Source organism: Vogesella facilis (assembly GCF_042648525.1).
Lineage (GTDB): Bacteria > Pseudomonadota > Gammaproteobacteria > Burkholderiales > Chromobacteriaceae > Vogesella > Vogesella facilis.
On sequence record NZ_JBHRXN010000022.1, the window covers coordinates 1 to 55674 of the forward strand.

General features: G+C 62.9%; 55 protein-coding genes, 1 tRNA gene and 1 other RNA gene (1 of these 57 only partly in view). 28 read left to right on the plus strand and 29 right to left on the minus strand.

The annotated features are described in order from the left end of the window. Position 1 precedes the first annotated feature (1 nt). Positions 2–78 (plus strand) — tRNA-Asp (locus ACFOLG_RS08250). 137 nt (positions 79–215) lie between these two features. Further along, a complete protein-coding gene (locus tag ACFOLG_RS08255) occupies positions 216–2087 on the plus strand; it encodes a M3 family metallopeptidase (RefSeq protein WP_386090634.1) in 1872 nt (623 codons plus the stop codon). 87 nt (positions 2088–2174) lie between these two features. Here ACFOLG_RS08255 and ACFOLG_RS08260 read toward each other — a convergent pair whose 3' ends face one another. From ACFOLG_RS08260 to pmbA, 3 genes are all read right to left on the minus strand, one after another. Further along, positions 2175–2663, minus strand: a complete 489-nt coding sequence (locus ACFOLG_RS08260; protein ID WP_386090637.1) for a disulfide bond formation protein B — start codon at positions 2661–2663, stop codon at positions 2175–2177. Positions 2664–2713: 50 nt separating this feature from the next. Further along, entirely contained in the window at positions 2714–3850 is a 1137-nt protein-coding gene (locus tag ACFOLG_RS08265) for a patatin-like phospholipase family protein (protein WP_386090640.1), read from the minus strand. 81 nt (positions 3851–3931) lie between these two features. Beyond that, positions 3932–5284, minus strand: a complete 1353-nt coding sequence (pmbA, locus tag ACFOLG_RS08270; protein WP_386090642.1) for a metalloprotease PmbA — start codon at positions 5282–5284, stop codon at positions 3932–3934. 102 nt (positions 5285–5386) lie between these two features. Here pmbA and yjgA point away from each other — a divergent pair, with 102 nt between their 5' ends. From yjgA to ACFOLG_RS08295, 5 genes are all read left to right on the plus strand, one after another. Further along, the gene (gene yjgA / locus ACFOLG_RS08275) at positions 5387–5953 is read left to right on the plus strand and encodes a ribosome biogenesis factor YjgA (protein ID WP_386090644.1); all 567 of its coding nucleotides are present in this window, start codon (positions 5387–5389) and stop codon (positions 5951–5953) included. Then, entirely contained in the window at positions 5950–6528 is a 579-nt protein-coding gene (gene mog, locus ACFOLG_RS08280) for a molybdopterin adenylyltransferase (protein WP_386090646.1), read from the plus strand. The genes yjgA and mog overlap by 4 nt, the downstream gene beginning before the upstream one ends. Continuing rightward, positions 6528–7490, plus strand: a complete 963-nt coding sequence (locus tag ACFOLG_RS08285; protein ID WP_386090649.1) for a YheT family hydrolase — start codon at positions 6528–6530, stop codon at positions 7488–7490. Before mog ends, ACFOLG_RS08285 begins: the two co-directional genes overlap by 1 nt. A gap of 10 nt (positions 7491–7500) precedes the next feature. Continuing rightward, positions 7501–8292: an indole-3-glycerol phosphate synthase TrpC gene (trpC, locus tag ACFOLG_RS08290; RefSeq protein WP_386090651.1), complete on the plus strand. Its 792-nt coding sequence runs from the start codon at positions 7501–7503 to the stop codon at positions 8290–8292. 87 nt (positions 8293–8379) lie between these two features. After that, a complete protein-coding gene (locus ACFOLG_RS08295; protein ID WP_386090653.1) occupies positions 8380–9900 on the plus strand; it encodes a PilZ domain-containing protein in 1521 nt (506 codons plus the stop codon). Positions 9901–9977: 77 nt separating this feature from the next. Here ACFOLG_RS08295 and ACFOLG_RS08300 read toward each other — a convergent pair whose 3' ends face one another. The 13 genes from ACFOLG_RS08300 to ACFOLG_RS08360 all read right to left on the minus strand — a co-directional run bounded on the left by ACFOLG_RS08300 (position 9978) and on the right by ACFOLG_RS08360 (position 25549). Continuing rightward, a complete protein-coding gene (locus ACFOLG_RS08300) occupies positions 9978–11180 on the minus strand; it encodes an acetyl-CoA C-acyltransferase (RefSeq protein ID WP_386090655.1) in 1203 nt (400 codons plus the stop codon). Positions 11181–11252: 72 nt separating this feature from the next. After that, complete coding sequence (locus ACFOLG_RS08305) at positions 11253–13628, minus strand: 3-hydroxyacyl-CoA dehydrogenase/enoyl-CoA hydratase family protein (protein ID WP_386090657.1); 2376 nt, start codon at positions 13626–13628, stop codon at positions 11253–11255. A gap of 207 nt (positions 13629–13835) precedes the next feature. Further along, positions 13836–15233 (minus strand): OmpP1/FadL family transporter, encoded by a 1398-nt coding sequence (locus ACFOLG_RS08310; RefSeq protein WP_386090954.1) that lies wholly within the window; start codon positions 15231–15233, stop codon positions 13836–13838. Positions 15234–15405: 172 nt separating this feature from the next. Beyond that, a complete protein-coding gene (locus tag ACFOLG_RS08315) occupies positions 15406–15783 on the minus strand; it encodes an acyl-CoA thioesterase (RefSeq protein ID WP_386090659.1) in 378 nt (125 codons plus the stop codon). Positions 15784–15876: 93 nt separating this feature from the next. Continuing rightward, positions 15877–18330, minus strand: coding sequence for an acyl-CoA dehydrogenase (locus ACFOLG_RS08320; protein ID WP_386090661.1), 2454 nt, complete (start codon positions 18328–18330; stop codon positions 15877–15879). 34 nt (positions 18331–18364) lie between these two features. Beyond that, a complete protein-coding gene (locus ACFOLG_RS08325) occupies positions 18365–19000 on the minus strand; it encodes a TetR/AcrR family transcriptional regulator (protein WP_386090956.1) in 636 nt (211 codons plus the stop codon). Between the two features lie 192 nt (positions 19001–19192). Beyond that, complete coding sequence (locus ACFOLG_RS08330; RefSeq protein ID WP_386090663.1) at positions 19193–20374, minus strand: O-succinylhomoserine sulfhydrylase; 1182 nt, start codon at positions 20372–20374, stop codon at positions 19193–19195. 89 nt (positions 20375–20463) lie between these two features. Further along, positions 20464–22002, minus strand: coding sequence for an amidophosphoribosyltransferase (gene purF, locus ACFOLG_RS08335; RefSeq protein ID WP_386090665.1), 1539 nt, complete (start codon positions 22000–22002; stop codon positions 20464–20466). 74 nt (positions 22003–22076) lie between these two features. Beyond that, entirely contained in the window at positions 22077–22562 is a 486-nt protein-coding gene (locus tag ACFOLG_RS08340; protein WP_386090667.1) for a CvpA family protein, read from the minus strand. Between the two features lie 16 nt (positions 22563–22578). Continuing rightward, positions 22579–23406 (minus strand): SPOR domain-containing protein, encoded by an 828-nt coding sequence (locus tag ACFOLG_RS08345; RefSeq protein WP_386090669.1) that lies wholly within the window; start codon positions 23404–23406, stop codon positions 22579–22581. A 9-nt stretch (positions 23407–23415) separates the two neighbouring features. After that, positions 23416–24702, minus strand: a complete 1287-nt coding sequence (folC, locus tag ACFOLG_RS08350; RefSeq protein ID WP_386090671.1) for a bifunctional tetrahydrofolate synthase/dihydrofolate synthase — start codon at positions 24700–24702, stop codon at positions 23416–23418. Between the two features lie 18 nt (positions 24703–24720). Beyond that, positions 24721–25173 carry a protein YgfX gene (locus ACFOLG_RS08355; protein WP_386090673.1) on the minus strand — a complete coding sequence of 151 codons (453 nt, stop codon included), beginning with the start codon at positions 25171–25173 and terminating at the stop codon, positions 24721–24723. 19 nt (positions 25174–25192) lie between these two features. Next, positions 25193–25549: a hypothetical protein gene (locus tag ACFOLG_RS08360; protein ID WP_386090675.1), complete on the minus strand. Its 357-nt coding sequence runs from the start codon at positions 25547–25549 to the stop codon at positions 25193–25195. A gap of 153 nt (positions 25550–25702) precedes the next feature. Between ACFOLG_RS08360 and ACFOLG_RS08365 the strand changes: the two genes are divergently transcribed. From ACFOLG_RS08365 to ACFOLG_RS08395, 7 genes are all read left to right on the plus strand, one after another. Beyond that, positions 25703–27619 (plus strand): ATP-binding cassette domain-containing protein, encoded by a 1917-nt coding sequence (locus ACFOLG_RS08365; RefSeq protein WP_386090677.1) that lies wholly within the window; start codon positions 25703–25705, stop codon positions 27617–27619. Continuing rightward, positions 27616–28119, plus strand: a complete 504-nt coding sequence (locus ACFOLG_RS08370) for a C40 family peptidase (protein WP_386090679.1) — start codon at positions 27616–27618, stop codon at positions 28117–28119. The genes ACFOLG_RS08365 and ACFOLG_RS08370 overlap by 4 nt, the downstream gene beginning before the upstream one ends. Next, positions 28119–28703, plus strand: a complete 585-nt coding sequence (locus ACFOLG_RS08375) for a hypothetical protein (RefSeq protein WP_386090681.1) — start codon at positions 28119–28121, stop codon at positions 28701–28703. Before ACFOLG_RS08370 ends, ACFOLG_RS08375 begins: the two co-directional genes overlap by 1 nt. A 165-nt stretch (positions 28704–28868) precedes the next feature. Beyond that, positions 28869–29423, plus strand: a complete 555-nt coding sequence (locus ACFOLG_RS08380) for a TRAP transporter small permease subunit (RefSeq protein ID WP_386090683.1) — start codon at positions 28869–28871, stop codon at positions 29421–29423. Next, positions 29420–30913 (plus strand): TRAP transporter large permease, encoded by a 1494-nt coding sequence (locus ACFOLG_RS08385; protein ID WP_386090685.1) that lies wholly within the window; start codon positions 29420–29422, stop codon positions 30911–30913. The genes ACFOLG_RS08380 and ACFOLG_RS08385 overlap by 4 nt, the downstream gene beginning before the upstream one ends. Before the next feature lie 110 nt (positions 30914–31023). After that, positions 31024–32112 carry a TRAP transporter substrate-binding protein gene (locus tag ACFOLG_RS08390; RefSeq protein ID WP_386090688.1) on the plus strand — a complete coding sequence of 363 codons (1089 nt, stop codon included), beginning with the start codon at positions 31024–31026 and terminating at the stop codon, positions 32110–32112. Between the two features lie 96 nt (positions 32113–32208). Next, a complete protein-coding gene (locus ACFOLG_RS08395) occupies positions 32209–32493 on the plus strand; it encodes a hypothetical protein (protein WP_386090690.1) in 285 nt (94 codons plus the stop codon). Positions 32494–32552: 59 nt separating this feature from the next. Here ACFOLG_RS08395 and ACFOLG_RS08400 read toward each other — a convergent pair whose 3' ends face one another. From ACFOLG_RS08400 to argE, 4 genes are all read right to left on the minus strand, one after another. Next, a complete protein-coding gene (locus ACFOLG_RS08400) occupies positions 32553–32939 on the minus strand; it encodes a cupin domain-containing protein (RefSeq protein ID WP_386090692.1) in 387 nt (128 codons plus the stop codon). Positions 32940–32950: 11 nt separating this feature from the next. Beyond that, a complete protein-coding gene (locus tag ACFOLG_RS08405) occupies positions 32951–33448 on the minus strand; it encodes a hypothetical protein (RefSeq protein ID WP_386090694.1) in 498 nt (165 codons plus the stop codon). A gap of 18 nt (positions 33449–33466) precedes the next feature. Further along, complete coding sequence (locus ACFOLG_RS08410; RefSeq protein WP_386090696.1) at positions 33467–34855, minus strand: sodium-dependent transporter; 1389 nt, start codon at positions 34853–34855, stop codon at positions 33467–33469. Between the two features lie 129 nt (positions 34856–34984). Further along, positions 34985–36166 carry an acetylornithine deacetylase gene (gene argE / locus ACFOLG_RS08415; protein WP_386090698.1) on the minus strand — a complete coding sequence of 394 codons (1182 nt, stop codon included), beginning with the start codon at positions 36164–36166 and terminating at the stop codon, positions 34985–34987. A 145-nt stretch (positions 36167–36311) separates the two neighbouring features. On the opposite strand from argE, the gene ffs reads away from it, so the two are divergent. Then, an RNA gene (gene ffs, locus ACFOLG_RS08420) (signal recognition particle sRNA small type) lies at positions 36312–36410 on the plus strand. A 238-nt stretch (positions 36411–36648) separates the two neighbouring features. After that, complete coding sequence (locus tag ACFOLG_RS08425) at positions 36649–36975, plus strand: helix-turn-helix domain-containing protein (RefSeq protein ID WP_349586549.1); 327 nt, start codon at positions 36649–36651, stop codon at positions 36973–36975. Positions 36976–37041: 66 nt separating this feature from the next. Here the strand turns inward: ACFOLG_RS08425 and ACFOLG_RS08430 are convergent, their stop codons facing one another. Next, on the minus strand, positions 37042–37494 hold the full coding sequence (locus ACFOLG_RS08430) for a universal stress protein (protein ID WP_386090700.1): 453 nt from the start codon (positions 37492–37494) through the stop codon (positions 37042–37044). A 126-nt stretch (positions 37495–37620) separates the two neighbouring features. Here ACFOLG_RS08430 and ACFOLG_RS08435 point away from each other — a divergent pair, with 126 nt between their 5' ends. The 4 genes from ACFOLG_RS08435 to xerC all read left to right on the plus strand — a co-directional run bounded on the left by ACFOLG_RS08435 (position 37621) and on the right by xerC (position 40296). Further along, positions 37621–38067: an acyl-CoA thioesterase gene (locus tag ACFOLG_RS08435; protein WP_386090703.1), complete on the plus strand. Its 447-nt coding sequence runs from the start codon at positions 37621–37623 to the stop codon at positions 38065–38067. Beyond that, entirely contained in the window at positions 38064–38480 is a 417-nt protein-coding gene (locus tag ACFOLG_RS08440) for a hypothetical protein (RefSeq protein ID WP_386090705.1), read from the plus strand. Before ACFOLG_RS08435 ends, ACFOLG_RS08440 begins: the two co-directional genes overlap by 4 nt. A gap of 77 nt (positions 38481–38557) precedes the next feature. Further along, positions 38558–39400: an AAA family ATPase gene (locus ACFOLG_RS08445; protein WP_386090707.1), complete on the plus strand. Its 843-nt coding sequence runs from the start codon at positions 38558–38560 to the stop codon at positions 39398–39400. Beyond that, positions 39400–40296, plus strand: coding sequence for a tyrosine recombinase XerC (gene xerC / locus ACFOLG_RS08450; RefSeq protein ID WP_386090709.1), 897 nt, complete (start codon positions 39400–39402; stop codon positions 40294–40296). The genes ACFOLG_RS08445 and xerC overlap by 1 nt, the downstream gene beginning before the upstream one ends. Before the next feature lie 207 nt (positions 40297–40503). Here xerC and ACFOLG_RS08455 read toward each other — a convergent pair whose 3' ends face one another. The 7 genes from ACFOLG_RS08455 to orn form a co-directional block, all read right to left on the minus strand. Next, positions 40504–41445: an ABC transporter permease gene (locus ACFOLG_RS08455; protein WP_386090711.1), complete on the minus strand. Its 942-nt coding sequence runs from the start codon at positions 41443–41445 to the stop codon at positions 40504–40506. 10 nt (positions 41446–41455) lie between these two features. Then, on the minus strand, positions 41456–42553 hold the full coding sequence (locus ACFOLG_RS08460) for an ABC transporter permease (RefSeq protein ID WP_386090713.1): 1098 nt from the start codon (positions 42551–42553) through the stop codon (positions 41456–41458). Further along, a complete protein-coding gene (locus ACFOLG_RS08465; RefSeq protein ID WP_386090715.1) occupies positions 42550–44073 on the minus strand; it encodes an ABC transporter ATP-binding protein in 1524 nt (507 codons plus the stop codon). The genes ACFOLG_RS08460 and ACFOLG_RS08465 overlap by 4 nt, the downstream gene beginning before the upstream one ends. A gap of 128 nt (positions 44074–44201) precedes the next feature. Next, positions 44202–45206, minus strand: a complete 1005-nt coding sequence (locus ACFOLG_RS08470; protein WP_386090717.1) for a BMP family lipoprotein — start codon at positions 45204–45206, stop codon at positions 44202–44204. A 245-nt stretch (positions 45207–45451) separates the two neighbouring features. Continuing rightward, the gene (locus ACFOLG_RS08475) at positions 45452–45961 is read right to left on the minus strand and encodes a CinA family protein (protein ID WP_386090719.1); all 510 of its coding nucleotides are present in this window, start codon (positions 45959–45961) and stop codon (positions 45452–45454) included. A 13-nt stretch (positions 45962–45974) separates the two neighbouring features. Next, on the minus strand, positions 45975–47624 hold the full coding sequence (pgi, locus tag ACFOLG_RS08480; RefSeq protein WP_386090721.1) for a glucose-6-phosphate isomerase: 1650 nt from the start codon (positions 47622–47624) through the stop codon (positions 45975–45977). 9 nt (positions 47625–47633) lie between these two features. Then, positions 47634–48179 carry an oligoribonuclease gene (orn, locus tag ACFOLG_RS08485; protein WP_386090724.1) on the minus strand — a complete coding sequence of 182 codons (546 nt, stop codon included), beginning with the start codon at positions 48177–48179 and terminating at the stop codon, positions 47634–47636. A gap of 64 nt (positions 48180–48243) precedes the next feature. On the opposite strand from orn, the gene ACFOLG_RS08490 reads away from it, so the two are divergent. The 5 genes from ACFOLG_RS08490 (at position 48244) to ACFOLG_RS08510 (ending at position 52287) form a co-directional block, all read left to right on the plus strand. Then, positions 48244–49488, plus strand: a complete 1245-nt coding sequence (locus ACFOLG_RS08490; RefSeq protein WP_386090726.1) for a M48 family metallopeptidase — start codon at positions 48244–48246, stop codon at positions 49486–49488. Beyond that, the gene (locus tag ACFOLG_RS08495; RefSeq protein WP_386090728.1) at positions 49485–49811 is read left to right on the plus strand and encodes a 4a-hydroxytetrahydrobiopterin dehydratase; all 327 of its coding nucleotides are present in this window, start codon (positions 49485–49487) and stop codon (positions 49809–49811) included. Before ACFOLG_RS08490 ends, ACFOLG_RS08495 begins: the two co-directional genes overlap by 4 nt. Continuing rightward, positions 49808–50677 (plus strand): ribosome small subunit-dependent GTPase A, encoded by an 870-nt coding sequence (gene rsgA / locus ACFOLG_RS08500; protein WP_386090730.1) that lies wholly within the window; start codon positions 49808–49810, stop codon positions 50675–50677. Before ACFOLG_RS08495 ends, rsgA begins: the two co-directional genes overlap by 4 nt. A 123-nt stretch (positions 50678–50800) precedes the next feature. Further along, a complete protein-coding gene (gene phbB, locus ACFOLG_RS08505; protein ID WP_386090732.1) occupies positions 50801–51538 on the plus strand; it encodes a beta-ketoacyl-ACP reductase in 738 nt (245 codons plus the stop codon). Positions 51539–51801: 263 nt separating this feature from the next. Next, positions 51802–52287: a GAF domain-containing protein gene (locus ACFOLG_RS08510; protein ID WP_386090735.1), complete on the plus strand. Its 486-nt coding sequence runs from the start codon at positions 51802–51804 to the stop codon at positions 52285–52287. Here the strand turns inward: ACFOLG_RS08510 and ACFOLG_RS08515 are convergent. Next, positions 52267–53331 (minus strand): DNA-binding protein, encoded by a 1065-nt coding sequence (locus ACFOLG_RS08515; protein ID WP_386090738.1) that lies wholly within the window; start codon positions 53329–53331, stop codon positions 52267–52269. The two genes, ACFOLG_RS08510 and ACFOLG_RS08515, sit on opposite strands and share 21 nt — an antisense overlap. A gap of 354 nt (positions 53332–53685) precedes the next feature. Here ACFOLG_RS08515 and ACFOLG_RS08520 point away from each other — a divergent pair, with 354 nt between their 5' ends. The 3 genes in view from ACFOLG_RS08520 to ACFOLG_RS08530 are tightly spaced (at most 30 nt apart) and all read left to right on the plus strand, a layout consistent with a single transcriptional unit that may run on beyond the window. Then, positions 53686–54627 (plus strand): fatty acid desaturase, encoded by a 942-nt coding sequence (locus ACFOLG_RS08520; protein ID WP_386090740.1) that lies wholly within the window; start codon positions 53686–53688, stop codon positions 54625–54627. Between the two features lie 30 nt (positions 54628–54657). Then, on the plus strand, positions 54658–55581 hold the full coding sequence (gene osmF / locus ACFOLG_RS08525) for a glycine betaine ABC transporter substrate-binding protein OsmF (RefSeq protein ID WP_386090742.1): 924 nt from the start codon (positions 54658–54660) through the stop codon (positions 55579–55581). Then, a protein-coding gene (locus ACFOLG_RS08530) for an ABC transporter permease (protein ID WP_386090745.1) crosses the window boundary here: on the plus strand, positions 55578–55674 show its beginning. The gene runs 1088 nt beyond the window's last position; the window shows 97 of its 1185 coding nt (coding positions 1–97); it begins with the start codon at positions 55578–55580; its stop codon lies off the right edge, out of view. Before osmF ends, ACFOLG_RS08530 begins: the two co-directional genes overlap by 4 nt.

Genomic DNA, 55674 nt, shown 5'->3' on the forward strand with positions numbered 1-55674 from the left:
TGGAGCGGTAGTTCAGTTGGTTAGAATACCGGCCTGTCACGCCGGGGGTCGCGGGTTCGAGTCCCGTCCGCTCCGCCAACACCCTGCAAGCCTTTCCTCGCGGAAAGGCTTTTTGCATTTCGCCTACCCTTTCGGGCAAGCCGGCCGCAGATGGCAAAACAAGCCATGGCTTTGGCGTTATGCTGGTGACCTAGCCATTTGCAACAGAGCACACCATGACCACGCCGCAAGCCTTTTTCGATCAGCTCAACCAGGACTACCTGCAGATCCACAAAACGAAAGAGGATCTGTTCTGGGCCACTTACATGGCCACCAGCGACGATCACGCCGGCTTTGCCCGCGCCGAACAGGCCTTCAAGGATTTCATTTCCAGCCCGCAGAAACTGGCACAAACCCGCGAACAGTTGGCCGCAGCCTGTGCACTGCCCACCAGCGCCGAACGCGACGCGCTGCTGCACGGCCTGAACGGCTGGCTGGCACTGTTCGAAGCCAACATCATCGATAACGACGCCGCACGCCAGCTAATGGCCGAACTGATCGACGCCGAAGCTGCGCTGTTCGCCCGCAAGCGCGAGCTGGTATTGCAGCACATCAACGAGCAAGGCGAGCAGGAAGAAGCCACCCTGGGCATGCTGGCCACCAACATCAGCATGAACGCCAATGCCGACTGGCGCCGCAGCTCGTACCGGGCCTTCCTGCAATTGGAACAATGGGTACTGGACAACGGCTTTCTCGATATCGTACGCCTGCGTAACCGCCTGGCCCGTGCACTGGGCTTTGCCGACTACTTCGACTACAAGGTGCGCAAGAACGAGCAGATGAGCCCGGCGCAGCTGTTCGCCATCCTCGACGATTTCGAGGCCCGCACCCGCAACGCCAGCCAGCGCGGCCTGGCGCAACTGACTGCGCAACACGGCGCCGATGCCACCCAGCCATGGAACCTCCGCTTCCACATGAGCGGCGACGTGATCCGCCAGATGGACCCCTACCTGCCGTTCTCGCGCGCGCTGCGCCGCTGGGTGGAAAGCTTCCGCCGCCTGGGCATCCGCTACCGCGGCGCCACGCTGCAGCTGGATCTGCTGGAGCGCAAGGGCAAATACCAGAACGGTTTCTGCCACGGTCCGGTGCCCACCTCCTACGACCGCGACGGCCACTGGGTGGCTGGCCAGATCAACTTTACCGCCGAGGCCAAGCCAGACCAGGTCGGCAGCGGTCACCGCGCCATCAACACTCTGTTCCACGAAGGCGGCCACGCCGCGCACTTCGCCAATGTCAGCCAGAACTCGCCCTGCTTCTCGCAGGAGTTCGCCCCCACCTCGATGGCCTATGCCGAAACGCAGTCGATGTTCTGTGACAGCCTGCTGGACGACGCCGACTGGCTGAAACGCTACGCGCGCAATGCCGCCGGCGAGGCCATGCCGGACGAGCTGATCCGCGCCCGCATCGAAAGCAGCCAACCGTTCCGTGCCTTCAACGAACGCATGCTGGCAGTGGTGGGCTATTTCGAGCGCGAGCTGTACCAGCTGGACGATGCCGCGCTGACTGCGGCCAACGTGCTGGCACTGGCCCGCAGCACCGAGCGCCGCATTCTGGGGGTGGACAGTCCGCGTCCGCTGCTGGCGATTCCGCACCTGCTGAATCAGGAATCCGCCGCCGCCTACCACGGCTACCTGCTGGCCAATATGGCGGTGTACCAGACCCGTGCCTGCTTGCTGCAGCGCTTCGGCTACCTGACCGACAACCCGGCCATCGGTCCGCTGCTGGCCGAACACTATTGGGCGCCCGGCAACAGTATCAGCCACGATGCCACGCTGCGCAGCCTGACTGGCGAGGGCTTCAATGCCCGCCACCTGGCGGATGCCTGCAACCAGAGCAGCGAGCAGGCATGGTTGGTCGCACAGCACAGCATGGCTGCCGCGGCAGCGCGCGCCTACCCGTCGGACTATCCGGCAACGCTGGATGCACACATTCGCGTGCTGGACGGCACGCAGCTGCTGGCGGACAACTCCGTCTCCGAGGCTGAGATGTGCCGGCAATTCGAAGCCGTGATCGCGCAACGCTACCCGGCGGCACGGCAAGCCAGCTAGGTTGGCCGCAGCAGTAACAAAACCCCGCAAGTGCGGGGTTTTGTTACTGGCGCACACAGCGCCAGGCTGCTGGCGGGTAGTGCCGGCTTAGACCTTGCGCCAGCCGTTCCACAATGCGGCCGCGATCAGCACCACGAACAGCAGCCCGGTCCACAGCGGCATCGACTGCCCCAGGAAGACCCAGTTGATTTCCGCGCATTCGCCGCTGCCCTTGAATACCGTGGCCAGCACTTGCGACAGCGGCAGGGTTTCCAGCATGAAATCCAGCCCCGGCCCGCAGGCCGGCACCTGATCCTTGGGCAGGTGCTGCAGGTACACGTGCCAGGCTGACACCGTGCCGCCCACCAGTGCCGCCAGCGCCACCAGCAATGCGGCCAACCTGGCGGCCCATTGTCGCGGATTGAACAAGGCAAATACTGCCGCCAGCACGCCGGTGGCGATAATGCCCACCCGCTGGAAAATACACAGCGGACATGGCTCCAGCCCCAGCACATGCTGCGCATACAGCGCATAGCCCATTGCCGCCGCACAAATCACGGCAATCGCCGCAAACCCCTGTCGTTGACTCAGTTTCATGTTTCCCCTTTAACGCATTGCATTGATCTTGTTGCCGGCACTACAGACCGTCAGTTCTTCAAAAAATTCAAAATCTCGACCTGGCGCGTCATCGCATCGCGATAACCCAGCTCAATCAGCTCCTTGCAGTAGGCCGGCTCGAATAGCAAATAACTGGCCAGCACCGAACCACGCTGCCGCATCGCCCCTGCGCCGCGCAACAGAAAGCGCATCGCCGGCGGGAAGTTGCGCACATGCTTGAAGGCAATGGCTTCCAGCGATACGCTGGGCGAAATATTGAACACCTCGACCCGCTTCAGCTGGGTGCGACCGCTATTACGCACGTGCTCGTCGATCAGCGACACCGTATGGTTCACCCGCGTCAGGCGCTCCATGTCGGCTTCCATGCTGTCGAAAAACACGCTGTTGAGCAGGTGGCCGAAAATGGTAGCCAGCGTCGGCCGATCCGCCTGCATGCGCCGCTCTGCCCGCTGCCGCTGCGCCGAATGCAGCCCGATGACAAACAGCCGCTCGGCGCCAAGGTGCAGCGCCGGCGACAACGGCGCCATCTGCCGGATGGCGCCATCGCAGTAGAAGCGCCCGTCGATGGTGGCGGCAGGAAAGATCAGCGGAATGGCCGAGGTTGCCATCAGGTGATCGACGCCGATGCGCTCGCGCACGCCCAGCCGCTGGTGCCGGCTCCACTCGTCGATATCCGACGCACCCTCGAAAAAACTGACGGACTGCCCGGTGCTATAGCAAGAGGCAGTTAACGATAGCGCGCGCAGGTCGCCGCGCTCAATGGACTGCGACACACCGGCAAACTGCACCGAGCGCCCGAGCAGCTCGCGCAACGGCGCGCTATCGAGAAAACTGGCCGGGTTGTGCACCAGCTTGCCGCCGGTAAACACCGAGCCGCCCCATTGCAGGAAGGCGCGCGCAAAAAACGGCCAGTCGGCACGATAGACATCGGTGACGTGCAGCCCTTTCCACATCTTGGCCAGAAAGGCGGTAGCGCGGCGAAAGTGCATGGCACCGGCAGCCAGGCCGACGGCATTGATCGCACCGGCCGAGGTGCCGCTGATAATGGGGAACGGGTTGCCCTCATGCCGTGGCAGCATGTGCGCCACTGCCATCAGCACCCCCACCTGATAGGCCGCCCGTGCCCCGCCACCGGCCAGCACTAGTCCAACTGCGGGCTTTGTCATGATCCCTCCCCTGTTTTTTCTCATTATGGGACAGCAGCAGGAGTTAAAACGGCCTGCTTAAGCACAGGCCGAACATGACACTCAGGCTTCGCCAGCCACCATCATTTTTTCCAGCAGTACCGAGCCCATGTGGCGGCTGCCGCGGCGGTCGATATCGTCGCCGATGGCGTCGATATGCAGCAGCATCTCGCGCAGATTGCCGGCGATGGTGAACTCCTCCACCGCGTAGGCCACCACGCCGTTTTCCACCCAGAAGCCACTGGCGCCGCGCGAGTAGTCGCCGGTCACCATATTGACACCGTGCCCCATCAGCTCGGTGATTAGCAGGCCGGTACCCATGCGTTGCAGCAGTGCCGGCAAACCGCCGTGCAAGGTTGGCCGCACCAGCAGATTGTGTGCACCGCCGGCGTGGCCGGTGCTCTGCATGCCTAGCTTGCGCGCGGAATAGCTGCCCAGGAAATAACCTTGCAGCACGCCGTTGCTGACCAGCTCGCGCTGCTGGGTGGCTACGCCTTCTTCGTCGTAACAACCGCTGGCCAGACCGCGCAGCACAAATGGGTCTTCGCTGACATTCAGCAGCGGCGCCGCCACCAGGGTGCCCAGCGAGTCCAGCAGGAAGCTGGACTTGCGATACAGACTGCCGCCGCTTACCGCCTGCACCAGACTGGACAGCAGGCCGCCAGCCACCGCCGCCTCGAACAGCACCGGGTACTGCCCGGTTTTCACCCGGCGGCCATCCAGGCGGCGTACGGTGCGCTCGCCGGCGATGCGGCCAACCTCAGCGGCAGCCAGCAGGTCGTCCGGGTGGCGGGCGCTGCTGTACCAGTAATCGCGCTGCATGCTGTCGCCACCGCTGGCCACCACCGCCGCCGACAGGCTGTGACGCGAGGTGGACTGGCTGCCGACGAAACCATTGCTGTTGGCGTAGCAATGGCGGCTGACATGGCTGGACACGCTGCCGCCTTCCGAGTTGCTGATGCGGGCATCTACCGCGCGGGCGGCATCCTCGCACTGGCGGGCGATGTCGATGGCGCGCTCTACCGGCAGCGCCCACGGGTGGAACAGGTCGAGCGCGCGGTCGTTGGCGTGATCGAACAGCAGTGCCGGGTCGGCCAGCCCGGCGCAATCGTCCTCGGCGGTGTAGCGCGCGATGTTCAGCGCCGCCGCCACCGTGTCGGCCAGCGCCTTGTCGGAGAAATCGGAAGTGCTGGCGTGGCCCTTTTTCTGCCCCAGGTACACCGTCAGCGACACACCCTTGTCGCGGTTGTACTCGATGGTTTCCACTTCAGCCAATCGTACCGACACGTTCTGGCCGCAGCTTTCCGATACATCGACTTCCGCCGCCGTCGCACCATTGCTGCTCGCCAGTTCGAGCATGCGGCCAACGATGTTTTCCAGGTCCGATTCGCTGTAAGAAAAAATCTGTTCTGACATATCCGCTTTCCGCGTGAAGCACGTTGCGCGCCTTGCTCGGGCGGCCGTGCGGGGGTGATTTCCGGTATCATACCAGCTTGACACTTTAAGCAAGCTTTACCAATGGCTACTGATTACCTTAACGAAGACGACAACGGCCTGCCGCCCAGCCGCTCCCAACTCAAGCGCGACAGCGAAGCGCTGCAGGATCTGGGCCGCGAGCTGACCGAACTGCCGGCCGCCAAGCTCAAGAAAATGGAGCTGGACGAGCAGCTGCTGGTGGCGGTGCTGGATTACCAGCGCTTTAGCGCCAACGGCGCCAAGCGCCGCCAGCTGCAATACATCGGCAAACTGATGCGCGGCATCGACCCGGCACCGATCGAAGAACGGCTGGCCGCGCTGCGTGGCGACGCCAGCGCCCACACCAACTGGCTGCACCTGCTGGAACGCTGGCGCGAACGCATGCTGGAAGACGACAAGCACGTGCAGCAGTTCATTGCCGAATTCCCGGCGGTGGACATGCAGCAGCTGCGCACCACTGTGCGCAATGCGCGCAAGGAGCGCGCCGAGAACAAGGCACCCAAGGCGGCACGTCAGCTGTTCCAGACCATCAAGGATTTGATCCCGCAGCAAGGCAAGCAGAAAAACGCGCCGGAAGACGAGTTCGACAGCGAGGACGAGCAGGCATGACATTGAAAATCGGGCTGGTATCCATTTCCGACCGCGCCAGCCAGGGCGTCTACGAAGACAAAGGCATTCCCGCGCTGGTGGACTGGTTGACGCTGGCGATCTCATCGCCGTTCGAAACGGTTACCCGCCTGATTCCGGATGAGCAGCCGCAAATCGAAGCCGCACTGACGCAGCTGGTGGACGACGAAGGCTGCCAGCTGGTGCTGACCACCGGCGGCACCGGCCCGTCGCCGCGCGACGTGACGCCGGAAGCCACGCTGGCGGTGGCGGATCGCGTGATGCCCGGCTTTGGCGAGCAGATGCGCCAGATCAGCCTGAAATTCGTGCCGACCGCCATCCTGTCGCGCCAGGTGGGCGTGATCCGCAAGCAAAGCCTGATTCTCAATCTGCCCGGCCAGCCGAAGGCGATCCGCGAAACACTGGAAGGCCTGCGCGAGGAAGGCAGCGTGACCGTGCCCGGCATTTTTGCCGCCGTGCCCTACTGCCTGGATCTGATCGGCGGCCCGTACGTGGAAACCCGGGCCGAGGTCGTCAAGGCCTTCCGCCCGAAATCCGCCATCAAGCCACAGGCCTGATGCGCTACCAGGCTCCACGTTGGCTGCACGGCAGTCATGCCGACACCATTTGGCCGGCGCTGTTCATTCGCCAGCAGGCACCCGCTTACCGGCGCGAAGTCTGGCCGACGCCGGATGGCGGCGAGATCGTCGTGGACCGGGTGGATGGCCAAGCCGGTACGCCGCTGGTGGTGCTGTTCCATGGCCTGGAAGGCAGCAGCCGCAGTCACTATGCCATTGCGTTGATGCGCGAAGTGCAGGCCCGCGGCTGGCACGGCGTGGTGCCGCACTTCCGCGGCTGCGGCGGCGCGGAAAACCGCCAGCCGCGCGCCTACCACGCCGGCGACTCGGCCGAGATCGACTGGATACTGCAGCGGCTGGCAATGGAACAGTCGCAGCTGTTTGCCGCCGGCGTGTCGCTGGGCGGCAGCATGCTGCTGCGTTATCTCGGCGAATGGGGCAACGCGGCGCTGCCGCTGGCGGCGGCGGCCATCTCGGTACCGCTGGATCTGGCGGCCGCCAGCACGCGACTGGATCGCGGCCTGGGCAAGTGGCTGTATACCCGCATGTTCCTTGGCACTCTCAAGCCCAAGTCGCTGCGCCAGCTGCAACACCATCCGCAGTTGTTTGATGCCGATGCCGTGCGCCGGGCGCGTACCTTTGCCCAGTTCGACAATCTCGTCACCGCACCGCTACACGGCTACCGCGATGTGCGAGACTACTGGACCCGTGCCAGCAGCAAACCGGTGCTGGGCAGCATCATGCGGCCAACCTTGTTGCTGAATGCGCGTAACGACCCGTTTTTACCTGCCAGCGCCCTGCCCGGCGCCGACGAAGTCAGCGCGGCAGTAACGCTGGAGCTGCCGGAGCGCGGCGGGCATGTCGGCTTCGCCACCGGCCCGTTCCCCGGCCGGCTCGACTGGCTGCCGCAACGTCTGCTAGGATTTTTCGATAACTATTTGCCCGCCCGTGGCGGCGACTGAAAGCTTGGCTATGTCTGACATCCTCACCAAAATCTGGGCCACCAAACACCAGGAAGTCGCCCAGCGTCGTCCACAGCGCTCGCTGAGCAGCCTGCGCAGCGAGGCCGAGGCGCGCCGCGACGACCGCCGCGACTTTGTCGGTGCCATCCGCCACAAACATGCCGCGCAGCTGCCGGCGGTGATCGCCGAAGTGAAAAAGGCCAGCCCCAGCAAGGGCGTGATCCGCGCCGACTTCGACCCGGCCGCCATCGCCGCCAGTTACGCCGCCGCCGGCGCGGCCTGCCTGTCGGTACTGACCGATGCGCCCTACTTCCAGGGGCATGAGGACTACCTGATCGCCGCCCGTGGCGCCTGCCAGCTGCCGGTGCTGCGCAAGGATTTCATGGTGGACGAGTATCAGATCGTGGAGGCCCGTGCCATCGGCGCCGACTGCATCCTGCTGATCGCCGCGGCGCTGTCGCTGCCGCAGATGCAGGATTTCGAGGCACTGGCACACGAGCTGGGCATGGCGGTGCTGGTGGAGGTGCACGACGAGCATGAGCTGGAAGCCGCCTTGCAGCTGAAGACCCCGCTGGTTGGCGTCAACAACCGCAATCTGCGCACCTTTGAAGTCAGCCTGGATACCACCCTGCGCCTGTTGCCGGCCATCGGCCCGGAGCGCATCGCCGTGACCGAGAGCGGCATCCTGACCGCGCAAGATGTCGCCATGATGCGGGAGCATCAGGTACATACTTTCCTGGTGGGTGAAGCCTTCATGCGCGAACAGGATCCGGGCGCCGGGCTGGCCAGAATGTTTTTCTGAGCACGGGCAGTACAGTTTTATGCCAAGCAGCAACAGTCTTCATCTACCATGCAGACATAGGCCAGCGCCGACGGTGAAAAACGCCCCATGATCGACCTGAAAGCCATATTCCGCGCCGTTTCCGGCGGCAGGAGACCCACCCCCGATACCACCGAGTCTGCGACCCGGCTGGTAAACACGCTGCCGACCATGGACAGCCGGCCGGCGCTGGTGGAAATCATCAAGGCGGTGGCACGCATCAACAAGGATGTCAGCGTTGCCTTCAAGGATCGCATCAACACCTTGCTGTACGTGGACACCCACTCCGCCCCCATTCACCACCACCTGTGTCTGGACTATCTGGCCGGCGTGCCGCGTGCGCGCACCTACCTGCCGACCATCCTGGCCTACTGGACCGAGCTGGCCAACGGCTACCTGCTGTGCCTGCGCCAGAGCCAGAACAGCAAGACACCGCAGATGACACCGACGCTGGAGTTGGCCGCGGCGCGCGCGCTGCACCACCAGCTCAGCCTGATCCGCTGGAGTGCGCTGCGCTACATCCATGCTGATGGCTCTACCTGGCTGCAAGCCTACCGGCTGTACTCGCTGATCGAACAAGCCGGCTTCCAGCAAAAGCCGATCACCCTGTACCAGCCGGACACCGAGAGCATTACCCCGGAACGCATGCTGATCCAGGCTGCCATGCTGCAGCTGGCGCAAACCGACAACCTGGTACCCATCGAGATCGAGGCCATTCACCTGATGTTGTCGCGGCTGGTGGACGATGTCAGCCTGGCGCCGAACGCCTGCAACAGCGACTTCCAGTATGTAATCAACCTGGATCTGCCGGTGGCGCCGCAACTGCTGCGGCGCGGCACGCTGGGCAAGGGCTGCCGTTTCTGGTCCGGCGATGCGGTGGTCAACCGCCTGGCCGACCTGATTCTCGACTTTGACCAGGAAGTGCCGGCCAACTTCAAACGGGCACTGCCGTCGATGGCGGCGGAAACCTGGCGCAGCCTGCTGCAAAAGCTGTCTACCCGCTGGTCGCAGGATGGCGGCAAATCCATGCGCCGCCACGAGCGGCTGACCGCCAGCAGCATGGCCAAAGTGGAAGTCGGCTTCGAGCGCATTGCCCATCACCTGCGCCTGAGCCGCAATGTACCGCCGGGCGACGAGCAGTTCAGCGACGAATGGCGCGTGACCGATTCCAGCGAAGCCGGTGTCGGCATGACCTATCTGGGGCGGGACGTAGACGGCCTGCTGATCGGCCGCACCATCTGGATCGGCACGCGCGGCCAACCTGCACAGCTGGGCATCATCCGCCGCGTGCAGCGGCTTAGCGAAGGCGGCACCAAGGTGGGGGTGGAGCTGCTGGGCAATATGCCGCTGCCGGTGCAGCTGAGCGAGAGCATCAACAGCACGCCGTTTAACGGCATCTACATCACCCAGAACAACACCCGTGGCGGGCGGCGGGTGTTCCTGGTGCCCAACAAACTGTCCAGTGGCAGTGGCGTGCTGAGCCTGTCCGCCAATGGCAAGACCTACCAGATCCGCATCACCGAACTGGTGGCCAGTCACGAAGACTGCCAGCAGGTGGAGTTCGATACGCTGGAGCGGCTCACCAGCTGAGCCACTGCAGCAATGCAAAAGCCCGGCAAATCGCCGGGCTTTTTTGTCGGCCAACCACAAGGTTGGCCGCATACCAGTTACAGCACTTCGATAATGCCGGCGGCACCCATGCCGGTACCGATGCACATGGTCACCATGCCGTGGCCCTGCAGGCCGGCATCGCGCATGCCGTGAATCAGCGTGGCGGTACGGATGGCACCGGTAGCACCCAGCGGGTGGCCCAGCGCGATGGCGCCGCCATGCGGGTTCACGCGGGACATATCCAGCTCCAGGTCACGCGCCACGGCCAGTGCCTGCGCGGCAAACGCCTCGTTCAGTTCGATCCATTTCAGATCGTCCTGTGCCAGACCCGCCTGTTTCAGCGCGGCCGGAATTGCCTCTTTCGGACCGATACCCATGATTTCCGGCGGCACACCTTTCACCGAGAAGGTCACGTAGCGGGCCAGCGGAGTCAGGTTGAACTCCTTCAACACCCGCTCGGACACCAGAATCACCGCACCGGCGCCATCGGACATCTGCGAGGAGTTGCCGGCGGTGACGCTGCCCTTGGCATCGAACACGGTTTTCAGCTTGGCCAGACCATCCAGCGTGGTTTCACGGCGCGGACCTTCATCGGTGTCCAGTACGCGAGTCTTGCTGATCACCTCGCCGCTTTCCAGGTTCGGCGTGCGGTAGGTGACTTCCAGCGGCGTGATCTCGTTCTTGAACTTGCCGCCGTCGATGGCTGCCAGCGCGCGGCGGTGCGACTCCACCGCGAAGGCATCCTGATCTTCGCGCGACACACCCCACTGCTGCGCCACTTTCTCGGCGGTCAGGCCCATGCCGTAGGCAATGGCGTAGTTCTCGTCCTTGGCGAATACCGCCGGGTTCAGCGATACCTTGTTGCCCATCATCGGCACCATGGACATCGACTCGGAACCGGCGGCGATCACCACGTCGGCCTCGCCCATGCGGATGCGGTCGGCAGCCATCTGCACCGCGTTGATGCCGGACGAGCAGTAGCGGTTGATAGTGATGCCGCCCACGGTGTTGGGAAGACCGGCCAGCAGCACGCCGATACGCGCCATGTTCAGACCCTGCTCCGCTTCCGGGAAGGCGCAACCCACCACGCAGTCGGAAATCAGCTTCGGATCCAGCGTCGGTACCTGCGCCAGCGCGCCGGTAATCACGTGCGCCAGCATGTCGTCCGGGCGCACGTGGCGCATCATGCCACGCGGTGCCTTGCCTACCGGGGTGCGGGTCGCCGCAACGATGTAAGCTTCCTGTACTTGTTTAACCATGTTTGCAATTCTCCTGGTGGCGGAGCGGCCCGCCCCTCAGCTTGCCGCTCCGCCGATGTTCTCTGGCTTATATCAGTTACGCAGCGGCTTGCCGGTGGTCAGCATATTGGCGATGCGATCCTGGGTCTTGCTGGTCTTCAGCAGGGTCATGAAGGCCTTGCGCTCCAGATCCAGCAGCCACTGTTCGTTCACCAGCGTGCCCTGTTCCACATCACCACCGGTCATCACATCGGCGATCAGGCCGGAGATGAAGAAGTCGTGCTTGCTGATGAAGTTGCCTTCCATCATGTTCACCAGCTGCCCCTTGATGGAGGCGGCACCGGCACGGCCGGCCACCGGGAAAGTGGCACCACGCATCGGCGGGCGGTAGCCGGATTCTGCCAGCGCGATCGCTTGCTGCTTGGCAACATGCAGCAGTTCGTAGGCGTTGAACACCACGCTGTCGCCCTTGCGGAAGAAGCCGATTTCCTGCGCCTCGTGGCCGCTGGTGGCCACTTTGGCCGTTGCCACCGCCATGAAGTAATCCTTCAGCGCGGCCAGCACATCGCCACGGGCTTCCTGCGCTGCGCGCAGGGCAAACTCCTTGCAACCGCCGCCGCCCGGCAGCAGGCCGACGCCGACTTCCACCAGACCGACGTAGGATTCCAGCGCGGCCACAGTCTTGTCGCAGTGCATGGCGAACTCGCAACCGCCACCGAACACATAGCCCTGGGTAGCGGCAATGGTCGGAATCTGGCTGTAGCGCAGACGCATGGAGGTGTCCTGGAAGCGGCGCACGGTGGCATCGATGGCATCCCAGTCACCCATCATGAAGGCCGGCATCATCGAGCTCAGGTCAGCGCCTACCGAGAACGGCTCCTCGGTCTGCCAGATCACCAGGCCCTGGAAGCGGGCTTCGGCGATGTCGATGGCAGTGTTCAGGCCGTCGATCACGTCCGGGCCGATGGCATGCGCCTTGGACTTGAACGACACCACCAGCACGCCGTCGCCGCTGGTAAAGGCACGCACGCCATCGTTTTCGAACACGGTTTCGCCCAGCTGGGCGACCACCTCACCCAGCACCTTGGCCGGTGCCAGCTGACGCTGGTACACGTCCAGCGTGCTGCGGCCAACCAGCTTGCCGCCGGCGGCGTCGAAGGAACCATCGGCGAAATGCACGCCGGCACGGTCCGCCTGCTGCACCCATGCCGGCAGGTTGGCCGCAACCAGCGACTTGCCAGCCTGAATGTCTTCGGCGATCCACTTGGCAACCTGCTGCCAGCCGGCGGCCTGCCAGGTTTCGAACGGGCCAACGCTCCAGCCGAAGCCCCAGCGGATGGCGAAATCCACGTCGCGAGCGCAGTTGGCGATGTCGCCCAGGTGGTAGGCAATGTAGTGGAACACGTCGCGGAAGCAGGCCCACAGGAACTGTGCCTGCGGGTGTTCGCTGTCGCGCAGCTTCTGGAATTTTTCTGCCGGATTGGCGATCTTCAGGATGTCCTTGACCGCATCGTCGCCCTTCTGGCCACTGCCCACGTACTCACCCTTAGTCGGGTCGAGCACCAGCATCTGCTTGCCTTCTTTCTTGTAGATGCCGGCCTTGGTCTTGGCGCCCAACGCACCGGCGGCGATCAGCTTCTGTAGCCACTCCGGCGATTTGAACAGGCCATGCCACGGGTCGTTCGGCAGGGTATCGTCCATGGTCTTCACCACGTGGGCGAAGGTATCCAGCCCCACCACGTCAGCAGTGCGGAAGGTGGCGGATTTCGGGCGACCCAGGCGCGGGCCGGTCAGGTCGTCCACCACGTCGAAGCGGATGCCGAATTTCTCGGCGTTAGCGATGGTGGCCAGCATGGAGAACACGCCGATGCGGTTGGCCACGAAGTTCGGGGTGTCCTTGGCGCGTACCACGCCCTTGCCGAGGGTGGTGACCAGGAAGCGTTCCAGGTTGTCCAGCATGCCCGCATCGGAACCCACGCATGGGATGATCTCGACCAGGTGCATGTAGCGCGGCGGGTTGAAGAAGTGCACACCGCAGAAACGCGGCTTCAGTTCGGCCGACAGCGAATCAGCCAGTTGATTGATCGACAGGCCGGAGGTATTGGTCGCAAAAATCGTTTGCGCGCCCAGGTGCGGCGCCACCTTGGCATACAGGTCGGCTTTCCAGTCCATGCGCTCGGCGATCGCCTCGATCACCAGGTCGCAGTCCTGCAGCAGGTGCAGGTGCTCTTCGTAGTTGGCCGGCTGGATGAAGTTCACCGCATCCTTGCTGGACAGCGGCGACGGCTTGAGCTTTTTCAGGCCTTCGATCGCTTTCAGCGCAATCGCACTCTTCGGGCCTTCCTTGGCAGGCAGGTCGAACAGCACGGTCGGCACCTTGGCATTAACCAGATGAGCGGCGATCTGCGCCCCCATCACGCCGGCGCCGAGCACGGCTACCTTGCGGACGATGAATTTGGTTTGAGACATGGTTTCCTCGGTTGTCTTGTCGAACAAACAATGGTGAAGGCCTCTCGGATTATAGGTTCCGGGTCGGCCCAAACAGGGGTTTGTACTGTATTGCTAGCCCGATACAGTAACTGAACAAAAGTTCAGCATTTCCCTTAAAAAAACACGGCAGTCGCTACCGTGTTGTTGCGGCCAACCCTAAGGTTGGCCGCAAGATTGCAATAAGGCTTAGAACTTGTAGTTGTACTGAACACCCAAGATCTGCGCGTGCGACTTGTAATCAGCAGTGGCGGTGGTCTGGCTGGATACGCACTGCGACACGCCATAAGCGGAGCACTTGCCGGTTACGTTCGCTTTGGCATCCTTGATCTGGATGTAGCTGTAAGCCACGTCCACGGAATTGCTCTTGTTGATGTCGTACTTGGCGCCAAACGAATACCAGTAACGATCATTGTCCGGCATGGTCGCCAGGCGATGATTGTCATCCGGTACCGGAGACTTGTCGTAAGCGATACCGAAACGCAGCTGCAGCGGGTTGCTCCATTGGTAGGAACCGCCAATAGCGATCTTGTAGGTGTCTTTCCAGTCCGGGTTCAGGTAAGTGATGTTGCCCTGGCCGGTTTTGGCGTTGGCGTACTTGAGCTGGGCGGTGCTGAAACGGGAGTGCTTGGTCCAGGTCAGGTCGGCGAACAAGTCGACCTTGTCGTTCAGCTTGTGCATGCCATGCAGCGACAGCGACTCCGGCGTGGTGATGTCTACGCTAGCACCTTCGCTATCCTTGTAGCCAGCATTGGCTAGCGCGGTGCCAGCACCGGCACCGAACGTAGCGATTGCCTTGCTCTTGTTCCACTTGGCAGTACCACTCAGAGTATGTTCAATCTCGGAACGGTAATTCAGGCCAACGCGAGTTTTATCGGAAATGTCCCACATCCACGCCAGGTTATAACCGAAACCCCAATCATCACCATCCACGTCAGCAAAGCCATCCGCCAAGCCGTTAGCCCCCGCACCACCGATCGCAAAACCGAAGTTAGCGTACTGGCGCAGATGCGCTTTTGCATACTGCGCGATCATCCCTACGGCAACCGAATGCTGCTCGTTCAGTTTGAACGCCACGGTCGGGTTGATATCGATGGTAGTCAGCGAGGTGGCATTCAAGTTGTAACGCAGCACAGAGTTACGCTGGTATTCGGTGTCGGATGCATACGGCACGTACACGCCCAGACCCAGATAGACCTTGTCGTTCAGTTGATGCGACAGGTAGAAATGCGGTACGGCGATCAGATCTTCGGTGATCTTGCCGGAGGTGGCCGCCGTAGTACCAGAGCCACCGTCGCCAAGAGTAATGGCGCCACCGGTGGGGTAGTTGCCAGAGGCATTGCTGTACTCAACACTCGGCATTACCAGGTTCAGCGCGCCGGAGAAATTGGTGCCTTCCAGCTTGGTCATGCCGGCAGCGTTGTAGAAGATAGTGGAGGCATCGGCAGCTTCGGCAGCGCTGGCGTTAGCGGTAGATTGCGAGCTTACCGATTGGGTACCAAAGTGGTAGCCCGATGCCATCACAGCAGCGGAAGCCCCCATCATCATCACTGAAAGAGTCAGGCGCTTGAGTTGCATGGTGTTAATCCCTCTGTGCGTTATTTATGGTGCTGTCTTGATCGTATTGTTTTGTCCGATCTGTCGAAGATGGTATCAGAGTCGATACCCATTTCAAGAAATTTCGAGCATTCGTTCCAAACAATCGTTTCATAGAAACCACAGTACGCCAGCACCCTCAAAAACCACAGAAAACACCACCTCAAATCAGGCGCGAACGGCCATCGGCATCGATAGCGACATAGGTAGAAATCAGCTCGGTGATCGGCAGAACATCACCATTCATGCGCTCGGTTTCGACCGTGATCTTCAGCGTGACGGATTTCTGCCCCAGCCGCAGTTTGTCCGCATAGATCGAGACGAAATCCCCAAGCTGAATCGGGTTGGCAAACTGGAACGCATTCACCGCCACTGTGGTCACCTGCCCGCCTGCCAGCCGCTCGGCCACGGCCGAACCCGCCAAGTCGATCTGCCCCATCAGCCAGCCCATATGCACCCGGCCATACACATTAGTGCCATGCACTTCAGCGCGTACGCGCAGGACCGGCTGTCGATTTGTTCCTTGCACTACGTCTTGCATTGCACACTCCTCCAGATGTCGCTCTACCCATTGCAAAACGACATCGGCAGAAGAGCGGCCAGCGGCCGCCCCAATGCTAGTACCTTACCCTGATCAGAAAATCAGGCGTTGCAGCAAGCCTGCATCATGCTGCTCCAGCTTCATGTCGAAGTCGTCCACCATGATGACATCGCGCTTGAGCTTGCGGGCGCGGGTCACCGCATCGAATTCGACCTGGCTGATGACGCCACCTTGCAACGCTTCCGCCAGCCGCTCACGTGCGGTAACGGTCTTGAACTTGCCGTCGCGTGCCAGCTTGCGCAGCTTCTGCTCCACCGGCTCGGTCTCAAGCATCGCCTTCAGGGCCGGCACCAGCACACCGACTGGGTCGGACTCATCCTGTGACACAAACATGCCGCGTGTCAGGCGATCGCGGGTCGGGCCCAGCTCCATCAGGCTGCGTGCCACCTGGGTGCCGATACGGTCGCTGGCCGGTTTCATGGTCAGACCCCACGGGAAGATCACCTTGCGCAGCACTGCGGCCAACGTACGGCCCGGCAGGTTGGCGAGGAAGCCGTCCATGGCCTGCTGCAGATCATACAGCGCCATCTCCACCGCCCACTTCAGCACCGGCAAGTCTTCTTTCGGCGCGCCATCACGTTCGAAGCGCTTCAGGCAGGCAGAGGCGATGTAGAGGTTGGACAGCATGTCGCCCAAACGCGCCGACAGCTTCTCGCGGAACTTCAGTGAGCCGCCCAGGCTGAACATCGCCATGTCGGACAGCAGCGCAAAGGCGCTGGAGAAGCGCGTCAGCTGCTTGTAGTAGCCGGCCACATCGCCGCCTTTCGGGCTGCCGACCAGCTTGGCGCCGGTCAGGCCCATCCACAGCGAGCGGAACACATTGCTGATCACGAAGTTGATGTGGCCGGTGATGGCCTTGTCGAACTCGGCGCCATCGTTGCTCATCGCCGCCTTGATTTCTCGCAGCACGAACGGATGGCAACGAATCGCCCCCTGGCCGTAGATGATCATCGAGCGGGTGAGGATGTTGGCGCCTTCCACGGTGATGGCGATCGGAATCGCCTGGTAGGCACGCGCCAGGTAGTTGCGCGGGCCAAGCACCACCGCCTTGCCACCGTGCACATCCATGGCGTCGTTCAGTGCCTTACGCATGCGTTCGGTGTTGTGATACTTCAGCACCGCGGACAGTACCGACGGCTTTTCACCGGTGTCGAGACCGGTCAGCGCCAGGTCCTGCGAAGCTTCCATCTGGTAGGTGAAGCCACCGATGCGCGCCATCGCCTCGTCCACACCCTCGAACTTGCCGATGGACAGGCCGAACTGGTCACGGATGCGGGCATAAGCACCGGTGGTGTAGGACGCCACCTTGCCGGACGCCACCGACATAGCCGGCAGCGAGATGCAGCGGCCAACCGACAGGCATTCCACCAGCATGCGCCAACCCTGGCCGGCGTACTCGCGGCCGCCGATGATCCACTCCAGCGGAATGAACACATCCTTGCCCCAAGTCGGGCCGTTCATGAAAGCGGCACCGCCAGGGAAGTGACGACGGCCGATGCAAACACCCTCGTGTTCGGTAGGCACCAGCGCGCAAGTGATGCCGATGTCTTCCTTGTCGCCCAGCAAGTGATCCGGGTCATACATCTTGAATGCCAGGCCCAGCACGGTGGCCACCGGTGCCAGGGTGATCCAGCGCTTTTCCCAGCTGACGCGCAGGCCCAGTACGTTTTCATGACGCTGGCCGCTGCGCGGGTCGGTGTAGGAGCCGCGGCAGACGATACCGAAGTCGGGGATGGCGCCGGCATCGGAGCCGGCATATGGGCTGGTCAGCGCAAAGCACGGCACATCCACGCCCTTGGCCAGGCGCGGCAGGTAGTAGTCTTTTTGCGCTTCAGTACCGTAGTGTTGCAGCAGTTCGCCCGGCCCCAGCGAGTTGGGCACCATCACCGACACTGCCGCGGTGCCGCCGCGGGTGGCGATCTTGGTCACTACCTTGGCGTGTGCGTAGTTGGAAAACTCCAGGCCGCCGTATTTCTTCTTGACGATCATGCCGAGGAAACCCTTGTCCTTGATGAACTGCCACACTTCCGGCGGCAGATCCTTCAGTTCATGGGTGATTTTCCAGTCGTCCACCATCTTGCACAGCTCTTCGGTCGGGCCATCCAGAAACGCCTGCTCTTCGGCAGTCAGTTTCGGATCTGGGAACGACAGCAGGCGCTGCCAATCCGGCTTACCGGAGAACAGGTCGCGATCCCACCATACCGTGCCGGCATTGATGGCCTCCTGCTCGGTCTGGGACATGGCAGGGGTGATCTTCTTGAACACCGAGAAAGCCGGGCCGGTGAACACCGCACGGCGCAGGAACGGCAGGTTGAGTACTGCGGCGAGCACGCCGAATACTACCCATACAGCAGCCGGGACCTGGCAGCCCCAGACAAATTGCAGGCTGAGGAGCCAGGCTGCAATCGCGATGGTCCACAACAGAACCGGTGCGCGGAAATACGCCAGCGCACCGATCAGCAGGACAAGAATTACGGCAGATATCATTGTGGTTACCCTCGTGTTGACCCTGTCAAGTCAATCAGATGGGCGCCGTCAACCCCGCCACGACAAAAGGAACCAGGTGCTTGATGATCAGATCCGGGTCACGGGCATTCACCACCTGACTGCGGCCGAAAATCTTCAGCACATCATTACCGGCAAAGGCGTTGAACATCACGGTAAACGCGAAGTGCATGCGCCATGCAATATCTTCAGCTTCAAACTGCGGCAGTGCGCGCTGGAAGGCAGCGCTGTAACGCTGCACAAACACGCTGTACTGCTGGGACAGCGCCTCGCGCAGCAAGCGGTGGTTTTCCACCAGCGTGCGCGACATCAGCCTGACAAACAGCGCCCCTCCCCTCGAGGGGTCTTTTGACAGCGCCAGACACGGGCGGACAAAGGATGTCACCAGTGTTTCCGCCGTCAATGCTTGTCCCGGCTGTTCGATAGCATCCAGTTCCGCCAGACAGGCCGCGACAAACGGGCCGATACGGCGCATGAATACCGATTCGAACAGCGCATCCTTGGAGCCGAAGTGGTAATTCACCGCAGCCAGGTTCACTTCTGCCTGCTGGGTGATCATGCGAAGCGAAGTTGCTTCAAACCCGTGCTCCACAAACAAGCGCTCTGCTACGTCCAGAATGCGGGTTGCGGTATCCGGTTTGTTCGCTTCCATGGTGTCCTGTACCTTGATCGGGGTAATAAGTTGCGTCGCCTTATCCATCATGACTTTCGAACAAGTGTTTGAAACTTACGTTCTAATTTGACGAGTGTCAAGAACAGCATCGAGGGCTCCTGGCTGTACAGCCAAATTGAAAGCGGCAGTCCGCATTTTAGACTGCCGCTTGCTTGAAACAATTGTTTTCTTTTACAGGCCGCGCAACAGGTCTGCCTTGATGTCGTCCAGATGCTCCAGGCCTACCGCCACCCGCAACAGACCTTCACTAATCCCCGCCTTGGCGCGCGCTTCCGGGGTAATGCGAGCATGCGTGGTCGAGGCCGGGTGGGTGATGGTGCTTTTCACGTCGCCAACGTTGGCCGTACGCGAAATCATCTGCACCGCGTCCACTACACGCCAGGCGGCCTCGCGCCCGCCTGCCACCTCGAACGACACTACCGCGCCACCGCCCTTCTGTTGGCGCTGGGCCAGGGCATATTGCGGGTGGCTCGGCAGCCCCGGGAAGAACACGCGACTAACGTTGGGCTGCTGCTCCAGCCACTCGGCCAGCGCCTGCGCGCTGGCAACATGCTTTTCCATGCGCAGATGCAGCGTTTCCAGCCCGGACAGCAGCACCCAGGCATTGAACGGTGCCAGCGTCGGGCCAGCCGTGCGCACGTGCAGATACACCTGCTCTACCAGCTTGTCGCTGCCGACTACCGCACCACCCATCACCCGGCCGTGGCCATCCAGATACTTGGTGGCAGAGTGCACCACCAGATCGGCCCCCAGCTTCAGCGGCTGCTGCAGCGCCGGCGAGCAGAAGCAGTTATCCACCACCAGCAGCGCACCGGCAGTATGGGCGATGTCGGCCACCGCGGCGATGTCCGCCAGATCGGTCAGCGGGTTGGACGGCGTTTCTAGGAAAAACAGCTTGGTATTCGGCTTTACCGCCGCACGCCAGTCGTCCAGGTTGGCCGCATCGACATAACTCACTTCTACGCCGAACTTGCCGAGGATGCCGTTGAACAGGTTGATGGTGGAGCCAAACAGGCTTTGCGACGACACGATGTGGTCGCCGGCCTTGAGTAGCGTCAGCATAGTCGCCTGGATCGCCGCCATACCGCTGGCAGTGGCAATCGCCCGTTCCGCCCCTTCCATCAGCGCCAGGCGCTGCTGGAACGCGCTGACCGTCGGGTTGGTAAAACGGGAATAGGTATAACCGTCGATCTCCCCCAGGAACATAGCCGCGGCCTGGGCGGCAGATTCAAAGGTAAAGCTCGAGGTCAGGTGCAGGCTCTGGCTATGCTCACGGTACTCGCTGGTTTCGCGACCGCCGCGAATGGCTAGGGTTTCCGGCTGGAAAGGCAGACAAGAATCGTCACTGGACATGGTTTGCTCGCAATACAGACAATAGAAAACAGACCATTGAAGATAACAAGGGTTGGCCGCCACGGCCAACCCTTGTCGTTATAAACACATTACATCAAGTTTTGTTCGGCAACGTTCAGGTTCAGATCCACCAGCTTGCTGCTGGGGTCGTCGCCTTCCGGCTGCGCCTTGCCCTTGCCGCGCGCGGCCTCGATGGCATCCAGGTAGGCGGCATCGATATCGCCGGTGATGTAGCAGCCGCTGAAGCAGGATGCCTCGAACACATCCAGCTCGCGGTTAACGCTCTGCACCGCCTGCTCCAATGCGTCCAGCTCCTGGTAGATCACCGCGTCGGCACCGATTTCGGCGGCGATCTGCGCATCGTCGCGACCGGTAGCCAGCAGCTCGGCGCGGGTCGGCATGTCGATACCGTACACATTGGGGAAACGCACCGCCGGCGCTGCAGAGGCGAAGAACACCTTCTTGGCACCGGAGTCGCGCGCCATCTGCACGATCTCTTTCGAGGTGGTACCGCGTACGATAGAGTCGTCCACCAGCAGCACGTTGCGACCGGCGAACTCCAGCGCCACCGGGTTAAGCTTCTGGCGCACCGATTTCTTGCGCACCGCCTGCCCCGGCATGATGAAGGTACGGCCGATGTAGCGGTTCTTGATGAAACCCTCGCGGTACGGCAGGCCCAGCGCATTGGCCAGCTGCAGCGCGCTCTGACGGCTGGAGTCCGGAATCGGGATCACCACGTCGATGGTGACATCTGGGAATTGGCGGCGAATCTTCTCGGCCAGCATCTCGCCCATGTTCAAGCGCGACTGATACACCGACACGCCGTCGATCACAGAGTCCGGACGCGCAAAGTACACGTACTCGAACAGGCACGGTGCCAGCTTGGTGTTTTCGGCGCATACCTTGCTGTGCATGTCGCCATCGAAGGTGACATACACGCACTCGCCCGGCGCCACGTCGCGCAGCAGCTTGAAACCGGAGCAGTCCAGCGCCACCGATTCCGAGGCGAACATGTATTCGGTGTGGCCATCCACCACATTGCTGCCCATTACCAGCGGGCGAATGCCGTTAGGGTCACGGAATACCACCAGGCCGAAGCCGGCGATCATCGCCACCACGGCGTAAGCACCCTTGACGCGGCGATGCACCGCCTCCACCGCGCCGAACACGGCATCCGGCGTCAGCGACGCGTTTTCCACCCGTACCGCGATCTCGTGTGCAAACACGTTCAGCAGCACTTCCGAGTCGGAATTGGTGTTGATGTGACGCAGGTCGGTGCGATACATGTCCGACTTCAGCTCGTCGGTGTTGGTCAGGTTGCCGTTGTGCGCCAGCACGATACCGAACGGCGAGTTGACATAAAACGGCTGCGCCTCGGCCAGACTGGAGGCCGAGCCGGCGGTGGGGTAGCGCACATGGCCGATGCCGGCGTTGCCCTGCAGCGAGCGCATATTGCGGGTGCGGAACACGTCCCGCACCAAGCCGCTGCCCTTGTGCATGTGAAAGGTCTTGCCGTTGGCCGTAACAATACCGGCTGCGTCCTGACCGCGGTGCTGCAACAGTTGCAGACCGTCATACAACAGCTGGTTTACGGGCGTCCGACCTACCACCCCAAGAATTCCACACATAGTTCATCCCCAGACTACACGACTAAAAACAAGGGGTGAGGACGCCATGACGTCATCACCCCTCTATGGCAAAGCTAAGAAAACTTCATCTTCTGCGCCAGCATGTCCGGCAACCAGGGCCGGCTCGCCAACGCAACGGCTTCAAACGGCTGGGCAAACAGCGCGTTCTGCCAGTCGCGGCTCTTGGGCAGATCGCTCAGGCCGCCGGCCATCACCACCGCCGTCGCCAGCAACAAGCCGCGCAACAAGCCAAAAATGCCGCCAAAAAAGCGGTTCACGCCGCCAAGGCCGATCGATTCCATCACCACGGTCAGCGAGCTGCCCAGCAGCGAGGAACAGAACCAGGTCAGCAGCAGCAACAACAGGAATGCCACCAGCAGCTGGATGCCCTCGCCAGGCAGCGGCAAGAATCCGGACAACATCGGCGCAAATGTACGCGCGGCCCACAAGGCCAGCAGCCACGACCCCAGCGACAGCAGCTCCACCGCCAAGCCGCGAAACAGCGAAATGGCGATCGAGCCGATGATCAGTGCCAGGATCAGGTAATCCAGCCAGGTCATGCCTGCGCTCCACTCATTACTGTGCCACCACGATACCGGTCACGCCGGCCTTGGCCAGGCGGCGCAAAGATGCATCCGCCTCTTCGCGCGACGGGAACGGCCCAACCCGCACGCGGGTCACTTCGCCCTTGCTGGTCTGTACCTTGCTAAAGCGGGCGTTCACCCCGGCGGCGGTCAACTTGCTCTTGAGCGCGTCCACCTTGGCCGGGTCGGACAGTGCGGCCAACTGTACGCTGAAGCGCTTGCCATCCGCGCTCGGCTTGGCGGTTTCGCTGGCCGGCTTGGCTGCCGGCTTGCCGTCGTCACGCCCTTCTAGGATGGCCATCGGGTCCGCGGCCTTCTGGCCGTCCGGCTTCGGCGTTTCCTTCGGTTTGGGCTTTTCTGCCAGCTTGGGCGCCTCTTTCGGCGCTTCCTTCACGACCGGCTTGCTCGTAACTGGCGGCTTCACCGCTTCGGGCAGCTTCGCCGGCGCCGGTTCTGGCTTGGGTTTTTCTGCCACGGCCGGCGGCGGCGCAGGCGGCGCGGCAGCAACAGGCGGCACGGTCGCGGCGGCAGGCGGCAGCGTCACCGCCTCTTCCGGCGGCAGGGTGGCCAGCAGTTCGGTTTCCGGTTGCGACGCCTGCTGCGGCACGGCTGCCGGCTTGGGCGCCACCGCCTGTGGTGCAGACGCAGTCTGCAGGCCGGTAATGTCTACCGACTCGGGCTTCATGGCCTGCTCCGGCAAGGCGTCCACCACATTCCACAGCACGGCTGTCGATACCGACACCAGCACAATGGCGCCGACCAGGCGGCGACGGGCGCGCTTGCGCAGCATCAGCAGTTCATCATGAGTGGAAAGGGCCATCGACTATCCTCAAGCGCGATGATGGAGACGGTGTTGCATCACTTCGGCCACGGTATGGAACGAGCCGAAGACCACGATTCTATCATTCTCGCCGGCACGCGATAAGGCGGCATCCCACGCTTCCGGCACCGAATTGAAGCGCGATACCCCCTTGATGCCCATGCCTTCCAGTTCGCCGGCGATGTCGTCGGCGCTGCGGCCGCGCGGCATATCCAGCCCAGCCACCAGCCATTCGTCGAACTCGTCTTGCAGCAGGCTCACCACGGCAGGCAGATCCTTGTCGGACAGCATGGAGAACACCGCGATGCGTTTGTGGGCGAACGCCATGCGCTTCAGACTGTCGGCCAGCGCGCGCGCCGCATGCGGATTGTGACCAACGTCCAGTACCGTCAGTGGGCGCCCCGGCAGCACCTGGAAACGTCCCGGCCAATCCACCTCCAGCAAGCCGCGCTTGATGGCGCCAATGCTCACCGGCAACAGCGGCTTCAGTGCCTCCAGCGCCGCCAGCGCCGTGGCAGCATTGACCATCTGGTATTCGCCGCGCAGCGCCGGGATCGGCAGCGCGTGCTTGTGCACGGCGCCCATGTGGAACGACCACTGGTTCTCCATGCGGCTGATGCCAAAATCGCGGCCCAGCAGCTTGAGATCGGCGCCAATGTTGGCCGCATGCAGCAGCAGCGATTGCGGCGGGTTCGGGTCGGCGCAGATCGCCACCTTACCGGCGCGGTAGATGCCGGCCTTCTCGAAACCCACCAGCTCGCGGGTGTCGCCCAGATAAGCCTGATGATCCAGGTCGACGCTCACCACCACCGACACCGTCGGTTCAAAGCAGTTGATGGCATCCAGACGCCCGCCCAGGCCGACTTCCAGCACCGCCACATCCACATTCTGCTGCATGAAGGCATGCATCGCCGCCAGGGTGCTGTATTCGAAATAGGTCAGCGAGGTATCGCCACGCGCCGCATCCACCGCGGCAAAGCCCGCCACGATGTCGGCATCGGGCAGCGGCTGCATATCGATGGCGACGCGCTCGTTGTAGCGCAGGATGTGCGGCGAGGTATAAGTGCCGACCTTGAAGCCGGCGCGATTCAGCATGGTGGACAACATCGCACACACCGAACCCTTGCCATTGGTGCCGCCGACGATCACCAGCGGGAACGCCGGCTGCAGTTGCATCGCATCGCGCACGCGGGCGACGCGCGTCAGCCCCATATCGATGCCCACCGGATGGGCAGCTTCCAGATAAGCCAGCCACTCGGCCAGCGACGCCCCGTTGGCGGGTGCCTGTACTGTCATTTTCACAACCTAGTTACTTCACGACGGATCGGGTAACGGAGTCGCCCTGTCGCGGCTCCACTGAACATAAACACGCAAGGCGCGGTGCACTTCCGCATCCACCGCACTGCGCCATACCAGCAGCTGTTGCCGGCGCCCGGCGTCATCGGCCAGTTGCAGCGATACCAGCCAGATGAGGGCGGAACTGGCCGGCAACAAGTGCACCGGCAGCCAGGTGCCATCACGCTGCAGCACGCTCATCTGCCCGCGGGCATCGACACGAAACGCCAGCAGCGGCGCGCCCAGACAGCCGCTTTGCCGCAGCAGGTAGCGCAGTGCCAGCAGCCAGCCCGGCAGCAAGAGCAGGCCGTGCCACCACGGTAGGGCCGGTAGTGCCAGCAACAGTAGCAGGCTGGCAGCCAGCAACAGCGCCGGCAGCAAACGTCCAGCCTGCAGGGTGGCGCCGAATGGCGTCATGCTTTGCTGGTGCATGCCGGCAGCGCCGTCGCGATCAGACCGGCGTAACCGGGCTGTTCATGATGTCGTTATCGACGGTATCCAGCAGTGTGGAGTGCACTTCCACGTCGAACCACTCCCAGAACGTCTTCAGCGACATATCCTTGGGCCACAAGTCTTCGTCTTCATACCAGGACGCCAGTTCCATGCGGAAGATCTGCTCGTACAGTTCGTCGATATGCGCAATCGCGTCTTCCGGCTCGTCGAATTCCGGCAGCAGCAGCACGGTGCAATCGGCGCGCAGCGCATCCAGCGACAGATCGATCATGTCATTGTCCGGCACGGCGTTCAGCCAGGTCAGGAACGGTGCTTTCGGCTTGATTACGGCTACCGAGCGGTCAACAAAGTACATGGCAATCCTTTCAGGTGGAGCGGGCGCATACGGCGGCCCGTTCTGGTTTGGCGCGCATTGTAACAGCCACCGCCGATCAAGGCGAAGGGCCTGCCACCCCCGCATGATACAATCCGCCGCATTACCGATTTCCTACCCTGCCCCGCCCGCACCATGGCCCTGATCACCGTAGAAAAAGCCTGCCTCGCCTTTGGCCACCACGCCCTGCTCGACCACGTAGACTTCTCGCTGGAAAGCGGCGAAGTCGTCGCCCTCATCGGCCGCAACGGCGCCGGCAAGTCCTCGCTGCTCAAGGCCATCGCCAGCGCGGTGAAGCTGGACGACGGCCGCATCAACCAGCAGGGCGACCTGCGCGTCGCCTACGTGCCGCAAGAGCCGGTGTTTGCCGACGGCCACAGCGTGTTCGACGCCGTGGCCGAGGGTCTGGGCGACCTGAAAACCCTGCTGGTCGATTATCACCACCTGACCCAGCAGCTGGCCGACCCTGCGGCCAACCATGAGGCGATGATGGCGCGCATGACCGACATCCAGCAGCAGCTGGAGGCGCGCGATGGCTGGCAGTTCGACGCACTGATCAGCTCCACCCTCACCCACCTGCAACTGAATGCCGACACCCAGGTCAGCGACCTGTCCGGCGGCTGGAAAAAACGCGTGGCGCTGGCGCGCGCGCTGGCCGCCCGCCCGGACGTGCTGCTGCTGGACGAGCCGACCAACCACCTGGACATGAGCGCTATCGAGTGGCTGGAGGAGCTGATCAAGAGCTTTGCCGGCAGCGTGCTGCTGATCACCCACGACCGTCGCTTCCTGGACAACGTCTGCACCCGCATCGTAGAGCTGGATCGCGGCCTGCTGCGCAGCTACCCCGGCAACTTTGCCGCCTATCAGGTGCGCAAGGCCGAGGAACTGGCGATCGAGGAGGAGCAGAACCGCATCTTCGACAAATTCCACGCCCAGGAAGAGGTGTGGATCCGCAAGGGCATCGAAGCGCGCCGCACCCGTAACGAAGGCCGCGTGCGCCGGCTGGAAGCCATCCGCCGCGAACGCAGCGCCCGCCGCGAGCGTGTCGGCCAGGTGAATTTCCAGCTGGATGCCGGCGAACGCTCCGGCAAGCTGATCGCCGAGCTGGAGCACGTCAGCAAGGGCTATGGCGACAAGCTGCTGATTCGTGACTTCACCAGCCGCATCCTGCGCGGCGACAAGATCGGCCTGATCGGCCCCAACGGCGCCGGCAAGACCACGCTGCTGAAGCTGATCCTCGGCGAACTGCAGGCCGACAGCGGCGTGGTGAAACAAGGCACCAAGCTGGAAGTGGCCTACTTCGACCAGTTCCGCAGCCAGTTGGACGAGGAAACCAGCGTCGCCGACATCATCAGCCAGGGCAACGATTTCGTGGAAATCGCCGGCCAGAAGAAGCACGTGATGAGCTACCTGGAAGACTTCCTGTTCTCGCCGCAGCGCGCGCGCAGCCCGGTGAAGTCGCTGTCCGGTGGCGAGCGCAACCGCCTGCTGCTGGCGCGGCTGTTCACCCGCCCGGCCAATGTGCTGGTGCTGGACGAACCGACCAACGACCTGGACATCGACACCCTGGAACTGCTGGAAGACCTGATCACCAATTACAGCGGCACCGTGTTCCTGGTCAGCCACGACCGTGCCTTCCTCGACAACGTGGTGACCCAGGTGATTGCCTTCGAAGGCAACGGCCGGCTGGAAGAATACCCGGGCGGCTACCAGGACTGGGTCGATACACGGGCGCGCATGGCGGCACTGAAGCAGGACAGCCAGCGCCAGGCGGCTGCGGCCAACCCGGCGGCGCCAAAACAGGAGCGCGACCGCAGCAACCGCACGCAGAAACTCAGCTTTAATGAGAAGCGCGAGCTGGAGCGGCTGCCGGAAGAAATCGCCGCGCTGGAAGGCGAGCAGGCCGAGTTGCAGGCCAAGCTGCAGGACCCGAACGTGTACCGCGATGCACCGCTGCAGGCCCGCGACTGGCAGACACGCATCGAGGACATCGAGCTGGCGCTGCTGGAAAAGCTGGAGCGCTGGGAAACACTGGAAGCCAAACAGGGATGAGAACCACCGTCACCGTGCTATTGCTTGCCGTTATCGTGACGGCCTGCAGCACCAGCCAGCCGCCGGCCAGGAAGGCCAAGGCACCGGCGCGTACGGTGACACTTTCCAGCCTGCAGGCCGACGGCGTTGGCCGCGAGATCCTGTTCTACACCATGAGCATGCTGGATATCGACTACCAGTTCGGCGGTAGCAACCCGGAGGCCGGCCTCGATTGCAGTGGGCTGGTGGCCTACATCTACAAGAACGCCGCCGGCGTCAGCCTGCCGCACAATGCGGCGCAGATCGCCAGCCTGGCACGCCCGGTCGGCAACGGCCAGCTGCGTGTCGGCGACCTGGTGTTCTTCAATACCCAGGGGCGCGCGTTCTCGCACATGGGCATTTACATCGGCGACGGCAAGTTCGTGCACGCGCCGCGCAGCAACAGCACCATCCGTGTCGAACGACTGGACAACAGTTACTTTGCCGCCCGTTACGAGGGCGCGCGCACCCTGTTCGACTGATGAGCGCCGCTCCCGGCTGGCGCCAGCGCTGGCAGACACTCCACGCCAGCCTGCCCTCCCTGCACCGCGACGGCATCGCCTTGCCGGTGGCGCTGCTACTGCCCCGGCTGCAGGCCGCCATCGACAGCGCCGAGCTGAGCGTGCAAGACCTGCGGTTCACCCCGCAAGGCGGCGAACTGCACCTGCTGCTGAAAAAGCCCGGCCTGCGCTTGCTGCGCATTCAATTCCGCTTCGCCCCGGTGGACTGGGCGCAACGCCGCATCGATATCGATTTCACCCTGCAAGGCGAGAACCGCGATGCCACCCTGGCCGGTCGCGCGCTGGGCAAGCTGTTGCAACTGGGGCTGGAAAGCGGCCTCGGCCTGCGCGCACTGCAAAGGTTGGCCGCACCGCTGGAGTGGCTGCTGCTGCAGGACGGCCGCGCCAGCGTGCTGCTGGACAAACTGCCGACGGTGGCGCGCTGGCTGCAACAGCCGCTGCTGGGCAAACCACTGGCCGAACGGCTGTGCATCGCCGCCATCGACACCACCGATGACGCGCTGCGACTGCGCATCGCGCGAATCAAACCGCAAGACCAAGGGTAATCCCCTATTCCAATGTGCTTTGCAAGCCATCTGTGCTGTGTTTTCATAGCTTGAACCTGCAAGGGCCTGCCGCAGCAAACGGTTGGCACCCGGCAGGACGGCGAGCCCGGAGAAGCCGCCGACAAGAGCCAAAGAGCTCGAACACACAACACAGAGGAGATAACAGTGCAATCACTGCTTGCATTGTCGCGTCTGATTGACGCGATCACCGCACGCGTGGGCAAGGCCGCTTCCTGGCTGGTGCTCGTCGTCGTGCTCATCAGCGCCGGCAACGCTGTCGTGCGCAAAGCCTTCAACATCAGCTCCAACGCCTTTCTCGAAATCCAGTGGTACCTGTTCTCGGCCGTGTTCCTGCTGGCCGCCGCCTACACCCTGCAGAAAAACGAACACATCCGCATCGACCTGCTCAACAGCAAGCTGTCGCCGCGCGGCCGTGCCGTGGTGGATATCGTGTGCACGCTGCTGTTCCTGGTGCCGACCTGCCTGCTGCTGATCAAGTTCGGCTGGCCGATGTTCCTTGACGCCTGGGTCAGCGGCGAGATGTCGTCCGATGCCGGCGGCCTGATCCGCTGGCCGGCTTTCCTGCTGATTCCGCTGGGCTTCAGCCTGCTGCTGGCACAGGGCATCTCCGAGATCATCAAACGGCTGGCCTTCCTGGCTGGACAAGGCGTCGACCCAACCATCGGCAAGGCCGACCCGCATCAGGAGGAACATGTATGAACCTCGAACTGATGGCACCAATCATGTTCTGCTCGCTGATCGCATTCTTGCTGATCGGCTACCCGGTGGCATTCGCCCTGTCGGCGGTGGGCCTGCTGTTCAGCTGGATCGGCATCCACTTTGAGCTGCTGCGCCCGGAACTGCTGCAAGCGCTGCCCAACCAGGTGTACGACATCATGCGGAACGACACGCTGCTGGCGATTCCGTTCTTCACCTTCATGGGGCTGATCCTGGAACGCTCCGGCATGGCAGAAGAGATGCTGGACACCATCGGCCAGCTGTTCGGCAGCGTGCGTGGCGGCATCGCCTACGCGGTGATCTTCGTCGGTGCCCTGCTGGCGGCCACCACCGGCGTGGTAGCGGCATCGGTGATTTCCATGGGGCTGATCTCGCTGCCGATCATGCTGCGTTACGGCTACGACACGCGCATCGCCACCGGTGTAATCGCCGCCTCCGGCACCCTGGCGCAGATCATTCCGCCATCGCTGGTGCTGATCGTGCTGGCCGACCAGCTGGGTACCTCGGTAGGCGATATGTACGCCGGCGCCATGGCGCCCGGCCTGCTGCTCACCGTGTTCTACGCCGCCTTCATCTTTGCCGTCTCCCTGCTCAAGCCGCAGTGGGTGCCGGCGCTGCCGCCGGAAGCGCGCAGCCTGCGCGGCCTGGCGCTGGCACGCCGCGTGGTACTGGTGATGATCCCGCCGCTGCTGCTGATCTTCCTGGTACTGGGCACCATCTTCCTCGGCATTGCCACCCCTACCGAAGGCGGTGCCATGGGTGCGGTGGGCGCCATCATCCTGGCGCTGCTGAACCGCAAGCTGAACCTGAAGCTGCTGCAGCAGGCGATGGACTCCACCGTCAAGCTGTCCACCTTCGTGGTATTCATCCTGATCGGCGCCCGGGTGTTCCGTATTGCCTTCCTTGGCGTGGACGGCGACAAGTGGGTGGAGCACCTGCTCACCAGCCTGCCCGGCGGCGCCACCGGCTTCCTGATCGCGGTGAACCTGCTGGTGTTCTTCCTGGCCTTCTTCCTCGATTTCTTCGAGATCGCCTTCATCCTAGTGCCGCTGCTGGCGCCGGTGGCACAGAGCCTGGACATCAACCTGATCTGGTTCGGCGTGATCCTGGGCGTGAACATGCAGACCTCGTTCATGCACCCGCCGTTCGGCTTCGCGCTGTTCTACCTGCGCAGCGTGGCGCCGAAAACCGTCAAGAGCACCGACATCTACTGGGGCGCCATCCCGTATGTCTTGCTGCAGCTGGTGATGGTCGGCCTGTTGATCGCCTTCCCGGGGCTGGTGACCAACGCGCTGCATGCCGAAGTGAAAACCAATGCCGAAGACGCGGCCGCCATCATGCAACAGATGGACGGCAGCAGTGGCGCCAGCCTGCCTGACGCGCTGGAACAGCCGGCCAGCCCGGCCGAGGCCTCCGCCGCCGGCAGCGACCAGAGCAACGAGCTGCTGCAAGAGCTCACCGGCAAGCAATAAGGCCTGCGGCCAACCTTCACGTTGGCCGCAAACCGCCAACAGACAACAAAGAGATTCGGGCGCGAACCGCCCGTGAAAACAGCAGTAGACACAACACAAAGGAGATCACTGTGGAAAGACGCTCGTTCCTGAAGAAAGCCGGCGCCGTTGGCCTGGCCACTGCCGGCGTATCCGGCGCCGCCATCGCCGCAGATGGCCCAGCCATCCGCTGGCGCCTGGCCTCGAGCTTTCCGAAAAGCCTGGACACCATTTACGGCGGCGCCGAACAGCTGTCCAAGCGCGTCAGCGAGCTGACCGGCGGCAAGTTCCAGATCCGCGTGTTCCCGGGCGGTGAAATCGTGCCGGGCACCCAGGTGCTGGACGCGGTGCAGAACGGCACCGTGGAATGCGGCCATACCTGCAGCTACTACTACGTGGGCAAGAACAAGACCTTCGCCTTCGACACCACCCTGCCGTTCGGCCTGACCTCCCGCCAGCAGAACGCCTGGCTGTACTACGGCGGCGGCATGAAGCTGCTGCGCGAGTTTTTCGCCAAGTACAACGTGGTCAATTTTCCCGGCGGCAACACCGGCACCCAGATGGGCGGCTGGTTCCGCAAGGAAGTGAAATCGCTGGCCGACCTCAAGGGCCTGAAGATGCGCATCCCGGGCTTTGGCGGCGAGATCATGGCGGCACTGGGCGCCATTCCGCAGACCCTGGCCGGCGGCGACATCTACCCGGCGCTGGAAAAAGGCACCATCGACGCCACCGAATGGGTGGGTCCGTACGACGACGAGAAACTCGGCTTCTACAAGGTGGCGCAACACTACTACTACCCAGGCTTCTGGGAGCCGGGTCCGAACGTATCGTTCTATGTCTCCAAGAAGGAATGGGACAAGCTGCCGCCGGAGTACAAGGCCGCCTTCGAGGCCGCCGCGGCCGAGGCCAACGTCAGCATGCAGGCCGAGTACGACGCCAAGAACCCGGTGGCGCTGGTCAGCCTGCTGCAAAAAGGCACCAAGCTGCACCAATACCCGGCCGACGTGATGAAGGCGGCACAAAAGGCCGCCTTCGAGCTGTACGAGCAGGAAGCCGCCAGCAACCCGGACTTCAAGAAGATTTATGCCGAGTGGAAGAAATTCCGCACCTTGCAGCACGGCTGGTTCAACCTGGCCGAAAGCAAGATGGAAAACTTCATGTACGCCAACAAGGTCAAGTAAGCCTAGCCAGATACAGCAAAGCCGCGCCGTTGCGCGGCTTTTTTGCTTTCATGCCGCCGCTGGCTACAGTAAAAGAAACCCAGCCCGGAGGCAGACATGTTGCATAAACGTATCCTTACCCTGTGGCCGGCCTTCATCACCGCGGCACTGGCCACCACCTGCTTTTTCTCGGTATTCGATCCGCACGAGCTCAGCCTGCATGGCGCGCGGCTGTTTGAGGACAAGCTCACCGCCTACTCGGTGTTTTTCCTGATTGCCTGGGGTTTTGGCACCCTGAACGCCGCGCTGATCCTGCTGCTGGCGCGAGAGGAACGGGACATCAACGGCTTCGCCCCGCCGCCGGTGGATCCGGACGCCCGTTACGACCCGGAACCCGATTAAGCCGCCACAACGCACATGCGGCCAACCTTGTCCGGCAGATAGGTTGGCCGCATGCCTTATCAAGACGCCTCGTCACTGCCCGCCTGGGCCAGGCGCTCAACGATCACGTAATACTTGCGTACCGCTTCCAGCACCCGGAATACACCGCGAAAGCCGGCGGGAATCACCGCCGCTTCACCCGGTCCGAACTCCCACGTCTCACCGGCCTCGTTGCTGAGCTGTACCCGGCCGCTGATCACGCAGAAAAACTCGTCCTTGCCGGCGGCAAAGGCAATGCGCCAGGCGCCGGTTTCGCACGCCCAGATGCCGGCGGCCACGGCACCATCGCGACTATCGAAGGCATTCCAAGTCTCGCGCCGCGGCTTACCTTCCAGCAGTCGCTCTGGCCTGGGGTAGTCGATGGCGGGCGCTTGCCCGACGGCGGTAACGGCAATGATCTGTTGCATCTTTTGCTCCGTCAGCCGGCCAGCGCGGCCGGGTCAAACACACAGGGATTCAATGGCAGGTCTTCATGCGGCATGCCGGCGCTGGCAGCCTCGAACTGCCGCCAGCGCGCCAGCCGCGCCGGGCTGTCGAACATGGCGGCATGCAGCTGCTGCATGAAGTGGTACATGGATTCCGCCGACAGGTGCGCCCGCCCCAAAACAGCATCGCCCAGCATGCAAGCGATTGCCTGCCGCACCTGCCGTTGTGAGCGCGGCCAGTCGGCGGCATCACGCAATGCGGCCAACTGCCAGGCCCGCGCCAATTGCCGGGTAGCCGCATTGGCGGCCGGGTTGGCCGCAAAGCGCACGGCAATCATCTGGCCGACATCGTCTCGAATCAGGTCGCCATCGCGATCCGGCGGGAACAGCCCGTGGTGCGGCGCGGAGGGCCAGGCGGCCCACAACAGCAGGCACAACAGCAGCACGCCGCCCAGCCAGCCTGTCGTCCTTGCCGTCGCCTTCACGCTCACCCCCGCTACCGGCCGGCCTTACAGCCAGCCCAGCCCCTTGAGCATCACCAGCGCAATCAGCACCGGAGTAATCCACTTCAGCAGCAGGTACACCACCGCCACCACCTTGTCATTGGCCAGCGTGCCCTGATTGCTCAATGCCGCGGCCAACTGCTGTTTACCCCATACCCAGCCGACGAACAGGCAGATGCAGATGCCGCCCAGCGGCAGCAGGATGTTGGAGCTGAGGTAATCGAACAGGTCGAAGAAGGTCATGCCGAACAGTTTGACATCGGCCAAGACGTTGTTGGACAACGCACAGCTGGCCCCGACCAGTGCCAGCAACAGCAGGTTAAGCACCGTCGCACGCGGGCGGCTGATGCCGAAGCGGCCAACCAGTACCGACACCGGCACCTCCAGCAGCGACAGCATGGCGCCGGTAGCCGCTACCGCGGACAGCACAAAGAACAGCACCATGAACAGGTGGCCGAACGGCATGCTGGCAAACACCGCCGGGATGGTGATGAACAGCAGCGACGGCCCGGCCGCCGGCTGGAAGCCAAAGCTGAATACCGCCGGGAAGATGGCGATGCCGGCCAGCATGGACACGAACAGGTCGGCCGCCATCACTCGCACCGTGGTGGTCGGCACGTTCTGCTGGTCGCGGAAGTAGCTGCCGTAGGTGATCATGGTGCCCATGCCGATGGACAGTTTGAAGAACGCCAGCCCCATCGCCACCAGCACCACGCTGGCGCTGAGCTTGCTCCAGTCGGGGGTAAACAGGAAGGACAGGCCGGCGGCAGCGCCCGGCAGCAGCAGGCTGCGCGCGCAGATCACCAGCAGCAGGATGAACAGCAGCGGCATCAGTTTCTTGGTAACCGCTTCGATGCCCTTGGCCACACCGCATACCAGAATGCCGCCGATCAGCAGCAGCACGCCCCACTGCCACAGCAGCGACTGCCACGGGTCGCTGATCAGCGCGCCGAAGGCGGCGGAGGTGACTTTGGGATCGCTGCTCAGAATGTCGCCACGCATGGCCTTGAACACGTAGGCGAACACCCAGGCTGCTACTTCCGTATAAAAAGACATGATCAGAAAGGCCGCTGCCACGCCGGACAGCCCCACCAGCCACCACCATTGCCCCGCCGGTGCCAGCTTGCGCAGGGTGGTCACCGCATCCGCCTTGGCTTTGCGCCCTAGGGTGATCTCGGCGATCATCACCGGCAGCCCCACCAGCAAGGTAGCCAGCAGGTACACCACCAGAAAGCCGGCGCCGCCATTGGCGCCCGTTACGTAGGGAAACTTCCAGATATTGCCCAGCCCGACAGCCGAGCCCAGCGTGGCGGCCAACACGCCAAAACTGGAAGTAAAACCATCACGCGAATTGCCCGTCGCCTCATTGGACGCGGGTCGTGTCTGTTTGCTCATGTACAGGTCCCACAGAAAACCGATCTCCGCCCTTTGCCGCTTGTGACGGCAAGGACAACCACCTTGCGCCTGGCAAGGGAACGCGGATTCTGCAGCGCACAACAGGTGCCGTAAAGTGGTTTGTATACCTTATTCAATCGATATCAAGCGCTGCTGCAAGGCAGCCAGCCAGGCTTCGCACGCCGCCAGCTGCGACAGCTCGACAAACTCGTCCGGGCGATGCGCCTGCACGATGGAGCCCGGGCCGCACACCACACAGGCAATGCCCGCCTCGTGGAAGCGGCCGGCCTCGGTGGTGTAAGCCACGGCATCGCCGCCCTGGCAGCCGCACAGGGCGGCGACATGCTCGCGGATTTCGCCGCCGTCTTCCGACTGGAACGGCGGGCAGTTCACCAGTTGCTCGAAGCTGATGTCGGCCTCCGCTGCCACCTCGCGCATTTCCTGCAGCAGATTGACCGCGTAGTCGCGCACCGAGCTGACGAAGCGCTCATGTTGATCGCCCGGCAGCCAGCGCACCTCGAACACGAACTCGCAACTCTTGGGCACGATGTTGGCCGCATTGCCGCCGCTGATCAGCCCGGTCTGCAGCGTGGTGAACGGCACGTCATACAGGGGATGGCGGTTGCCGAACGAGGCCTCGGTATCGGCCAGCTTGCGGATATGGGTAATCAGCCGCGCCGCGTATTCAATGGCATTCACCCCTTGCGGGGTCAGCGAGGAATGTGCGGCCCGTCCCTGTACCCGGCAGCGGTAATGAGCAATGCCTTTGTGCGCGATCACCGGGCGCATGCCGGTGGGCTCACCGATGATGCAGCCGGCCACCGGCACCTGCCGCGCCTGCAGGTCGGCGATCAAGCGGCCAACTCCCAGACAGCCCACCTCCTCGTCATAAGAAAGTGCGATCCCCAGGCTGCGATGCCAGCGCTGCGTCTTGGCCAGCGCGACCCATACTGGCACCTGGGCCAGCACGCAGGCGATAAAGCCTTTCATATCGGCACTGCCACGGCCGTAAACCTTGCCGTCGGCCTGCGTCAACGCAAAGGTCGGAAACTGCCAGATCTGGCCATCGACCGGCACCACGTCGGTGTGCCCGGACAGGATGATGGCCGGCAGCGAAGCATCGCCGATTGCCGCATACAGGTTGGCTTTACGGCCATCGTCGCTGTGGGTCAGCTTGGCCGCAATGCCATGCCCGGCCAGGTACGCCACCACCCAGTCGATCAGCGCTAGGTTGGACTCCCGGCTGGTGGTATCGAATGACAGCAGCTGCGCCAGGATGGCAAGCGCAGAGGAAGAAGGTGTAGATGACATGGCGGCAATCCGGCAGACACAAGACAGGGACTCAGCATAACCAATTGCCCATCCGCTGCAAACGCCACCGGCCCGTGGCTGGCAAAGAAAATCCCGGACAGGCTTGGCAAGTGTCATGGCAACGGGTATTATTCGATCTCTCTATGGCGGGCCCCCCCGCATTGCACGGTAGTGAACCTGGTCAGGTCCGGAAGGAAGCAGCCACAGCTATTTAGTGCAAGTGCCGGGGTTCAGGCTCGCCACCCCTCCCCTCCTGTCGTTCCTCAGTTGCTCGTTTCATAAAATCTGAGCAAGCCCCAAGTGTCGGTCAAAATCTATCGATAATTCGTCGAGCATTTTTTGCGTCCGCGCAAACAAAATCCTGCTATCATATGCATTACACAAGGGCTTGGAGCAATGACTCCACGCCCACTTGGTTTTACTTGAATCGTCACTCGGACTTAACCCTCCGATTTCAAAACAAACATGCAGCGAGGAACGCCATGAAACTGTTTGAAAAAATTGCGAACCCACGGGAAATCCGTCGCAAACTGGGCCTGAACCAGCAGGAATTCTGGAGCCGTATCGGTGTTACCCAATCCGGCGGCAGCCGCTACGAAAGTGGCCGCAATATGCCGAAACCGGTACGTGAACTGCTGCGCCTGGTACATGTCGAGCAAATCGACCTGTCCAAAGTGCGTCGTGAAGACTTCGAAATCGTCGAGTACCTGAAAGAAACCCATCCGGACCTGTACAAGAGCCTGCGTAAGGCTGTACGTGCCCGCATGGAAGCCCAGGGCGACGTGGTGGCAGACAGCACCGAAGCCTGATCGCTTGCAGCAGACAAAAACACCCGCCTCGGCGGGTGTTTTTTATGGTTTTACACAGCAAGGCAATCAGTCCGCCGTAGGGTTGCGCACCAGCAGCACCGGCACATCCGCCTGCTTGAGCACGCCCTCGGCCACACTCCCCATCAGCAGGTGCATCAAGCCACCCAGGCCGTGGGTACCCATTACCAGTAGATCGGCACCCCATTTATTGGCGTCTTCCACGATCACGCTGGCAATGCGATCACCCCAGCTTTCCAGAATGGCAGACTCTGCGGCCAACCCCTGTGCTTCCACCTTGCTGCGGCTGGCCGCCAGCACCTGCTCGCCAGCCTGCTTGATCGAGCCCTGTAATTCGGCTGCATCCAGAAACTCGGCGCCGCCCCAGCCAAACTGCGCCAGATCCACCACGTGCACCAGCCTCACTGCCGCGCCGACTTCTTTTGCCAGCTTGCAGGCTTCCGCCAGCGCCAGCGCCGATGTGGCGCTATCGTCTACCGGCACCAAAATACGCTGATACATATCCCCCTCGCTTCCTGCTGAACATGACACAGTCCCAGTCTAGCGCAATACCACACGAAGACATTGATAAACGTTAATTGCATAGGCAGTATGGCCGGGCTCAGAATTTACGCAGGCAAGAAACCCATGGCACGCATCAAGCTGGACCTGCCACCGCACTTCGTTTTTGATACCCGCATCCAGGTGCATATTGGTGACATCAACTACGGCGGCCACCTCGGCAACGATGCCATATTGCGACTGGCGCACGAAGCACGCTTGCGCCTGCTCAAGAGTCACGGTTTTTCCGAACTGGACATTGAAGGCAGGGGTATCATCATGACAGATGCTGCAGTGGTGTACCGCGCCGAGGCCTTCCACGGCGACACCCTGCACTTTCAGCTGGGGCTGATTGATTTCAACCCGTACGGCTGTGATATTTTCTACCTGGTCAGCGATGGTGCGACCGGTAAAGAAGTGGCAAGATTGAAAACAGGCATCGTTTTCTTCGACTACCAAGCCCGCAAGATTGCCCCTATTCCCGCAGGCTTCCGCCTGCGTTTCGAAGAACAACATACAGGAGCCGCGCCATGAAAAAATACGCGCCCAACAGCCCGGAAGCCATCGCCCGCATCCTGGCCATGTTCATGATTACCGACGGCAACATGGACCCCCGCGAGATTGAAACGCTGGAGAGCCTGCACGTCTATCAACTGGTTGGCCTGGCACGCAAGGACTTCATCAATGTACTGATGGAATACTGCGACGACATCTCCGACGAAGCGGAAGACGACGGCACCATCCACCTGCTGAGCCCCGAGCGCATCAATAACATCCTAGATGCCGTTACCGAACGCAACAAACACGTACTGTGCTGCGCGCTGGCGCTGGATGTCTGCAAGGCAGACAAGGAAATCAGCGATTCCGAAATGCTGCTGCTGCGCCACATGATGACGCACTGGCACATCTCGCTGGACGATCTGCAGGCCGAACTCAGCAAGAGCTGAGCTAGCCGCCAGACAACAGCCGCCGATGGCGGCTGTTTGCATTACCGCAACACCATAACAACACAAGGCTAACCCGCATGAACCCTCGCTTTACCGGCACCGAGCAATACGTTGCCACCGACGACCTGATGCTGGCGGTCAACGCCGCCATCACCCTGCAACGCCCGCTGCTGGTCAAGGGCGAACCCGGCACCGGCAAGACCATGCTGGCGGAAGAACTCGCCGCCGCGCTGGGCAAGGAACTGATCACCTGGCCGATCAAGTCCAGCACCAAGGCGCAGCATGGCCTGTACGAATACGATGCCGTGTCGCGGCTGCGCGACTCACAGCTGGGCAGCGAGCGCGTGCACGATATCCGCAACTACATCGTCAAGGGCAAGCTGTGGCAGGCCTTCGAGGCCGACAGTGCGCCGGTATTGCTGATCGACGAGATCGACAAGGCCGATATCGAATTCCCCAACGACCTGCTGCGCGAGCTGGATCAGATGGAATTCTTCGTGCACGAAACTCAGGAGTTCGTGCGCGCCCGCCAGCGGCCCATCATCATCATCACCTCCAACAACGAGAAAGAGCTGCCGGACGCCTTCCTGCGCCGCTGCTTCTTCCACTACATCCGTTTTCCCGACCGCGCCACGCTGCAGAGCATCATCGACGTGCACTACCCGCACATCCAGCAGGAGCTGGTGGCAAGTGCGCTGGAAGTCTTTACCGGCATCCGCGAGCTGCCCGGGCTGAAGAAAAAACCGTCCACCTCCGAGCTGCTGGACTGGCTGAAACTGCTGCAGCACGAAACCGTGACGGCCGAGCAGCTGCACGAGCAACAGCAACTGCCGCCGCTGGCCGGCGCGCTGCTGAAAAACGAGCAGGACCTGCATCTGTTCGAGCGGCTGCTGCAGATGGCCAAACTGCGACGCGGCTGATGGAGGCGCACTGGCAGGGCCTGATCGACGCCTTCGACGACCAGCTAAGGTTGGCCGCACGCAGCGAGCACACCCGGCTGGCCTACCGCCGCGACCTGACGCGGCTGGCCGAGCTGCTGGCCGACACCGTGCCCGCCAATGTCGACGGCCCGCAGATTCAGCGCGCACTGGGGCAGTTGCGGCGCGAGGAGCTGTCACCGCGCACGCTGGCGCGCATGCTGTCCACCTGGCGCAGCCTGTACGACTGGATGGTGCGCCGCGACTGGGTGGCGGCCAACCCCTGCGCCGGCCTGCGTGCGCCGCGCGCCGGCAAACGGCTGCCCAAGGTGCTGAGCGTGGACGGCGCCATGCAGCTGCTGGACAGCCCAGCCGAAGAGCAGCACGACATCCGCGACCAGGCCATCTTCGAGCTGATGTACTCCTCCGGCCTGCGGCTGGCGGAAACCGTGGCGCTCAACCTCGTCGATATCGACCTGCAGGAAGCGCTGGTCAAGGTACAGGGCAAGGGCAACCGCGAGCGCATCCTGCCGATCGGCAAGCAGGCGGTGGCCGCGTTGCAGCGCTGGCTGCCACTGCGGCAACCGGCCGACGGCGAGGAGGCGCTATTCCTGTCGCGTCGCGGCAGCCGCATCAGCAGTCGCCAGCTGGCACGCCGCCTGAAAGACTGGGCACTACGCAGCGGCAGCGAGCAGCACGTACACCCGCACATGCTGCGCCACTCCTTTGCCAGTCACATGCTGCAGTCGTCCGGCGATCTGCGCGCGGTGCAGGAGCTGCTGGGGCACGCCAACCTGGCCACCACCCAGATCTATACCAGCCTGGACTTCCAGCACCTGGCCAAGGTGTACGACGGTGCCCACCCGCGGGCACGCAAGAAGTCGCCGGACGAAGAATAGCCGGCAACGAAAAACGGCGCTTCAGGTTGCGAATCAGGCACCTCACTCGGACTCTACCGGACCCGGCCAACCGGGCCGCCTCAGTCACGCCATTGAATCGGCAACCTTCCGGTTTACATGACAAAGCCCTTACGCAGAGCGTAAGGGCTTTGTTAATTCGCCAGCGGCGCCCGAGGGCGCCGTTGGCACGACAAGGTTGGCCGCAGCTTAGCGCGACTTGACGAACGGAATACCGATCGCCTTCGGTGCCACCGCACGCCCCATGAAGCCGGCCAGCAGCACCACGGTCAGCACATACGGGATCGCCTGGATGAAGGCATCCGGAATGCTGCCGATCACGGGCAGCGCCACACCCTGCAGACGGATCTGAATGGCATCGGTAAACGCGAACAGCAGGCAGCCGGACACCGCCGCCCACGGCCGCCACTTGCCGAAGATCAGCGCTGCCAGTGCCAGGTAACCCTTGCCGGCGGTCATGTCCTGGATGAAGGCCCCGGTCTGTGCCAGCACCAGGTAGGCACCGGCGATGCCGCACAGCGCGCCGCTGATCAGCTGGGCGATATAGCGCACCGCCTTGACACTGATACCGGCGGCATCGGCGGCATGCGGGTTCTCACCCACCGCACGCAGGCGCAGGCCGAAACGGCTCTTGTACACCACCCAGCTCACCACGAAGATCACCGCCACCGCGAGGTAGACCAGCACGTTGTGACCCAGCAGCGTTTTCAGCAGTGCGCTTTGCGCAATGCTGTCCGGCAGCTGCAGCGCGGTAAAGCGCGCGCCGTCGTCCAGCGTCGGGGTACGGCCGCCCTGCTGGAACCAGGCCAGCGCCAGCACCGGCGTCACACCGGACACCATCATGTTGATCGCCACCGCCGAGATCAGCTGATTGCCGTTGTAGCTGATCGACACCACGCCATGCAGCAGTGCCACCAGCATGCCAGCCACGATGCCGGCCCCCAGGCCGGCCCACGGCGATTGCGCCAGATAGGCGACACAGGCAGCGGCAAACGCTGCGGCCAACATCTTGCCTTCCAGCGCCAGATCGACAATGCCGGAGCGTTCGGAAAACAGGCCCGCCAGCGCCGCCAGCACCAGCGGCGTACTGACGCGCAAGGTGGCATCCAGCACACTAAAAAACATGTCCATGCGTGTCCCCTTACTTTTTCAGCATGCGCTTGAACGCAAACGACAGCGGTGTCTGGAACAGGTTTTCCAGCGCGCCGCAGAACAGGATGATCAGGCCCTGGGTGAAGATGATCATCTCGCGGGTGATGGCCGGCTTCTCGAACGACAGATCCAAGCCGCCCTGGGTCAGCGCACCGAACAGCAGCGCCGACAGCAGGATGCCCACCGGGTGGTTGCGCCCCATCAGCGCCACGGCGATGCCGACGAAGCCGATGCCGTTGGTAAAGCCCATGTTCATGCGGTGGGTGGAACCCAGCAGCTCGTTGATGGCGGCCAGGCCGGCCAGCGCGCCGGACACACACATCACCGCGATGATGACCTTATCCACCGGGATGCCGGCATAGCGTGCCGCCTTCTCGTTGAGGCCGACGGTGCGGGTAACGAAGCCCTGCGGGCTATGCCACACCGCCAGGTAGAACAGCACCAGCGCCAGCAGCGCCAGGAAGAAAGTGGCGTTCAGCGGCGTGTTCGGCAGCGCAAACCCCAGCGGCGCCAGCAACTCGTGCAGCATCGGCACCCACGCCGACTTGGCGAACTCCACCGTGGCCGGCGTCTGCGAGCCCGGCATGCGCAGCTTGTCCACCAGCAGCCAGGTCATCAGCGAGCTGGCGATGAAGTTGAACATGATGGTGGTCACCACGATGTGGCTACCGCGCTTGGCCTGCAGATAGGCCGGCACGAACGCCCAGCCGGCGCCGAACACCATGGCGGCCAACATCGCCAGCGGAATCAGCAGCCAGCCGGGCAGACCGCCGAACTGCAAGCAGACCAGCGTCACCCCCAGGCCGGCCAGATACATCTGGCCTTCACCGCCGATATTGAACAGGCCGGCGTGGAACGCCGCCGCCACCGCCAGGCCGGTAAAGATGAAGCTGGTGGTGTAGAACAGGGTGTAGCCGATGCCTTCCGGGTAACCAAAAGCACCGTTGATCATCAGTTTCAGACACTCGATCGGGTCTTCGCCGATCAGTGCGATCACCAGTCCGGACACCAAGAGCGCCGCGAACAGGTTCAAAACCGGCATCAGCCACAGTGCCGCCCAACGCGGCAGATTGGCAGGCTGGCTCATTTATGCCCCCCCATCAACAAACCCAGCGAGGTAGCGGTGGCTTCTGCCGCCGGCAGCTCGCCGGAAATTGCGCCGGCATTCATCACGATGATGCGGTCGCTCAAGGCCAGGATTTCATCCAGCTCCACCGATACCAGCAACAGGGCCTTGCCCTCATCGCGCAGCTGCAGCAGGCGCTTGTGAATGAACTCGATGGCGCCGATATCCACGCCGCGCGTGGGCTGGCCGATCAGCATCAGCTCGGGATTGGCATGGATCTCGCGCGCCAGGATCACCTTCTGCTGGTTGCCGCCGGAAAACAGGCCGATGCGGCGGTGCGTCAGCGCCGGGCGCACATCAAACTCGGTGATGAAACGGCGGCAGCGCTCGACGATGGCCTGGCGGTTGAACAGCCCGCCACGGCGAATGGCCGCATCGTTGTGATGGCCGAGAATGGCGTTCTCGAAAGTGGAGAAATCCTTCACCAGCCCTTCGCGCGAGCGGTCTTCCGGTACGTGGGCGATGCCCAGCTTGCGGTAGGCGGCGGCCTTCGGCTCGCGCGTTTTCAGCGTGGCAAGCTCGGTACCGTTGAAGCGCACCGAGCCGGCAGTCGCCTCGCGCATGCCGGACAATACTTCCAGCAGCTCGGATTGGCCGTTGCCGGACACGCCGGCAATGCCGACGATCTCGCCGGCGCGCAGCTCGAAATTGATGTCTTTCAGCAAGGCCACGCCGCGCCCGTCGGTCAAGTTCAGCCCGCTGACCGCCAGCACCACTTTGCCCGGTTTGGCCGGCGCCTTGTCCAGTTGCAGGTTCACCTTGCGGCCAACCATCAGGTCAGCCAGGTCTTCCTTGCCCACCTCGGCGGTCACCACCTGCCCCACCACCTCGCCGGCGCGCATCACGGTCACCGCGTCGGTGATGTCCAGCACTTCGCGCAGCTTGTGGGTGATCAGGATCACGGTTTTGCCCTGCTGCTTTAGCAGTCGCAGGATGCGGAACAGGTCGTCGGCCTCCTGCGGGGTCAGCACCGCGGTCGGCTCGTCCAAGATCAGCACGTCGGCGCCACGGTACAACGCCTTGAGGATTTCCACCCGCTGCTGGCTGCCCACGCCCAGCTCGCCGACGATGGCGTCCGGGTCCACCTGCAGACCGTAGTCGCGGTTCAGTTCGGCCAGATGGCGGCGTGCGGCGGCCAGGCTGCTGTCCAGACCGAGGCCTTCTTCCGCGCCCAGCACGATGTTTTCCAGCACGGTAAACGGGTCGACCAGCATGAAGTGCTGATGCACCATGCCGATGCCCTTGGTGATCGCGTCCTGGCTGGAACGGATGCGCTGCTCGCTACCGTTGATTTTGATCGCGCCGGAATCCGCCTGATAGTAGCCGTAGAGGATACTCATCAGGGTGGATTTGCCGGCCCCGTTTTCACCGATGATGCCGTGAATGGAGCCTTTGCGGATTCCGAAGCTGATGTTCTTGTTGGCGTGCACTTCACCGAAGTGCTTGTTCACGCCAATGAGTTCGATGGCTAGTTCGGCCATATATGTGTGCTTTCGGTCAAAATGCAGTCCAGATATAAGGCCCGCCACAATGGCGGCACATGAAAGCGCGGCAAGCAGGCCGAAACCTGCTTGCCGCGCAGACTATCTGGAAATCAGACGTTTTTGGCTTACTTCACCGGGCAGCTGTTGGCCGCACGGTAGTCAACAACCTTCACCTTGCCGGAAATGATGTCTTTCTTGGCCTGGTTGATCTTGCTTTCCATGTCCTTGCTGATCAGCTTGCGGTTGTTGGCATCCAGTGCCCAGTCCACGCCGCCTTCCTTCAGGCCCATGGTGACAATGCCCGGCTTCCAGCTGCCGTTCTTGCCGGCCATGAACAGGTCATATACGGCGTTATCCACGCGCTTGAGCATGGAAGTCAGCACGAAGCCCGGGAACAGGTGGTTCTGGTTGGAATCCACGCCGATACCCAGCTTGCTCTTGTCCTTGGCCGCCTGCAGCACGCCCATGCCGGTACCGCCGGCAGCGTGGAATACCACGTCAACGCCACGGTCGAACTGGCTGCGTGCCAGCTCGCCACCACGTGCCGGGTCATTGAATGCCTGCGGGGTGGTGCCGGTCATGTTGGAAACCACTTCCACCTTGCCGTTGGCAGCCTTGGCGCCTTGGGTGTAGCCGCAGCCGAAGGCGCGGATCAGCGGCACGTCCATGCCACCGACAAAACCCACCTTGCCGGACTTGGAAGCCATGGCGGCAGCCATGCCCACCAGGTAGGAGCCTTCCTGTTCCTTGAACAGCACCGACTGCACGTTGGCGCCCTTGGCCACGTCGTCAACGATGGCGAATTTCACTTTCGGGAACTCGGCGGCCACGGTCTGCACTGCCTGGGTAAAGGAGAAGCCCACGGCAACGATCAGGTCGATGTTCTTGCGCGCCAGGTTGCGCAGCACCTGCTCTTTTTGTGCCTCGTTGGCAATCTGGGCTTCGCGGTAAGCCACGCCGGTGCTCTTCTTGAAGCGTTCGGCACCGGTGTAGGCGGCCTCGTTGAAGCTCTTGTCAAACTTGCCGGCCTGGTCGTAGACCACGGCCGGGGTGAAGGCGAAGCTGGAGGAGGCCGCGGCCATCATGGCAGCAGCGGCAATGGCGAAACCCCGTTTTTTGGCATTCAGCATGAGATGTTTCTCCCAATGTGCGTATCGTTTTGAATCGGCTCAAGCATGGTAACGGCTAAGCGGCCCAGTCGCATGTCTTGAAGCGCTTTGAATCGGTAGCAGCGCGGGCCGTGCGGCGCAAAAAGCACTGCTCGCCTTTCAGGCAGGGGCGTGATTATACGCATAGCACCAAAAGTTATCAGTGGATTTTTACGGTTGCCAAACCGGCCGATGGAACAGGCCCGTACAGCCCGCGCCACGCCGCATCAGTGTGCGGCCAACTGTTGCAACAGTGCCGACAGCAGCGCACAGATGGACTGCTCGCGCACCGCGTGGCGGTCGCCGGCAAAGTGTTGCGTCCATGTCAGCGGCGTAGCAAGAACAGTGCCGGCAATGGCAAAACACACCATGCCCACCGGCTTGGCGGCGGTGCCACCGCCGGGGCCGGCCACCCCGGACACCGCCAGCGCCCAGTCGGCCCCCGCCAGTTGCTGCGCGCCCACCGCCATCGCTGCCGCCACCGGCTCGCTGACGGCACCATGCTGGTGCAACAGCGACTCCGGCACCCCCAGCACGCGCTGCTTGATATCGTTGCTGTAGCTGACCACCGCCATGTCGAACCAGGCGGAGCTGCCGGCGATCTCGGTGATCGCCGCCGCCACCCCGCCGCCGGTGCAGGATTCGGCAGTGGTGACACGTTGGCCGCATGCGGCCAACCTTGCCCCCAGCTCCGCCGCCAGTTGCCATTTGTCCATGCCTGTGTAGCGTTCATCCATGCTTGCGCGCCCTTTATCCATGCTTGCGCTCGAGGTAGTGCCGCAGCAGGCCGGCGGTGGAGGCATCGTGCGACCCGCCGCCACCGGCCGCCATTTCCGCCTGCAGGCGCTTGGCCAGCTGCTTACCGTATTCCACACCCCACTGGTCGAAGGAATTCACCCCCCAGATAGCGCCCTGCACAAACACCTTGTGTTCGTACAGCGCCAGCAGCATGCCCAGGCTGTACGGCGTCACCTGGTCCAGCGCGATGGTGTTGGACGGCTGGTTGCCGGGGAACAGTTTCTGCGGCAGCAGCATGTCCAGCTCGTCGCCGCTGACGCCGGCCAGCTCCTGCAGCACCTCGGCCTCGGTCTTGCCGCGCATCAGCGCCTCGCTCTGGGCGAAGCAGTTGGCCACCAGCACCTGATGCTGTCCCTCCAGCGGGTAGTGGCTGTTCATCGGCACGATGAAATCGCACGGCACCAAGCGCGTACCCTGGTGCAGCAGCTGGAAGAAGGCATGCTGGCTGTTGGCCCCCTCCTCGCCCCAGATCACCGGCCCGGTATCGAAATCCAGCCGCTCGCCGCAGCGCCCCACCCGCTTGCCGTTGGACTCCATGTCCAGTTGCTGGATGTGCGCCGGCAGCCGGCGCAAGCCGTGGTCGTACGGCATGATGGCGTGGGTGTGCGCACCGTAGAAGGTGTTGTACCAGATGCCGATCAGCCCCAGCAGCACCGGCATATTGCGCTCGAACGGGGTCTCGAAGAAGTGGCGGTCCATGCGCGCGCCGCCGGCCAGAAACTGCCGGAACTGCTCGGCGCCGATGGCCAGCACCACCGCCAGGCCGATAGAGGACCACACCGAATAGCGGCCACCCACCCAGTCCCAAAAGCCGAACATGTGTTCGGTATTGATACCGAAGGCGCGCACCGCCTCGGCATTGGTGGATACAGCGACAAAATGCCGCGCCACCGCCGCCTCGCCGGCCGCCGCCACCAGCCAGCGCCGCGCCGCCTGCGCGTTGAGCAGGGTTTCCGGCGTGGTGAACGACTTGGAGGCGACGATAAACAGCGTACTGGTCGGGTCGCACTGCGCCAGCACCTGCGCCAGATGCTGACCGTCGACGTTGGAGACGAAATCCACCGCCAGCCCCGGCATGGCGTAGGGCTTCAGCGCCTCGGCCACCATCAGCGGCCCCAGGTCGGAACCGCCGATGCCGATGTTCACCACCCGGCGGATGCGCTGACCGTCATGCCCCAGCCAGGCGCCGCTGCGCACCCGCTCGGCAAACTCGCACACCCGCTGCAGCTCGGCATGCACCTGCGGCACCACGTCCTGCCCGTCCAGCGATAACGAGGCATCAGCCGGCAGGCGCAGCGCGGTGTGCAGCACGGCGCGACCTTCGCTGATATTGATACGTTCGCCGCGGCGCATCCATTGCAGCCACTGCCCAAGGTTGGCCGCATCGGCCAGCTCCAGCAGTAACTCCAGCGTGCGGTCGGTGAGGCGGTTCTTGGAGTAGTCCAGCAGCAGGCCATCCAGCTGCAGCGAGTAGCGGTCGAAGCGCTGCGGGTCCTGCGCGAACAGCTCGCGCATGTGCACGTGGCGGGTGGCGCGCTGGTGCTGGTGCAGCCGCGCCCACACCGGCGATTCGTTGATGGGATGGAGACGTTCGGTGATCATTCGCGGCACTTATACCTTCAGAAAGTGCTCGCGGTAGTAGCGCAGCTCGTCGATGGATTCCTGGATATCGGCCAGCGCTTCGTGCTTGCCCTTCTTCACCACGCCCTTGGCGATTTCCGGCTTCCAGCGGCGGCACAGTTCCTTCAGCGTGGACACATCCAGGTTGCGATAATGGAAGTAGCTTTCCAGCTGCGGCATCCAGCGCGCCATGAAACGGCGGTCCTGGCAGATGGAGTTGCCGCACATCGGCGACTTGCCGCTGGGCACATGCTCCTGCAGGAAGGCCAGCAGCAGTTCGGTCGCCTTGGCCTCGTCCACGCTGGACGCCTTGACGCGGTCGATGAGGCCGGATTTGCCGTGGGTGTTCTTGTTCCAGTCGTCCATGGCATCCAGCACCGCATCCGGCTGATGCACGGCGATGACCGGCGATTCGGCCACGGTATTGAGCTGGGAGTCGGTGACAATAATGGCGATTTCGATGATGCGATCGCTGTCCGGATTCAGGCCCGTCATTTCCATATCGAGCCAGATGAGGTTGTTTTGATCTTGCGGCATAAGTCGGTGTCTTTCAAAATGCGCCCATTTTCCGCGATTTGACCGCCACAGGGCAAACGACTTGATGAATGCATTTACCTGGAGCCTGTTGCTGGCACTCCTGCTGAGCAGCTGGCTGCGCTGGTGGTTGGCCGCACGCCACATCAGCCATATCCGCCGCCATCGCGGCGCCGTTCCTGCCGCCTTCGCCGCCGGCATCACGCTGGAGCAGCACCAGAAAGCCGCTGACTACACCTGCGCCCGCGTGCGACTGGGAATGGTGGGCAGCCTGCTGGATGCCGTACTGCTGCTGGCGTTCACCCTGGGCGGCGGCATCGAGTTCGCCAGCCGGCTCGCCGGCAACCTGCTGGGCGCCGGCATGCTGGCGCAGCTGGCCACCGTCGGCCTGTGCACATTGACCATGGGCATCATCAGCCTGCCCTTGTCGCTGTATAGCACCTTCGTGGTGGAGCGCCGCTTTGGTTTCAGCAAGATGGACGCGCGGCTGTTTCTCAGCGATCTGGCCAAGGGCGCGGTGCTGTCGCTGCTGATCGGCACGCCGATACTGGCCGCGGTGCTGTGGCTGATCGGGAACGGTGGCGAGTATTTCTGGCTGTGGACCTGGCTGGCCTGGTGCAGCTTCAGCCTGCTGATGGTGTGGGCCTACCCCACTCTGATCGCACCGCGCTTCAACCGCTTCAGCCCGCTGGCCGACAGCGAGCTGCTGCAACGCATCAACCAGCTGCTGGCACGCTGCGGCTTTGCCAGCAACGGCGTGTTCGTGATGGACGGCTCGCGCCGCTCCAGCCACGGCAACGCCTACTTCACCGGCCTCGGCAAATCCAAGCGCATCGTGTTCTTCGACACCCTGCTGGAGCAGCTGAGCCCGGAGGAAATCGAGGCAGTATTGGCGCATGAACTTGGCCACTTCCACCACGGCCACATCCGCAGCCGCATCCTACTCACCTTCGCCAGCTCGCTGCTGCTGCTGTGGCTGTTTGCGCAATGCCTGCATCAGCCGGCGTTCTACCTGGGTCTGGGCAGTGCCGAGATGACCCCGGCCACCGGCCTGCTGCTGTTCATGCTGAGCATGCCAGTGTTCACCTTCATTCTGCATCCGTTGTCCAGCATGCTGTCGCGCCGCCACGAGTACCAGGCCGACGATTTTGCCGCCAGCCACAGCAACGCCGCCGCACTGGTGAGTGCGCTGACCAAGCTCTATCGTGACAATGCCAGCACCCTGACCCCGGACCCGCTGCATTCCACCTTCTACGACTCACACCCCCCGGCGAGCCTGCGCATCGCCCACCTGCAAGGAAGCACACCATGAACCTGCTCGACATGCACTGCGAGCCGCAACACGGCAAACATTCGCTGAGCGCGGACACCGTCAACGAACTGCTGGCCCACCTGCCGGGCTGGCAGCTGGAAGGCATCGAACTGGTGAAAACCTACCGCTTCGCCGACTACTACAAGACCATGGCCTTCGTGAACGCACTGGCCTGGATCGCCCACGCCGAGGATCACCACCCGGACATGTCGGTGCACTACAATCGTGCCGTGGTGCGTTTCTCCACCCACGACGCCGGCGGCATCACCCTCAACGACTTCATCTGCGCCGCCAAGACCGAAGCACTGGTTGGCCGCGCATGAAGCAGACCGGCCAGATCATCCGCTCCTACGGTCGCCGCTTCATTGTGGAAAGCGGCGAGCGCACCTACGACTGCACCAGCCGCGGCAAGCGCGTGGACTACGTCTGCGGCGACCATGTCGACATCACCGTGCTCAACGATGAGCAGGCGGTGATCGAGGGCAGCCATGACCGCCACAGCCTGCTCTATCGCCAGGACGATTGGCGCACCAAGCTGATTGCGGCCAACGTCAGCCGCATCTTCTTCGTCACCGCCACGGTGCCCAGCCCCAGCGAGGAGCTGCTCAACCGCTGCCTGCTGGCCGCCGAGGCCGCCGACATCGAGCCGGTGATCGTGGTGAACAAGAGCGACCTGCCGGAAACCGCCGGCTGGCTGGACAAGCTGCAGCCCTACCAGCAACTGGGCTACCAGCTGGTGACCATCAGCGCCAAACAGGGTGCCGAAGCGCTGCGTCCGCTGCTGCAGGGCCACACCAGTGTTCTTGTCGGACAATCCGGCATGGGCAAGTCCACCATCACCAACGCACTACTGCCGGAAGCGGCCGCGCGGGTGGGGGAAATTTCCGAAGCGCTGGATGCCGGCCGTCACACCACCACCCACGCCGCGCTGTACCACCTGAACGCCGACAGCCACCTGATCGACTCGCCCGGCCTGCAGGAATTCGGCCTGTCCCATATTGGTGCAACCGAGCTGGCCGGACTGTTCCCAGAAATGCGCGACTACCTTGGCCACTGCCGCTTCCACAACTGCACCCACCGCCAGGAGCCTGACTGCGCGATCAAGCAGGCCGGCCAGGAAGGCCGCATCCGCCCGCTGCGCCTGGAATTGCTGCAAAAACTGGTGACGCAGGCCATCAATGCCAAGTAAGTAAAAATTTACCGTTACAAGCGATTTACATTTGTTGGTCACGCTCTTAATCTGTCATCAAAACAAAATATGTGAGCCGTAGTCTGCGCAGCGCAGACTACAAACAGACAAGGAGCCAGCACTATGAGCAAACGTATCGCATTGGTATCAGGGGGCATGGGGGGCATCGGCACCGCCATCTGCAAGGCACTGGCCGAGGCAGGGCATACCGTGGTCACCACCTATAGCCGCCCTGGCAAGGAAGGCGCCTGGGTGTCCGACATGAAAGGCCTGGGCTATGACGTGCACGCGGTACAGTGCGACGTTACCGACTTTGACGCCTGCCAGGCCGCCGTCGCCAAAATCCAGGCCGAGATCGGCCCGGTGGATGTGCTGGTCAACAACGCCGGCATCACCCGCGACGCCACCTTCCGCAAATTGAACAAAACCGACTGGGATGCGGTAATCAGCACCAACCTGGATTCGCTGTTCAACCTGTGCAAACCGGTGGTGGATGGCATGACCGAGCGTGGCTTTGGCCGCGTGATCAACATCTCGTCGATCAACGGCCAGAAAGGCCAGTTCGGCCAGACCAACTATTCAGCCGCCAAGGCCGGCATGCACGGCTTCACCATGGCGCTGGCACAGGAAGTGGCGCGCAAGGGCGTAACCGTCAACACCATCAGCCCGGGCTATATCGGCACCGACATGGTGATGGCAGTACCGGAAGATGTGCGCAACAAGATCATCGCCAACATCCCGGTAGGTCGCCTGGGCAAGCCGGAAGAAATCGCCGGCCTGGTCAGCTACCTGTCGTCCGACATTGCCGGCTTCATTACCGGTGCCGACTTCGCCATCAACGGCGGCCAGCACATGATGTAAGCGCAGCCCGCTGCCAGCAAAAAGCCGACGCAACCGCGTCGGCTTTTTTCGGTGGCAAGCAGCCCCCTTGCTCACGCCTCGCCGGACCCGGCACGGCCGGGCCGCTCCTGTCAGCCCTTGCATCGGCCTCCCTCCCGTCGGCAGTACAAAGCCCTTCCGCGACGCGGACGGCCTTTGTCGACAAGCACAAAAAAGCCGACGCAACCGCGCCGGCTTTTTTGTTATGCTCTCGCCCCATCCACTCCATCTGCAAAGGATTTCGCGTGGCCGAGAACCTGATCATTGCCGGCGACGGCAAGCTGGAACGCTACCAGACCCTGCTGCCGCAGGCCCAGGCACTGATCGACAGCGAAGACGACCTGATCGCCGCCCTGGCCAATACCTGCGCCGCCATCCAGCACACCTTCAACTGGTTGTGGACCGGCTTTTACCTGGTGAAAAACGAGGAGCTGGTACTGGGGCCGTTCCAGGGGCCGATCGCCTGCACCCGCATCCGCAAGGGCAAGGGCGTGTGCGGCAGCGCCTGGGCACAGGCGCAGACCCTGGTGGTGCCGGACGTGGATGCCTTCCCCGGCCATATCGCCTGCTCGTCGCTGTCGCGCTCGGAAATCGTGGTGCCGGTATTTGACCAGTACGGCGCGGTGCGCGCGGTGCTGGATGTGGATTCGATCGAACTCTCCAGCTTCGACGATACCGACCGCCACTACCTGGAACAGATCTGTGCCCGGCTAGGTCGCCTGTTCCAGTAAGCCGGCAAAGCGCTGCTGCAAGGTCGTGGCATAGTCCGCTGCGGCCAACGTTTGCAGCGCCTCCCGCTCCTGCTGCAGCCACTGCAGCAATTCCGGCAGTTGCCGTAACAGCGCTTGCCGATGCACCCCCAGTGCACCAAGCTCAGCGCTCAGCTGCAGCAATTGCTGCTGTTGCTGCGCCTCGGCCTGGCGGCTGGCAACCACCTCTCCCTCCAGTGCAAGCGAGCGCTGCTGCGCCGCCTCGCATTGCGCCTGCAGCCGTCCCTGTTCGCGCGCGGCGTCCGCCAATTGCTGGCGCTGTGCTTGCCGTGCCGATTCCAGTGCTTGCGCCTGCTGCTGCAACTGCGCCTGCAGTTGTGCAGACTGCTGCTTCATAGCGGCGCGCACCTCTTCCACCTGCTGGTACAGCCGCACCCGCATGCCCTCGAAGCGCTCGTAGGCCAGCGTTTCGCGCCGCTCTCCCTCCCGTGCCGCCTGCTGCAGCCGCTCATCGTGGCGCTGCTCCAATGCCGCCACCCGCGCATCCGCATCTTTTTGCACCGCCACCAGCTGGTTGCGCGCCTCATCCAGTGAGGCGTTCAGCCCGGCCAGGCTTTCCTCCAGCACCACGCGGCGGCGAGCATCTTCCGCCTGTTGCTGCTGCAACTGCTGGTGCTGCTGTTGCAGCGCCTCGTGTTGCTGCGTCAATGCGGCCAACTGTGCATCGCGCGCATCCAGCTGGCGATGCTGCTCGGCCAGCTCGGCCACCAGCCGCGCCACCTCGGCCCGGGCCTCTTCGCGCAGCGCCTCCAGATGCCCTTCGGCCTGGTCGCAGGCGCGCTGCCACAGTTGGTCCACCGCTTCGGCAAGACCCGCCGGCCAGTCCGGGCGTCGCACATTGCTGGCCATGCGCGCCAGGAACTCCTGTCGCCACTGTTTCAGCGTGTTGTTGATGGTGGTGTTGGAGCCGGTGCCCAGCCGTGCCCGCACCTCGACCACGGTCGGCCACACCCCTTCGGCCACCAACTCAAATGCCACCTGACGGATGCGCGCATAAATATCCATAAATCCTCCTGTTGGCCGCATTGTACCAGTTAGTGGCAATGCAATTTATTACGTATTACATAATTTATTTCACCATTCCTGATGGGCCGCACCCCGGCACCCCCGGCAACACAGCGCCCTGCCACACGCCGACAGCACGGCCGCACCAGGCCCTCCCGGCCACCACCGCCAGGTGACACCCGCCAAACCATCGCCCATAACCATGCCACGGCCACAGCATCCAAAGTCGCATCTGCCATTTGTTGCTGAGCTTTGCATTGCCAACGTAATTTGCTTGTCGTTTTTTCGTGTTTAGTTTCAAAAAGGCGGCTGTTTATAGTGGCACCCTTACTTACTCGTCTCTGTGAGGGCTTCATGTACAGCACCCAGCAGCACTTCTTGCGGCCAACCTGCCCTACTCCGGCCAAGTACGCGCCAGACGATGCCAACCTCCCGGCCGCGCACTTTGAATGGCAGACCTGGCTGCTCATCGCCATCATCTACGGCGGCTGGGGCGGCAGCGTACTGGCCTGGTCCAGCATCGGCCCGCTGCTGGGGACACCACTGTTGGCACTGTTCACTTGCTGGTACATGTCGCTGCAGCACGAGTTGATTCACGGCCACCCAACGGGTCGCCAGTGGCTGAATGCTCTGTTCGGCACCGCGCCGCTGGCGGTGTGGTACCCGTACCCGGTGTATCGCGACACCCATCTGGCGCATCACCACGACGACAGTCTGACCCTGCCGGACAGCGATCCGGAAAGCTATTACCTGCGCCGCGGCAGCAGTGCGACCAGCTGGTGCGCCGTCGTACGCTGGCGCAATACCGCCCCGGGGCGCCTGCTGCTCGGCCCGGCTCTGGGCTGGCTCGCCACCGTGGCCGCTGCCTGGCGCCAGCGCGACGCACGCAGCGCACTGGTGTGGGGCAGCCACGCGCTGTTGCTGGCCGCCCTGCTGTACGGCCTGTGGCTGGCCGGCATCCACCCCTTTCATTACCTGCTGGGCGTGGCCTATCCGGCGCTGTCGCTGGCCATGGTGCGCTCGTTCTACGAACACCGTGCGCAGGCAGCACCTGCCGCCCGCTCCGTCATCAACGAAGCCGCGTTACCTTGGCGCCTGTTATTCCTGAACCTAAACTACCACTTGGTTCACCACCAGCATCCGGGCGTTGCCTGGTACCACCTGCGTCGCCTGTTTCTGGCCCGACGCGAACACTATCTGCAGCAGTGCGCCGGATTTCACGAAACCGGCTACCTGGCCCTGCTCTGGAGGCATAGACGCCAGCCAGTGATCAGCGAATTCCATCCCTTTGCCTGAACTAGCCCATTTCCAACCCGAGGACACACCATGAACAAACGCAGCCTGCTGTCACTGTCGCTACTCACCCTGCTGAGCTTGGGACATGGCGCCACCGCCTTTGCCGCGGACACCATCCGCGTTGGCTCGAAAATCGACACCGAAGGCGCTCTTCTGGGCAACATCATCGTGCAGGTGCTGGAAGCCAACGGCATCAAGACCACCAACAAGGTATCGCTGGGCAACACCAAGGTAGTGCGCGGCGCCATCACCGCCGGCGAGATCGACATCTACCCGGAATACACCGGCAACGGCGCCTTCTTCTTTGCCGATGAAAAGAACCCGGCTTGGAAAAATGCCGACGCCGGCTACCAGCTGGTGAAAAAGCTGGACCAGAAAAAAAACCAGCTGACCTGGCTGACACCATCCCCTGCCAACAACACCTGGGCGATCGCCATCCGCAAGGACGTGGCCAACGCCAACAAGCTGAAAACGCTGAGCGACCTTGGCCGCTATATCAGCAGTGGCGGCAACTTCAAGCTGGCGGCTTCGGCCGAGTTCATCGAACGCCCGGATGCACTGCCGGCGTTCCAGAGCGCCTACGGCTTCAAGCTCAAGCAGGATCAGCTGCTGACCCTGGCCGGCGGTGACACCGCCGTCACCATCAAGACCGCCGCCGAGCAGACTTCCGGCGTGAATGCCGCCATGGCCTATGGCACCGATGGCCCAGTGGCGGCACTGGGATTGGTAACCCTGGACGATGTGAAAGGCGTGCAGCCGATCTACGCGCCGGCACCCATCATCCGTGCCGATGCCCTCGCCAAGCAGCCGCGCATCGCCCAGTTGCTCGCCCCGGTGTTCCGCTCGCTGAGTAGCGCCACCCTGCAGCAGCTCAATGCCAGCATTGCCATCGAAGGCAAGGATGCCCGCAAGGTGGCCGCCGGCTATCTGAAGAGCAAGGGCTTCATCAAGTGAGCGCAAGCCCGGCACGCAACCGCCACCTGGCCAGGCCGGACCGGGCCTGGCTGCTGCTGGCGCTGCTGCTGGCAGGCGGCTGCACGCTGCCGT

What these genes read in the sequence shown, in the direction of transcription:
- ACFOLG_RS08265 (WP_386090640.1), bottom strand. Translation starts at nt 3,850, where the DNA reads ATGACAAAGCCCGCAGTTGGACTAGTGCTGGCCGGTGGCGGGGCACGG.
- pgi (WP_386090721.1), bottom strand. Translation starts at nt 47,624, where the DNA reads ATGATCACCGAACGTCTCCATCCCATCAACGAATCGCCGGTGTGGGCG.
- osmF (WP_386090742.1), top strand. Translation starts at nt 54,658, where the DNA reads ATGAACAAACGCAGCCTGCTGTCACTGTCGCTACTCACCCTGCTGAGC.
- ACFOLG_RS08385 (WP_386090685.1), top strand. Translation starts at nt 29,420, where the DNA reads ATGAACCTCGAACTGATGGCACCAATCATGTTCTGCTCGCTGATCGCA.
- ACFOLG_RS08400 (WP_386090692.1), bottom strand. Translation starts at nt 32,939, where the DNA reads ATGCAACAGATCATTGCCGTTACCGCCGTCGGGCAAGCGCCCGCCATC.
- ACFOLG_RS08260 (WP_386090637.1), bottom strand. Translation starts at nt 2,663, where the DNA reads ATGAAACTGAGTCAACGACAGGGGTTTGCGGCGATTGCCGTGATTTGT.
- ACFOLG_RS08520 (WP_386090740.1), top strand. Translation starts at nt 53,686, where the DNA reads ATGTACAGCACCCAGCAGCACTTCTTGCGGCCAACCTGCCCTACTCCG.
- folC (WP_386090671.1), bottom strand. Translation starts at nt 24,702, where the DNA reads ATGACAGTACAGGCACCCGCCAACGGGGCGTCGCTGGCCGAGTGGCTG.
- ACFOLG_RS08365 (WP_386090677.1), top strand. Translation starts at nt 25,703, where the DNA reads ATGGCCCTGATCACCGTAGAAAAAGCCTGCCTCGCCTTTGGCCACCAC.
- ACFOLG_RS08490 (WP_386090726.1), top strand. Translation starts at nt 48,244, where the DNA reads ATGAATGCATTTACCTGGAGCCTGTTGCTGGCACTCCTGCTGAGCAGC.
- yjgA (WP_386090644.1), top strand. Translation starts at nt 5,387, where the DNA reads ATGGCTACTGATTACCTTAACGAAGACGACAACGGCCTGCCGCCCAGC.
- orn (WP_386090724.1), bottom strand. Translation starts at nt 48,179, where the DNA reads ATGCCGCAAGATCAAAACAACCTCATCTGGCTCGATATGGAAATGACG.
- ACFOLG_RS08465 (WP_386090715.1), bottom strand. Translation starts at nt 44,073, where the DNA reads ATGGCCGAACTAGCCATCGAACTCATTGGCGTGAACAAGCACTTCGGT.
- ACFOLG_RS08435 (WP_386090703.1), top strand. Translation starts at nt 37,621, where the DNA reads ATGGCACGCATCAAGCTGGACCTGCCACCGCACTTCGTTTTTGATACC.
- ACFOLG_RS08370 (WP_386090679.1), top strand. Translation starts at nt 27,616, where the DNA reads ATGAGAACCACCGTCACCGTGCTATTGCTTGCCGTTATCGTGACGGCC.
- ACFOLG_RS08330 (WP_386090663.1), bottom strand. Translation starts at nt 20,374, where the DNA reads ATGTCCAGTGACGATTCTTGTCTGCCTTTCCAGCCGGAAACCCTAGCC.
- ACFOLG_RS08255 (WP_386090634.1), top strand. Translation starts at nt 216, where the DNA reads ATGACCACGCCGCAAGCCTTTTTCGATCAGCTCAACCAGGACTACCTG.
- ACFOLG_RS08425 (WP_349586549.1), top strand. Translation starts at nt 36,649, where the DNA reads ATGAAACTGTTTGAAAAAATTGCGAACCCACGGGAAATCCGTCGCAAA.
- ACFOLG_RS08305 (WP_386090657.1), bottom strand. Translation starts at nt 13,628, where the DNA reads ATGTCTCAAACCAAATTCATCGTCCGCAAGGTAGCCGTGCTCGGCGCC.
- ACFOLG_RS08430 (WP_386090700.1), bottom strand. Translation starts at nt 37,494, where the DNA reads ATGTATCAGCGTATTTTGGTGCCGGTAGACGATAGCGCCACATCGGCG.
- purF (WP_386090665.1), bottom strand. Translation starts at nt 22,002, where the DNA reads ATGTGTGGAATTCTTGGGGTGGTAGGTCGGACGCCCGTAAACCAGCTG.
- ACFOLG_RS08445 (WP_386090707.1), top strand. Translation starts at nt 38,558, where the DNA reads ATGAACCCTCGCTTTACCGGCACCGAGCAATACGTTGCCACCGACGAC.
- ACFOLG_RS08285 (WP_386090649.1), top strand. Translation starts at nt 6,528, where the DNA reads ATGCGCTACCAGGCTCCACGTTGGCTGCACGGCAGTCATGCCGACACC.
- xerC (WP_386090709.1), top strand. Translation starts at nt 39,400, where the DNA reads ATGGAGGCGCACTGGCAGGGCCTGATCGACGCCTTCGACGACCAGCTA.
- ACFOLG_RS08345 (WP_386090669.1), bottom strand. Translation starts at nt 23,406, where the DNA reads ATGGCCCTTTCCACTCATGATGAACTGCTGATGCTGCGCAAGCGCGCC.
- ACFOLG_RS08460 (WP_386090713.1), bottom strand. Translation starts at nt 42,553, where the DNA reads ATGAGCCAGCCTGCCAATCTGCCGCGTTGGGCGGCACTGTGGCTGATG.
- ACFOLG_RS08495 (WP_386090728.1), top strand. Translation starts at nt 49,485, where the DNA reads ATGAACCTGCTCGACATGCACTGCGAGCCGCAACACGGCAAACATTCG.
- ACFOLG_RS08470 (WP_386090717.1), bottom strand. Translation starts at nt 45,206, where the DNA reads ATGCTGAATGCCAAAAAACGGGGTTTCGCCATTGCCGCTGCTGCCATG.
- argE (WP_386090698.1), bottom strand. Translation starts at nt 36,166, where the DNA reads ATGTCATCTACACCTTCTTCCTCTGCGCTTGCCATCCTGGCGCAGCTG.
- ACFOLG_RS08395 (WP_386090690.1), top strand. Translation starts at nt 32,209, where the DNA reads ATGTTGCATAAACGTATCCTTACCCTGTGGCCGGCCTTCATCACCGCG.
- phbB (WP_386090732.1), top strand. Translation starts at nt 50,801, where the DNA reads ATGAGCAAACGTATCGCATTGGTATCAGGGGGCATGGGGGGCATCGGC.
- ACFOLG_RS08315 (WP_386090659.1), bottom strand. Translation starts at nt 15,783, where the DNA reads ATGCAAGACGTAGTGCAAGGAACAAATCGACAGCCGGTCCTGCGCGTA.
- trpC (WP_386090651.1), top strand. Translation starts at nt 7,501, where the DNA reads ATGTCTGACATCCTCACCAAAATCTGGGCCACCAAACACCAGGAAGTC.
- ACFOLG_RS08340 (WP_386090667.1), bottom strand. Translation starts at nt 22,562, where the DNA reads ATGACCTGGCTGGATTACCTGATCCTGGCACTGATCATCGGCTCGATC.
- ACFOLG_RS08455 (WP_386090711.1), bottom strand. Translation starts at nt 41,445, where the DNA reads ATGGACATGTTTTTTAGTGTGCTGGATGCCACCTTGCGCGTCAGTACG.
- ACFOLG_RS08295 (WP_386090653.1), top strand. Translation starts at nt 8,380, where the DNA reads ATGATCGACCTGAAAGCCATATTCCGCGCCGTTTCCGGCGGCAGGAGA.
- mog (WP_386090646.1), top strand. Translation starts at nt 5,950, where the DNA reads ATGACATTGAAAATCGGGCTGGTATCCATTTCCGACCGCGCCAGCCAG.
- ACFOLG_RS08300 (WP_386090655.1), bottom strand. Translation starts at nt 11,180, where the DNA reads ATGGTTAAACAAGTACAGGAAGCTTACATCGTTGCGGCGACCCGCACC.
- ACFOLG_RS08360 (WP_386090675.1), bottom strand. Translation starts at nt 25,549, where the DNA reads ATGTACTTTGTTGACCGCTCGGTAGCCGTAATCAAGCCGAAAGCACCG.
- ACFOLG_RS08440 (WP_386090705.1), top strand. Translation starts at nt 38,064, where the DNA reads ATGAAAAAATACGCGCCCAACAGCCCGGAAGCCATCGCCCGCATCCTG.
- pmbA (WP_386090642.1), bottom strand. Translation starts at nt 5,284, where the DNA reads ATGTCAGAACAGATTTTTTCTTACAGCGAATCGGACCTGGAAAACATC.
- rsgA (WP_386090730.1), top strand. Translation starts at nt 49,808, where the DNA reads ATGAAGCAGACCGGCCAGATCATCCGCTCCTACGGTCGCCGCTTCATT.
- ACFOLG_RS08475 (WP_386090719.1), bottom strand. Translation starts at nt 45,961, where the DNA reads ATGGATGAACGCTACACAGGCATGGACAAATGGCAACTGGCGGCGGAG.
- ACFOLG_RS08375 (WP_386090681.1), top strand. Translation starts at nt 28,119, where the DNA reads ATGAGCGCCGCTCCCGGCTGGCGCCAGCGCTGGCAGACACTCCACGCC.
- ACFOLG_RS08355 (WP_386090673.1), bottom strand. Translation starts at nt 25,173, where the DNA reads ATGCACCAGCAAAGCATGACGCCATTCGGCGCCACCCTGCAGGCTGGA.
- ACFOLG_RS08410 (WP_386090696.1), bottom strand. Translation starts at nt 34,855, where the DNA reads ATGAGCAAACAGACACGACCCGCGTCCAATGAGGCGACGGGCAATTCG.
- ACFOLG_RS08320 (WP_386090661.1), bottom strand. Translation starts at nt 18,330, where the DNA reads ATGATATCTGCCGTAATTCTTGTCCTGCTGATCGGTGCGCTGGCGTAT.
- ACFOLG_RS08325 (WP_386090956.1), bottom strand. Translation starts at nt 19,000, where the DNA reads ATGGAAGCGAACAAACCGGATACCGCAACCCGCATTCTGGACGTAGCA.
- ACFOLG_RS08515 (WP_386090738.1), bottom strand. Translation starts at nt 53,331, where the DNA reads ATGGATATTTATGCGCGCATCCGTCAGGTGGCATTTGAGTTGGTGGCC.